This window comes from Halalkalibacter kiskunsagensis, assembly GCF_037027555.1.
GTDB classification, from domain to species: domain Bacteria; phylum Bacillota; class Bacilli; order Bacillales; family Bacillaceae_D; genus Halalkalibacter; species Halalkalibacter kiskunsagensis.
The window spans coordinates 57,672-115,342 of sequence record NZ_JAXBLX010000011.1; the positions used below are offsets into that span (position 1 = coordinate 57,672).

Annotated in this window: 47 protein-coding genes and 1 pseudogene (2 of these 48 cut by a window edge); 6 read left to right on the forward strand and 42 right to left on the reverse strand. The window is 37.4% G+C overall.

Going from position 1 to position 57,671, the window contains the following annotated elements; all coding sequences use genetic code 11:
• From SLH51_RS08320 to SLH51_RS08350, 7 genes are all read right to left on the reverse strand, one after another.
• A protein-coding gene (locus SLH51_RS08320; RefSeq protein WP_335960610.1) for an ATP-binding protein crosses the window boundary here: on the reverse strand, positions 1-190 show its beginning. 2,528 nt of this gene lie to the left of the window's left edge; only the first 190 of its 2,718 coding nucleotides appear in the window; the start codon lies at positions 188-190; its stop codon lies beyond the left edge, outside the window.
• A 299-nt stretch (positions 191-489) separates the two neighbouring features.
• Positions 490-1,479 (reverse strand): bile acid:sodium symporter family protein, encoded by a 990-nt coding sequence (locus tag SLH51_RS08325; protein WP_335960611.1) that lies wholly within the window; start codon positions 1,477-1,479, stop codon positions 490-492.
• Positions 1,480-1,717: 238 nt separating this feature from the next.
• Complete coding sequence (locus SLH51_RS08330) at positions 1,718-3,001, reverse strand: TRAP transporter large permease (protein WP_335960612.1); 1,284 nt, start codon at positions 2,999-3,001, stop codon at positions 1,718-1,720.
• A 1-nt stretch (position 3,002) separates the two neighbouring features.
• Positions 3,003-3,485 (reverse strand): TRAP transporter small permease, encoded by a 483-nt coding sequence (locus SLH51_RS08335; RefSeq protein ID WP_335960613.1) that lies wholly within the window; start codon positions 3,483-3,485, stop codon positions 3,003-3,005.
• Between the two features lie 135 nt (positions 3,486-3,620).
• Entirely contained in the window at positions 3,621-4,688 is a 1,068-nt protein-coding gene (locus tag SLH51_RS08340; protein WP_335960614.1) for a C4-dicarboxylate TRAP transporter substrate-binding protein, read from the reverse strand.
• Positions 4,689-4,762: 74 nt separating this feature from the next.
• Positions 4,763-5,947: a UxaA family hydrolase gene (locus SLH51_RS08345; protein ID WP_390183940.1), complete on the reverse strand. Its 1,185-nt coding sequence runs from the start codon at positions 5,945-5,947 to the stop codon at positions 4,763-4,765.
• A complete protein-coding gene (locus SLH51_RS08350) occupies positions 5,925-6,236 on the reverse strand; it encodes a UxaA family hydrolase (RefSeq protein WP_335960615.1) in 312 nt (103 codons plus the stop codon). Before SLH51_RS08350 ends, SLH51_RS08345 begins: the two co-directional genes overlap by 23 nt.
• A gap of 426 nt (positions 6,237-6,662) precedes the next feature.
• Here SLH51_RS08350 and SLH51_RS08355 point away from each other — a divergent pair, with 426 nt between their 5' ends.
• Positions 6,663-7,367 carry a FadR/GntR family transcriptional regulator gene (locus SLH51_RS08355; protein WP_335960616.1) on the forward strand — a complete coding sequence of 235 codons (705 nt, stop codon included), beginning with the start codon at positions 6,663-6,665 and terminating at the stop codon, positions 7,365-7,367.
• A 104-nt stretch (positions 7,368-7,471) separates the two neighbouring features.
• Here the strand turns inward: SLH51_RS08355 and SLH51_RS08360 are convergent, their stop codons facing one another.
• The 5 genes from SLH51_RS08360 to SLH51_RS08380 all read right to left on the reverse strand — a co-directional run bounded on the left by SLH51_RS08360 (position 7,472) and on the right by SLH51_RS08380 (position 12,665).
• Positions 7,472-8,362 (reverse strand): fumarylacetoacetate hydrolase family protein, encoded by an 891-nt coding sequence (locus SLH51_RS08360; protein ID WP_335960617.1) that lies wholly within the window; start codon positions 8,360-8,362, stop codon positions 7,472-7,474.
• A 45-nt stretch (positions 8,363-8,407) separates the two neighbouring features.
• Positions 8,408-9,178, reverse strand: coding sequence for an SDR family NAD(P)-dependent oxidoreductase (locus SLH51_RS08365; protein WP_335960618.1), 771 nt, complete (start codon positions 9,176-9,178; stop codon positions 8,408-8,410).
• 234 nt (positions 9,179-9,412) lie between these two features.
• Entirely contained in the window at positions 9,413-10,882 is a 1,470-nt protein-coding gene (gene gucD / locus SLH51_RS08370; protein ID WP_335960620.1) for an alpha-ketoglutaric semialdehyde dehydrogenase GucD, read from the reverse strand.
• Between the two features lie 52 nt (positions 10,883-10,934).
• Positions 10,935-11,834: a fumarylacetoacetate hydrolase family protein gene (locus SLH51_RS08375; protein WP_335960621.1), complete on the reverse strand. Its 900-nt coding sequence runs from the start codon at positions 11,832-11,834 to the stop codon at positions 10,935-10,937.
• 66 nt (positions 11,835-11,900) lie between these two features.
• On the reverse strand, positions 11,901-12,665 hold the full coding sequence (locus SLH51_RS08380; protein WP_335960623.1) for an IclR family transcriptional regulator: 765 nt from the start codon (positions 12,663-12,665) through the stop codon (positions 11,901-11,903).
• Between the two features lie 543 nt (positions 12,666-13,208).
• On the opposite strand from SLH51_RS08380, the pseudogene SLH51_RS08385 reads away from it, so the two are divergent.
• Positions 13,209-13,292 (forward strand): annotated as a pseudogene (locus tag SLH51_RS08385) (AsnC family transcriptional regulator); the annotation flags it as partial.
• A gap of 115 nt (positions 13,293-13,407) precedes the next feature.
• Here SLH51_RS08385 and SLH51_RS08390 read toward each other — a convergent pair.
• The 18 genes from SLH51_RS08390 to SLH51_RS08475 form a co-directional block, all read right to left on the reverse strand.
• Positions 13,408-14,775, reverse strand: coding sequence for a sodium-dependent transporter (locus SLH51_RS08390; RefSeq protein ID WP_335960624.1), 1,368 nt, complete (start codon positions 14,773-14,775; stop codon positions 13,408-13,410).
• A gap of 667 nt (positions 14,776-15,442) precedes the next feature.
• Positions 15,443-15,721, reverse strand: a complete 279-nt coding sequence (locus SLH51_RS08395; protein ID WP_335960625.1) for a 2Fe-2S iron-sulfur cluster-binding protein — start codon at positions 15,719-15,721, stop codon at positions 15,443-15,445.
• Entirely contained in the window at positions 15,718-17,265 is a 1,548-nt protein-coding gene (locus SLH51_RS08400; protein WP_335960626.1) for a sulfatase, read from the reverse strand. The genes SLH51_RS08395 and SLH51_RS08400 overlap by 4 nt, the downstream gene beginning before the upstream one ends.
• A 144-nt stretch (positions 17,266-17,409) precedes the next feature.
• Positions 17,410-20,559, reverse strand: coding sequence for an alpha-mannosidase (locus tag SLH51_RS08405; protein ID WP_335960627.1), 3,150 nt, complete (start codon positions 20,557-20,559; stop codon positions 17,410-17,412).
• 50 nt (positions 20,560-20,609) lie between these two features.
• Entirely contained in the window at positions 20,610-22,373 is a 1,764-nt protein-coding gene (locus SLH51_RS08410; protein ID WP_335960628.1) for a glycoside hydrolase family 2 protein, read from the reverse strand.
• A 3-nt stretch (positions 22,374-22,376) separates the two neighbouring features.
• The gene (locus SLH51_RS08415; RefSeq protein WP_335960630.1) at positions 22,377-23,141 is read right to left on the reverse strand and encodes a sugar phosphate isomerase/epimerase family protein; all 765 of its coding nucleotides are present in this window, start codon (positions 23,139-23,141) and stop codon (positions 22,377-22,379) included.
• 175 nt (positions 23,142-23,316) lie between these two features.
• A complete protein-coding gene (locus tag SLH51_RS08420; protein WP_335960631.1) occupies positions 23,317-24,378 on the reverse strand; it encodes a Gfo/Idh/MocA family protein in 1,062 nt (353 codons plus the stop codon).
• 24 nt (positions 24,379-24,402) lie between these two features.
• Positions 24,403-25,443, reverse strand: coding sequence for a Gfo/Idh/MocA family protein (locus tag SLH51_RS08425; RefSeq protein WP_335960633.1), 1,041 nt, complete (start codon positions 25,441-25,443; stop codon positions 24,403-24,405).
• A 250-nt stretch (positions 25,444-25,693) separates the two neighbouring features.
• Entirely contained in the window at positions 25,694-26,491 is a 798-nt protein-coding gene (locus SLH51_RS08430; protein ID WP_335960635.1) for a DeoR/GlpR family DNA-binding transcription regulator, read from the reverse strand.
• A 177-nt stretch (positions 26,492-26,668) separates the two neighbouring features.
• The gene (locus tag SLH51_RS08435; protein ID WP_335960636.1) at positions 26,669-29,140 is read right to left on the reverse strand and encodes an alpha-mannosidase; all 2,472 of its coding nucleotides are present in this window, start codon (positions 29,138-29,140) and stop codon (positions 26,669-26,671) included.
• A gap of 12 nt (positions 29,141-29,152) precedes the next feature.
• The gene (locus SLH51_RS08440; RefSeq protein ID WP_335960637.1) at positions 29,153-30,952 is read right to left on the reverse strand and encodes an MBL fold metallo-hydrolase; all 1,800 of its coding nucleotides are present in this window, start codon (positions 30,950-30,952) and stop codon (positions 29,153-29,155) included.
• Positions 30,953-30,992: 40 nt separating this feature from the next.
• Positions 30,993-32,330, reverse strand: coding sequence for an amylo-alpha-1,6-glucosidase (locus tag SLH51_RS08445; RefSeq protein ID WP_335960639.1), 1,338 nt, complete (start codon positions 32,328-32,330; stop codon positions 30,993-30,995).
• Entirely contained in the window at positions 32,323-33,693 is a 1,371-nt protein-coding gene (locus SLH51_RS08450) for a protein O-GlcNAcase (RefSeq protein ID WP_335960641.1), read from the reverse strand. Before SLH51_RS08450 ends, SLH51_RS08445 begins: the two co-directional genes overlap by 8 nt.
• Complete coding sequence (locus SLH51_RS08455) at positions 33,686-33,808, reverse strand: hypothetical protein (protein ID WP_335960642.1); 123 nt, start codon at positions 33,806-33,808, stop codon at positions 33,686-33,688. Before SLH51_RS08455 ends, SLH51_RS08450 begins: the two co-directional genes overlap by 8 nt.
• Before the next feature lie 40 nt (positions 33,809-33,848).
• Positions 33,849-34,721, reverse strand: a complete 873-nt coding sequence (locus SLH51_RS08460; RefSeq protein ID WP_335960643.1) for a carbohydrate ABC transporter permease — start codon at positions 34,719-34,721, stop codon at positions 33,849-33,851.
• Positions 34,718-35,680 carry a carbohydrate ABC transporter permease gene (locus tag SLH51_RS08465; protein ID WP_335960644.1) on the reverse strand — a complete coding sequence of 321 codons (963 nt, stop codon included), beginning with the start codon at positions 35,678-35,680 and terminating at the stop codon, positions 34,718-34,720. The genes SLH51_RS08460 and SLH51_RS08465 overlap by 4 nt, the downstream gene beginning before the upstream one ends.
• A 74-nt stretch (positions 35,681-35,754) precedes the next feature.
• Positions 35,755-37,107: an ABC transporter substrate-binding protein gene (locus SLH51_RS08470; protein WP_335960645.1), complete on the reverse strand. Its 1,353-nt coding sequence runs from the start codon at positions 37,105-37,107 to the stop codon at positions 35,755-35,757.
• Positions 37,108-37,395: 288 nt separating this feature from the next.
• Entirely contained in the window at positions 37,396-37,995 is a 600-nt protein-coding gene (locus SLH51_RS08475) for a YesL family protein (RefSeq protein WP_335960647.1), read from the reverse strand.
• A 171-nt stretch (positions 37,996-38,166) separates the two neighbouring features.
• Between SLH51_RS08475 and SLH51_RS08480 the strand changes: the two genes are divergently transcribed.
• The 3 genes from SLH51_RS08480 (at position 38,167) to SLH51_RS08490 (ending at position 41,200) form a co-directional block, all read left to right on the forward strand.
• The gene (locus SLH51_RS08480; RefSeq protein ID WP_335960649.1) at positions 38,167-39,027 is read left to right on the forward strand and encodes a helix-turn-helix domain-containing protein; all 861 of its coding nucleotides are present in this window, start codon (positions 38,167-38,169) and stop codon (positions 39,025-39,027) included.
• 354 nt (positions 39,028-39,381) lie between these two features.
• Positions 39,382-40,170 carry a sugar phosphate isomerase/epimerase family protein gene (locus SLH51_RS08485; protein ID WP_335960650.1) on the forward strand — a complete coding sequence of 263 codons (789 nt, stop codon included), beginning with the start codon at positions 39,382-39,384 and terminating at the stop codon, positions 40,168-40,170.
• 43 nt (positions 40,171-40,213) lie between these two features.
• Complete coding sequence (locus SLH51_RS08490; protein ID WP_335960652.1) at positions 40,214-41,200, forward strand: Gfo/Idh/MocA family protein; 987 nt, start codon at positions 40,214-40,216, stop codon at positions 41,198-41,200.
• A gap of 63 nt (positions 41,201-41,263) precedes the next feature.
• Here SLH51_RS08490 and SLH51_RS08495 read toward each other — a convergent pair whose 3' ends face one another.
• The 3 genes from SLH51_RS08495 to SLH51_RS08505 all read right to left on the reverse strand — a co-directional run bounded on the left by SLH51_RS08495 (position 41,264) and on the right by SLH51_RS08505 (position 44,567).
• Entirely contained in the window at positions 41,264-43,147 is a 1,884-nt protein-coding gene (locus tag SLH51_RS08495) for a beta-N-acetylhexosaminidase (protein WP_335960654.1), read from the reverse strand.
• A gap of 13 nt (positions 43,148-43,160) precedes the next feature.
• Entirely contained in the window at positions 43,161-43,646 is a 486-nt protein-coding gene (locus tag SLH51_RS08500; protein ID WP_335960656.1) for a GNAT family N-acetyltransferase, read from the reverse strand.
• A gap of 147 nt (positions 43,647-43,793) precedes the next feature.
• Positions 43,794-44,567 carry a phytanoyl-CoA dioxygenase family protein gene (locus SLH51_RS08505; RefSeq protein ID WP_335960696.1) on the reverse strand — a complete coding sequence of 258 codons (774 nt, stop codon included), beginning with the start codon at positions 44,565-44,567 and terminating at the stop codon, positions 43,794-43,796.
• A gap of 138 nt (positions 44,568-44,705) precedes the next feature.
• On the opposite strand from SLH51_RS08505, the gene SLH51_RS08510 reads away from it, so the two are divergent.
• A complete protein-coding gene (locus tag SLH51_RS08510) occupies positions 44,706-45,572 on the forward strand; it encodes a helix-turn-helix domain-containing protein (protein WP_335960658.1) in 867 nt (288 codons plus the stop codon).
• Positions 45,573-45,635: 63 nt separating this feature from the next.
• Here the strand turns inward: SLH51_RS08510 and betC are convergent, their stop codons facing one another.
• From betC to SLH51_RS08555, 9 genes are all read right to left on the reverse strand, one after another.
• Positions 45,636-47,087, reverse strand: coding sequence for a choline-sulfatase (gene betC / locus SLH51_RS08515; protein ID WP_335960660.1), 1,452 nt, complete (start codon positions 47,085-47,087; stop codon positions 45,636-45,638).
• A 34-nt stretch (positions 47,088-47,121) separates the two neighbouring features.
• Entirely contained in the window at positions 47,122-47,754 is a 633-nt protein-coding gene (locus SLH51_RS08520) for a YesL family protein (protein ID WP_335960662.1), read from the reverse strand.
• A gap of 45 nt (positions 47,755-47,799) precedes the next feature.
• Positions 47,800-49,941 carry a Sip1-related alpha-galactosidase gene (locus SLH51_RS08525; RefSeq protein ID WP_335960664.1) on the reverse strand — a complete coding sequence of 714 codons (2,142 nt, stop codon included), beginning with the start codon at positions 49,939-49,941 and terminating at the stop codon, positions 47,800-47,802.
• Entirely contained in the window at positions 49,925-51,226 is a 1,302-nt protein-coding gene (locus tag SLH51_RS08530; RefSeq protein ID WP_335960665.1) for an amidohydrolase family protein, read from the reverse strand. The genes SLH51_RS08525 and SLH51_RS08530 overlap by 17 nt, the downstream gene beginning before the upstream one ends.
• Positions 51,227-51,296: 70 nt before the next feature.
• Positions 51,297-52,604 (reverse strand): ABC transporter substrate-binding protein, encoded by a 1,308-nt coding sequence (locus SLH51_RS08535; RefSeq protein ID WP_335960667.1) that lies wholly within the window; start codon positions 52,602-52,604, stop codon positions 51,297-51,299.
• A gap of 121 nt (positions 52,605-52,725) precedes the next feature.
• Complete coding sequence (locus SLH51_RS08540) at positions 52,726-53,601, reverse strand: carbohydrate ABC transporter permease (protein WP_335960669.1); 876 nt, start codon at positions 53,599-53,601, stop codon at positions 52,726-52,728.
• On the reverse strand, positions 53,598-54,485 hold the full coding sequence (locus SLH51_RS08545; RefSeq protein WP_335960670.1) for a carbohydrate ABC transporter permease: 888 nt from the start codon (positions 54,483-54,485) through the stop codon (positions 53,598-53,600). The genes SLH51_RS08540 and SLH51_RS08545 overlap by 4 nt, the downstream gene beginning before the upstream one ends.
• A gap of 19 nt (positions 54,486-54,504) precedes the next feature.
• A complete protein-coding gene (locus tag SLH51_RS08550) occupies positions 54,505-55,509 on the reverse strand; it encodes a LacI family DNA-binding transcriptional regulator (protein ID WP_335960672.1) in 1,005 nt (334 codons plus the stop codon).
• 227 nt (positions 55,510-55,736) lie between these two features.
• A protein-coding gene (locus tag SLH51_RS08555) for an alpha-mannosidase (protein ID WP_335960674.1) crosses the window boundary here: on the reverse strand, positions 55,737-57,671 show its 3' portion. Its footprint extends 483 nt past the window's final position; the window shows 1,935 of its 2,418 coding nt (coding positions 484-2,418); the start codon falls outside the window, past its right edge; its stop codon occupies positions 55,737-55,739.

The following is a 57,671-nucleotide window of genomic DNA, read 5'->3' on the forward strand; positions in this document are numbered from 1 at the left end:
ACTCCCTTCCAATATTAGCAGTCTCGAACTTTATATTGGAACTCATGTCTATTCGTTCATTTAATTCGTTTACAATGACATGCATTTTGACTGTTGATTGTTCGAGCATGTTTAGTAATACAATGACGATAATTGAAATCAATACAAGAATGGATCCTATGCTAGCATAAAGTTTAGTCTTAAATTTCATATTTTCACCACTTAACTTTTCTTTTTTCACCACATTTCGACACCCTAAATCATACAACATTAATAATTTTCTGAAAAATGCTTTTCGTAAAAGCATAAATTTTGTAGTTATTTGATTTATTATGGCGCATCTACTACTCACATTATAATACACTTTAGCTAAAATAAAATACATATCTAAAATATAGCTTTTGTTTTTATTCATTAAAAAAGCAATACATAGTCTCTTAATGTGGGGATAAGAGTCTATGTATTGCTTTATAAATTAATAAGGCTACAAACTTCATGAGTCTTGTTACATTACCCATGAATTGCTTTACTATTCGTTGTATCAACGCTCACTTTACGTTTTTCTACTCTATCAAAGTATTTATGAGCTAAACGACCTGCCACTGAAGCTAGAAATTGTTGAAAAACGATAGCAATTACGATTGGAAATGCAACTGCTGGGGGGAAAAAAGTGATCGCCAATGCTGAACCCACTCCTGAATTTCTCATCCCACTATTAAATGCTAGACTTATCGCTACGTCCTTCTCCCACCTAAACATTCTAGCAACTAACAACCCGATCACATAACCAAAACAAGCAATCATAAAAACTAGTAATCCTATCATGACAATTTTCACGTTTACTTGCTTAAAGTAAGGAGAAACTACTGCGCTATTGAGCAAAATAACAAGCAACATACAGATTTTTGAAAACGGAGCTAGAGTAGTGCCTAACTTTATTGATTTTTCTTTAATAACTTGATTCACACATAACCCGAGTAACGAAGGAACAACAACCATCCACAAAAGGCCTAACATTAACCCTGAAGCATCCATAGTCACCTTTGCCCCAAGTAATATGTTTAAAGTAAAAGGAACGAGAATAGGCGATAACATCGTATTACATAATACAATTGCAAGCGTAACAGCCGTATTTCCTTTAAAAATAGATACCCACATGAGCGTAATAACTCCCGTAGGAATCGAAAACGCCAACACTAATCCAGTAATTGTATACACATCACCATTAAAAAATGAAGTTCCAAGTCCAAAAGCAAGCAATGGAATGACTAGCTGTAAGATGAATAAACAAACAATAATTGGGAGCGGATGAGAAATGGTTTTCTTTACATCTTGTAATTTCAGCATTAAACAACTAGAAAAACTAATAAAAGCAAAAATCCATTGTACTAAATAAGAAAAAGAACTTGCCCCTGACAATATCGTAACACCAAGGACGACAGTTACAGGAGTTAAATATGGTAACCAGTATTGTAGGAATGCATTTAAGCGATGTAACAAGCATATACCACCTTTCAAGTACTTCCAATATTTACATTATATCATCACTTGAATAACAACGTTGTTATTCAAGTCAAAAAAAGATAGCTCCATAATTTATTTTATCATATTTTTCCCCTTTTCACTTATTAAAACGGCATTATAAAAAATTTCAGGAATTATACTATTCTCCCCTGCAATTGATTGTACCGAAAAAAATACAACCCTCATCGGATTGTATTTTTTCATTACTCGATTGCTACTTAAAAACAGTAGGTAGCCACAACGAAATGCTCGGTATAAATGCTAGCAATAGGGCCGCAACGATTAAAATAACTAAAAATGGCCAGCTATTCTTAATGAACTCTTCCACCTTTGTCCCCGTTATCGAACAAGTTGTATACATAATTGTCCCTAATGGAGGTGTTAGTGTTCCAATGCTTATACATACAATAAAGAAAATACCAAAATGAACTGGATCGATCCCGTATTGTTGGATCATTGGCATAAATAATGGTGTTAAAATAATAATTGAAACATTTCCTTCAATAAACATCCCTACGATTAAGAGAAAAATTAAAACGACAATAAAAAACATAAAAGGTGAAGAAATGTAGTTAACCATAAACTCTGTCATTCTTTGGGGAACTTGCTCCAACGTTAATACCCACGCAAAGGCAGAGCCAGCAGCAATAATAATTAAAATAGATGCAGCTGTATGTACAGTTTCAACAAGTGCATTGATCAATTGCTTCATTTTCATCTCACGGTAAATAACTAGCCCAAGAAATAATGCATAAAATACCGCGATCGCTCCAGCTTCCGTTGCACTAAAAACCCCAAAACGAATCCCACCAATAATAATTATAGGTAATAACAAAGCCAAAATTGCATCTTTAAATGTAAATAAAAAATATTTTTTTGTTATCTTTTCTTTATTCTCCGTTTCAAGTTTATGCTTTTTTGCATAAAAGTGCACATAAATCATGAAGCTTAAACATAACACAATACCAGGTAATACCCCTGCAAGAAAAAGGCTTCCAATGGAAACGTTTCCTACATACCCATACATAATTAATGCAATACCTGGGGGAATGATCGGCGTAATTAATGAAGTTGAAGCCGTCAGAGCTGTTGCAAAGGCACGGCTATATCCCTTTTTCTCCATCTCAGGAACAAGTACTTTAGATTGCATCGCCGCATCAGCAACATTAGATCCGGACAATCCACCCATTAACGTACTGAGAACAACATTTACTTGTGCCAATGATCCAGGAAGTCGATTTGTCAGTACTTGTGCAAATCGTAACATTCTCGATGTGATTCCTGTATAATTCATTAAAATTCCAGCCGTAACGAAGAAAACTATCGCTAAAAGCGGAACAGACTCAATTCCACCGACCATTCTTTGAATTAATACCATACTTGAGAAATTATCAGTAAATAAAAAGTAAACAGCTGTACTCACTATTAGCGCAAATGCGATTGGTACATTTAGTAAAAATAATAGTAGTAAAACTGTCAATACGACCGTCAAAGCCATCTCAAGACCCTCCTTCTTTTCCAAGCTCTATTTGGATGGAGCGAATGAATGCCCTAGTAAAGTAAATAGCTGTAAACAACCCTCCAATAGGTATAGCTATATTAATAACTTGGTAGCTAATACCAAGAATAGGGGTTACTTTACTAGATGCTTGAGCTGTAAAAGTAAATCCAAGATAGACAAACACATAAAAGAGGACATAGTAAATGGCGATAGCACGAATGGTAATACTAAGGATACGCAAGGGTTTCGGCAATTTTTGCACGAAATAATCAACTCCAATATGACTATCACGTTTCATTGCTGAACTGATCCCTATAAATACAAGCCAAACAAATAACCCTATAGCTATTTCTTCAACCCAAGGTAATGGTTTGTTTAACACATATCGAGAAAACACATTCGTACCAGTTAACAAGATGATAGCAAATAACGCAAATGTCGATATTCCATCATCAATAAAATGAAACCATCTTTTTGTCATGATCTTCCCCCTGTTCGAAGGATCCTTGGTTAAAAAGGAAACATTACTAATCCTCGTTTTTTTGGTGAAGTATGAGTAAGCATACACTATTGCACATGCTTACTATTTACCCATATAACCTAAGGTCCCAATTGCTTATGGACGATTTTTTAATAACTCTTGAATTTCCTCATATAGTCCTGGTGTCCAAGATGGAAATGCTTCATAAACGCTTTGTACTAATTCTTTAAACGGTTCTACATCCACTTCATACACTTCCACACCTTGCTCTTGGAATTCGGCCATCACAGTTTCTGTTTCTTCATCCAAAATAGCTCTAGCATAATCCCCAGCTTCATCACCAGTTTCCCTTAAAATTTGAACGATATCCTCTGGCAATGTTTCTATGAAACTAGTTCCACCGATCCAAGATGTAATAAATTTTTGATGGCCAGTTAAAGCCAAATGTTGAGAAACTTCGTGCGCCTTTACACCTTGTAGAACAGGAAGCGGATTTTCTGCTCCATCTACAAGTCCTTGCTGCAAGGATGTATACAAATCTCCAAGTGGTGTTGGGGTTGCAGCAGCACCCATTGCCTCAAATGTTTGAATAGACATTTGGTTATTTGGAACTCGAATTTTTAACCCATTTAATTCTTCTGGCGTTGTTACCTTCTCATTTGTTAATAAGTGCCGTTCACCATAAACAGTTCTAGTTGTAACAATATCAATTCCTTGATCATTTAAATCGTTTTTTAATCCTTCAAACCAATCCGTTTCTGTTAAATATAATAGCTCATCAAAATCATCAACTAAGTAAGGAGCTGTTAATATCCCTGCATCTGGAACATAGTCCATTAAAAAGTCGTACCCAGCCATAACAATAACGTTATTACCCATTTGAGCCTGCTCCACTACATCTTTTTCAGAGCCTAATTGTGAACTCGGATAAAGCTTCAGTTCAATTCTTCCATCACTTTTTTCTGCAGCTAACTCTTTCCATTTGTTTGCCAGCTTATCAACTGGCTCTCCTGGTTGGTTTCCATACGCAATATTGATTTCATATGTTTCACCATCTGTTGTTCCTTCGGATTCAGTTGATTCTTCTGTTGAACCTTCTGATGTTGATATACTCTCTTCACTTGTTCCTTGTGAACAGGCAGCAACCATGACTAGTAACATAATTGACAATAGTGCAAACATCCATTTTTTACTTATTTTCATAGTGATAACCTCTTTTCTTATTATCAAAATAGACAACGCTTTCATTTCTTAGAAACTCACTTGCCATTGTTCAATTAAAAGGTTGGACCTATTCTCCAAATACCGAAGTCATGTTGTTTCAAAATTTCTGCTTTTGTCAGTTTACCAGAGCTAACTAAACCAATTTCATCGAAAATTCGCTTTCCAACTTCTTCGACTGTTTCTTTCCCTTCAATGATTGTTCCTGCATTGAGATCCATATTTTCGCTCATTCTATCAAACATTCCCGTATTCGTTGAAATTTTGATAACAGGAGCAATCGGAGACCCGGTAGGCGTTCCTCTTCCACTTGTAAATAAGACAACTTGAGCCCCGCCTGCGACCATTCCCGTTAATTGTTCAATGTCATGTCCTGGTGTATCCATCCAGACCAAACCTTTTTCGTTTGGTTCTTCAGCGTAGTCTATAATCTCATTTAAAGGACTTTTTCCTGCTTTATTTGCTGCTCCTAACGATTTTTCCTCTAATGAACTTAATCCACCTTCAATATTCCCAGGGCTAGGATTACCAGTACGAATGTCGACTCCCATATGAATGGAGCGGTTTTCCATAGCTGTAATGACTTCGTATACACGTTTAGAAACTTTATCATTCTTGGCACGATTTGCTAACAGATGTTCCGCTCCTATTAATTCCGTTGTCTCAGCTAAAATAGACGTCCCGCCATTTTCGACGATCATATCACTAACTGCTCCAACGGCTGGGTTTGCTGATAATCCTGAACAGGCATCGGAACCACCACATTCTGTACCAATAATTAATTCACTGAAATCACACCACTCTTTCATTTGAGCTGATGCTTCTTGAACTAGTTTCGTAGCTGCTTTAGCTCCTTCTGCAATTGAAGTTAACGTCCCACCATAATCTTGTATTGAAACTGTTATTACTGGTTTACCAGACTTCGCAATTTCTGCTGCAACACTTTTAGCCTGATGGGTTTCACAGCCAAGACCTAATACAACAACACCATATACGTTCGGATTTTTCCCCATCCCAACATAGGTACGAAAAGTTTGCTCATAATCAATTCCTACTTGAGCACATCCATGTTGATGGATAAAACTAACCGTTCCATGGACAAGTTCAGTAATTTGTTTTGCTGTTTGAGTCGCACATGTAATCGTCGGTAAAATTAGTACATGGTTTCGAACTCCTACTTTTCCATCTGGACGACGATATCCTAAAAATTTACCCTCTTCAATCTGTACCAACTTTGTCACCTCTCCCTCTCGTTCCTTCAAGATTGTGAACATGAACATGCTCACCTTCACCAATATCCCTTAATGCTTTCCCAATTACTTCTCCATACTTCTTAATTTCAGTCCCCTTCATAATTCGTCGAACAGCAAACTTATGACCAAAGGTGATTGCTTCTTTTATTTTTATCATGGTCGATTCTTTTTTTGAAAAAGTCACCTCAATTTGCGTTCCTGCTGGAATATCCTGTAAAGCTACAGCTACGTTATCTATTGGTCTCATGATGATGGTTCGAAAAAGATTTTCACTCAAATCATTCTCCCCTTTCTCCTTTTACACAGAATAGTGATTGAATCATCCTTAATTTCGGTATTGTGGTAATACCAAGTTCACAACGCAATGTGTTTCTATCCATAGGTATTGTGGTAGTACCATTAGAATACACATAAATCGCTATTTATTTTAGTTGACTCCTTACTTCTAGTTGGCAACCAACCTTTTAAGCGCTTTCAATTCTCGTAAAAAGTCGGGTGGTAGTACCAGCACATTTAAAATATATCATGGCAATTTTAGGATTTCAACTAATTTTCTGCTTTTCAGAAAATTAAATTATCTACTTTGCTACATATCCTTATATTTCTATGTTTTTTACATTGTACGTATACATTCTCCTCATTTTTGTGGTATTTTGGTAGTACCAGCATTTACATAAGAAATATGTTAAAAGGTGGCTAGAAAATGGTTAAAATAAATCCTATTAAAAGAGTAACAGTTACGGAACAGATTATGGAGCAAATGGCATCCTGGATTACATCGAGTCAGTTAAATCCTGGAGATAAACTCCCAAATGAACGTATGCTAGCTGAAGAATTCGGTGTTAATAGAGGGCGCATTCGCGAGTCTTTACGTGCACTTTCTCTTATAGGCCTCATTACAATCAAACCAGGGGAAGGAAGCTTTGTCAGTAAGCGTGAATCTCCTATCCCTGCTGAAACCATTGTTTGGATGTACTACAATGAAATTGACAATTTAGAAGAAGTGTATGCAGCACGTAAATTAATTGAATCAGAGGTTTACTTTGAAGCATCTCAACAGATGACAAATCATGAAATAACCGTCTTAGAAGACTTTTTGAATCAGTTAAAAAGTTTATCTGAGAAAGAAAAAGATATTGAAGCATTTCAACATCTGCTTGATGAGTTTGATTTACACATGGGCCTTTGTAGTAGCAATAAAATTTACAGCAAACTTATGCAAACGATCGTACATCTTCGCCATGATTCAATGTTAAAAATCCTTAATGTACCTGGAGCTTGGAAAAATAGTATTGAGAGCCGTACAAAATTATTGGACGCCATAAAAGCTAGAGATACTGATCAAATAAATCAGGCAATTGAACTCAATTTTACAAGAGCCAAGCAATTTTACGCAAAAGTTGATTAATTATCATTTACTACTAAAATATTACTAAGAGCCCATTTAGACTAACGAGTGCAGTTAGTCTAAATGGGCTCTATCAGCTTAAAAACACGAGCTTCCTGAGCAAATTACACTTCTTGCTTAAACTTGTTCGTTAATTTACCAAGCTTCTCTATTTCGATTGTCACTTCATCGCCATCTTGTAAATACACTCTTTGGTCTTCAGGTTGACCCATAGCAACCCCCTCAGGAGTACCCGTTAAAATAATATCTCCAGGATTTAATGTCATATGTTCAGAGATATAACTAACAATCTCATTGCATTTAAAAATCATATCAGAAGTGTTTGAGTTTTGACGTACTTCCCCATTTACAATGGCTTTGATCTCTAACTGATTAGGGTCATCTACTTCATCACTTGTAACCAAATATGGTCCTAGTGGGCTAAAGCCATCACAACATTTTCCTAGTAACCACTGATTTGTACGGAACTGTAAGTCGCGAGAGGATAAGTCATTGACATTACAATACCCAAACACATAATCCAACGCCTCGTCTTTTGATACACGTTTAGATTGTTTCCCAATAACCATAACAAGTTCAGCTTCATAGTCGTTCTCTTTTGAATTAAATGGTAGCTTAATAATCTCATTATGTGCTGCGACCGTATTATCAAATTTATTAAATAAGACAGGGTAAAGAGGAGTCGGCATATTGGATTCTTCGGCATGTTTCTGATAATTTAGACCAACACAGATCATTTTTCCTGGCTTAGGTACAGCAGGACCCAACGTTAAGCTTTTCTCTTCTAAAAACAAATTCTCTTCTTTATTTTCAAGCGCTAGGCTAGTTAACGATTCTAGCTCTTTTAAAGAGTTTTCCTCATTGATTACCGCTTCGATTGAAAGAGGAACGCTTCTCTCAAAAACTTCAGCTGCTTTTCCAATATGTAATACACCTTCAGCTGTCTTAACCCCTAACTTTAACTGTCCATCTTCTTTAAATGTTAGCAATTTCATTTCAATAACCTCCAAAAATATTCTATTTTATGAATTCTTAAATAATTAACTAGACTTTCCGTTAACGACTCCTCCATCAATCATAAAAGGTGTCCCCAACATGAATTTGGACTCATCAGAAGCCAAATACAATGCTGCATAAGCTACATCAATCGGTTTTCCTAAGTCACCACTTAGCTGTCTTTCTTTAATTTTTGCAATCGCAGCTTCACGGTTAGGTTCTCTTGAAAGGTAATCCTCAACAAATGGCGTATAAATCGTACCAGGCATTAATGCATTCACCCTTATATTGAACGGTGCATAGTCAACTTGCATCGACTTCGTTAATGATAGGATAGCTCCTTTACTAGCAGCATAGGAAGCTCGATTCCCCAACCCAATCTCAGCAATACATGAAGACATATTAATAATGGAACCACTTTTCTGTTCGACCATAAATGGAACAATAACTTTTGAAACTAAGAATACTCCTGTTACATTCACATCAATTACTTTTTTCCATGTTTCAAGTTCAACTTCGTGTAATTGTCCAACACCGCTTATTCCGGCATTATTAAATAAAATATCAACCGTTTGTTCATTTCCTTCGATTTCTTTAGCCAGCTTTTTGACACTTTCTTCATTTGTTACATCTACCTGTACGAAGCGAGCACTACCGTTATTTGCTAAAATCTCAGTAACAGTTTCCTTTCCCATTGCTGCATTAATATCTACAACTATTACTTTTGCACCTTCTTTAGCGAACAATAAAGCGGTCTCTTTCCCAATACCCGAACCTGCACCTGTTATTAATGCTACTTTGCTATTTAATCTCACTAAAGTTCCTCCTTTGTTTCCATATAAAGCGTTTTCAAAACAAAAAATAAGGAGTTAACTCAACCTGAGGTACTCTGGTACTACCACAAGATAGACTTTATCATGTTTCCTTTTCTTTATCAATAACAAACTATTTTAAATACTTAGTACAAAGTTAGGGAAATATCATTGCCTCTTATTAAATAAGCTCTTTAAAAAGCCCTCCTAAACTGAATAGGAGGGCCATTCATTTAATTAAGATCCTTTTACAAACACTGTTTTAATTGATGTAAAAAATTCAATGGCAGCTTGACCTTGTTCTCTAGAATGCGAGCTTGATTGCTTCATTCCACCAAATGGTGCTTGCAATTCAACCCCTGCACTTTCGGCATTAACGCGAACCAGACCCGCCTCCATGTCCTCGATAAAGTGAAGCATCTTTTGAATGTTAGTTGTAAAGATGGATGCACTTAAGCCGAACTGTACATCATTGGCAACTTTAATGGCTTCATCCATTGTGTCAACTTTAATAAGCGCAAGAACTGGTCCGAAAATTTCTTCTTGAGCAATCGTCATGTCATTTGTTACATCCTCAAAAACAGTTGGTTCAACATAGAAGCCGTCCGCGCAATCAGCGTCTACATAACGGTTTCCACCAACAAGTAACGTTGCCCCTTCTTCTTTCCCTTTTTCAATATATGATAATACGGTATTTAGTTGGTTTTCGCTTGCGCAAGGCCCCATCCAAATTCCTTCTTGCATCCCATTTCCAACAGTAATCTCCTGCACTTTTGAAACTAGTTTTTCTTTAAATGTTTCATAAACTGAACCATGAACGATAACACGACTTGTTGCTGTACACTTTTGTCCTGTTGAACGAAGACCACCGCTGATTGTCGCTTCTACTGCCAAGTCTAAGTCTGCATCTTCTGCAACAATAACTGGGTTTTTCCCTCCCATTTCGAGTTGATATTTTGCTCCCCTAGCCAAAGCTCCTTGACCAACTTGTTTCCCTACAGTATCAGAACCAGTAAACGTAATCCCATTAACGTCTGGATGATCTGTAAGTCCTTGACCAATAACAGAGCCTGAACCAGTGACTAAGTTCACTACTCCACTAGGGAAATTAGCTTCTTCAAAACATTCAATAACTTTCGCTGCTGTTACAGCTACTTCTTGAGCTGGTTTTAAGACAACTGCATTTCCGTAAATGAGTGCAGGAGCCATCTTCCAAATAGGAATCGCAACAGGGAAATTCCATGGTGTAATCACACCGACTACTCCAAGTGGCGTACGATTGGTAAACATGAGAGCACCTGAATCAGTAGATGGAATCACATCTCCAACTTTTCTCATGCCTTCCCCTGCATAATAACGTAAAATTGCTACACCACGTGCTGTTTCGCCTTTTGCCTCTGGAAATGTCTTACCCATTTCACGTGTCATCGTTTCAGCAATTTCATCAACACGTGATTCTAGAATGTCTGCTACTTTAAATAGAAAAGCGCCTCGTTCTGCCCCTGATAATTTCCCCCATGATTTTTGTGCTACTTTCGCGGCTTCAACTGCAGCATTTAAATCTTCAACTGGAGATTTTTGTACATATCCTACAATTTCATTACGGTTAGCTGGATTAATACTAGCAGATACTTCCGAGTTCGATGACTTTACCCATGAACCATTGACAAAGTTTAAAAATGTTTTTACATCTGTTTTCGTTACCATAAATAATTCCTCCCAAACTTTCTATTTATTTCTACTACGAACTAGTACGTTCTTATTTTGCTACTTGTGCAACTTGGCTTTTTACTGGATTGATTAACTTTCCAATATTAGAAATTTCAATTTCAATTTGATCGCCATCATCTAATGTAAATTCATTTGGTGGTACAATACACGTCCCTGTCAATAAAACGGTCCCAGGAAACACAATATTATCTTTTCTTAAGAAACTAGCAAGCTCATCAAATTTACGTTTTAATTGATTTGTACTTGCAGAACCTTCTACAACGAGTTCTTCATTGCGATATATTTTACACGTAATCTCAAATTGATATGGGTCTTCAACTGTTTCAGCAAGAAGAATAGCTGGACCAATTGAACAAGAACGGGCCCATAATTTTGCCTGTGGCAAGTATAAAGGGTTCTCGCCTTCAATATCACGACAACTCATGTCATTGCCAATCGTGTAACCAAGAATTTCTCCTTCACTCCCAAGAACAAGACCTAGTTCTGGTTCAGGAATTTGCCAATTTGAGTCACTTCTCAAGAAAAGGTCTCCACTTGGACCAATTGTACGTTCCTTTGTTGACTTAAAGAAGATTTCAGGTCTTTCTGCATCATAAACTTTATCATAAAATGTCGTTGCATCAAGTTTCCCATTGGTAGCTTCATAGTTTCTTGCTTCCTTGCTTTTTTGATATGTTACACCCGCAGCCCAGACTTCTGGAGCCTCAACTGGGACAAGTAATTTTAATTCATCAAAGCTTTCAGTTAATGGCACACTTTGTGTGATGATTTCATTAACAAGATCGACTGGTCTTACATCTTTTGTTTTCGCTACTTCGATAACTTCTAAAAAACTAGAGTAAGGAAGAGAATACACTTTGTTTTCTTCTGTCACGGCTGCTAATACAGGGTTTTGTGATTGCTTTTCTTCAAATCGGATGATTCTCATGATAAATCCCTCCATCAATTGTTTTATATTATAAAACTGGGTTTTGTTGTTATCGCATACGAGAATCTATTGCTCGTATCCATACCCTAGTTTTTTCGATAATTTAGATGCTTCTCTTTTTAATACGTCAATATGAAGTGACATTTGTTCATCATTAAATCTCATAGCAGGACTGGAAATGCTCACTGCTGCAATGACTTCCCCCGTATAATTGCGAACAGGAATGGCCACACAGTTAACGCCTGGTTCATTTTCTTGGTTATCTCGTGAATAGCCCGTATGTCGTACCGATTCTAATTCCTCTAAAAAATCTTCTTTATTCGTAATCGTATGTTCTGTACGATAGTCGAATTCATAACCCTCAAGAATTTTCTCAATTTCCTCATTTGTTTTAAAAGCAACTAATGCTTTCCCAACGCTACTACAATGAATCGGAATTCTTCTACCAATCCTTGAGTATAGGGCGCTTGAAGTAGCCCCCTCAACTTTGTCAATATAAACACCCTCTTTGCCATCCAATACTACAAGATGAACGGTTTGTAATGTTTCTTTGGAAAGGGTATGTAAATGGGGCTTTGCCAACTCACGAATATCTAAGCCGTGAATGACCAAGTTCCCTCGTTCAAATAATTTCATTCCTAATCGATATTTTCCGTTTTCAGGATTTTGATCAATATATTGATGTGTCTGTAACGTTTTTAATAAAGAATGAACGGTACTTTTGTGCAGCATGAGCCTTTCACTAATATCTGTAATTTTAAGTTCTGTTTCGTATTCATTAAACAGGTCTAAAATCTTTAAAGCTCGATCAACTGATTGAATAATAGGCAATGTTGCTCCCCCTCTATGTACTTGCATCATTGTCATAATACCACAATTCGTTTTAGAATTTCTTTTTACAAGGAAGGAACCTAGCGTTATCGTATGTCAACCATCGATCAACTATCGTTACTTAACATAATACAATCCATCTCATCCACTTGTTTTATATTATAAAACACAGTTCAGTAATATCGACTACATTGTTATTATATTTGAAACCCCTTTCACAGTCAACTAGTTTTCTGATTTTTTCATCGGTTTTTCTAGTACTTGCTATTTCAAGGAGTTTACTCACCACAATGTCTATTTTACTCGCCGTATAGCAGACTTTACTCACGCTAAATGGAGATTTACTCGCCATTGACACTTAATCTAGAAATCTAGTTGTATAAATCTTTCTACATCCTCTTTTTCATCAATTACTCCTAGATCATACATTTGATTTTGAATGGTTTCCCAGCGCTCTTCTGACATATAACCAACACCGTTTTCAAGTGCGTCACCTGTAAAAATTAAATCAATTTCTGATTTTGCCCCGTAATTTAACTCTTCCTCTATACTTTACCAGGCATTACAAGTGTTGATTGCCAAGTATTAATTAATCGTTATCGCAGTACAATGGGCATTAGACTTTGATGTCTAATAAAAAAGGGTCTAACCCCAACTAGTAGCACAAGGATGGATCTCCTGTTGAAGATTCATCTATTGTGCTCTAGTGGGTCAGACCATAGTGTGATTCAATCTCTTTTGTTTAGCTAAACATTGCTCCAATCCAACCTACCACCCCTAAAGCATCTAGAAATACAATAATAATAGCCGTTGGAGTCAAGAATCTTAAAGCGTAAAACCATGACTGAAAAAATAGCTTGCCTACTCTTGATCCTTGCTGGAGTTCATCAAATAAATCAGGTTTTGAAACTTTAAACGTAACAAAGAGGGACGTAGCAAGTGCCCCTAAAGGCATCATAACATTACTTACAGTTAAATCAACAAAGTCAAAAAAGACCATTCCAAAAATTTCAAATTCAGCCAAAACTCCGTATGATAAACACGATGGAATTCCTACAAGAAAGACTAATGTTCCGATCATCCACGTGAATCTCTTTCGTTTATTATGCTCATCTTTAGTAAAAACGGCTACTAACGATTCAATCATTGAAAAAGCTGACGTCAGTGCGGCAAATAAGAATAATAGTAAGAAAGCAACAAAGAAGGCCATCCCAAAAGGCATTTGACTAAAAACAGCTGGCAAAACAGCAAAGATCAAAGTGGGACCTGCATCAACTTCCAACCCATAAGAGAATACTCCCGGGAAAATAGCAAGACCCGCTAATAAAGCAATAAATAGGTTCATTACGACAATAGATCCAGCCGCTTTCGGTAAATTTTGTGTCTTTGGAAGATAGGAACTATACGTAACCATTACCGATACACCTAAAGAAAGGGCAAAAAAGGCTTGTCCTAATGCAAAAAGCATGATATCAGAATTCAGCTCTGAGAATTTAGGCACTAACAGAAAACGAACTCCTTCTATCGCCCCCTCTAAACGTAAAGAACGAATAACAAGAAATATAAACAAAACAAATAAGGTTGGCATCATAATCTTACTCGCTTTTTCTATCCCTTTTTGAACCCCTTTTGCAACGACCAAAACGGTTATTAGTAAAAAGGACAACTGCCCCACTAATGCTAATGCCGGATTTGCTATCATATCTCCAAATAACTGTCCGTATTGTTCTTGAGACAACCCTTGCAAATTGCCAGTAAACGCTTGAACTAAATATAAGATAATCCAGCCACCAATGACACTATAAAAGGATAACACCAAGAAACTAGCAAATATCCCTACTCTCCCTGTTAAGTGCCATAATGAATTTGGTGCTAGTTTTTTATACGTTGTAACAGCATTGCTTTGTGCGCGTCGACCAATGATGAATTCGCCAACTAGTAACGGATACCCTAATAAAACAGTAAATAATAGAAAAAGGAGGAAAAAGGCCCCTCCTCCAGAAGTTCCAGCTACATAAGGTAATTTCCATATGGCTCCGAGTCCAATAGCCGAACCAGCAGCAGCCAAAATAAATCCCATTTTTGATTTCCATTGTTCATGTGTAGACATTTTATCAAGCTCATTTCTCTTTGTTGTTTTCATTGAAAATTTTAGACACAAAGAGGATTATAACGTGTTTTCATTCGTTTTTTAAGACTTTTTATCAAATAAGATCGTATTTTACGATAATTTTTAGGATTTAGCTTTTTTACTTTCCAAATCCTCACAAACTTTCTATTATACTCTAGAAAAACGGGGGAGCTAGAGGTTCACTTTTTTCCATATCACACACCATTTCGTTGTAGTGGTTCATCCTTTACTAATTATGATTTTAGTGAGATACCATCTCGTCCCTGTACCATGCCAATAAGCTCTTGTCATCCGGAGTTTCTCGTCATTTTGGCAATAGTCTTTTGCACCTTGTCCTCCTACTTCAAATTCTCCCCTAAACCGATTGGTTGCAAACTTATTATTTTGAAATATCTCTATATGGGTAGCTGCACTATTTTCTTCATCTTTAATAAAATTTGGAAGGGGAATCGATTGAGGATTATTTTATTCTTATATTCAGATGGCAGACCATACATAGACGATCAAAATTTGGTGTGCTTATAAATGAACTTCCGTGAAAACCTATTGAATCATACCTTTGTTTGATCGGATGTAATTAGTATAATGTTCTTTTACAAAACTCTTTCACTGTTATTGATAAGACACTTGAACAATCGTCTCTTAATTAAGGGTAAATTCTTTCTATTTCTAACACTTCACTCCTCGGTTTAGAAGAACAAAGCAAAATATATCCTTCTTCTCGTTCCTCGTCTGTAATTCCCGGAACTTGATGATGATAAACTTGTCCATTAACTAAACGAACGACACACATCCTGCAACTCCCAAAATGACATTGAAATTCAAGTTCAACACCTTGCTCAATTAGACTCTGCAATAACTCTTTGTCAGCCGAAACCTTATAACAATTCTTTATAGGATTCAAATAGACGTTACTTTTTCTCATAAGATCTTGTCACATCCGTATCGAATTGCAACTTCAGAAGGAGCTTCAATTTCTTTTAGCCAGTTTAGAAACAAAGCTCTAAGTCTTTTTTCTTCATTGGATTTCTCTGAAATAACATTATTTTCCTCAGTTGGATCTTCTACAAGATTGTACAATTCATTCTCTTTATGAAACGGATAAGGAAGCATGTTATATCGACCTTCTTGAGGATCATAACTCGACCGTCTCGCTGTAAATGTTCTTCCTGGTTCTCGTTTGCCATACCAATATAATGAACGATCCTTATCAGGTGATAAATATAGAGACCACTCTCCATCTGTAACACGAATGATATCACCAAACTTACCAGTAACCGCAATGTTTCTTATTTTCTCATTATTTCCTTTTAAAAAAGGGACGAGGCTCTTGCCATGTAACGTTAATGTTTGTTCCCTGACTCCCTCCCATGCTTTACGATGCCCTCTCCCAACAATGGGTTTGTTTTGATCCACTTTAGTAGGCAGCTTAATGTTTAAGGCATCGTTGACCGTAGGAAAAATGTCAACTAGCTGTACAAGCTCTTTTGAATGTGTACCAGGCTTTCCTTCAGGATGATAAGCTAATAAAGGAATATGACTCATTTCATTGTAGAGAGGAACAAGATCCGGTTTTCCAATTAAGTTATGCTCGCCTAAAAAGAAACCATGATCTGTCGTAACAATCATTAATGTATCTTCCCAAAGGTTTAATTGATCGATTGTATTCATGAAATGTCCAAACCAATGATCGACTAATGTTAATTCTGCACTGTACATTGCCCGCATTTGCTTTATTTCTACTTCTGTGAAGCGCTCAGCTGTTCCATATACCGGACTATGAGGAAATTTATCTTGATAACCAGGATTAAACGACTCAACACGGTGAAATGGCGGGTCCCAAGGCTCATGAGGATCAAAACATTCAACCAATAAGCAAAACGGCCGATTTTCTCTTACTTTAGGATTCGCATTGTTCTCTAACCATGAGACTGCGCGCCGAAAGACCCTTGGTGCATATAAATCCTCTTCAACACGTTGTTGGCCATGAATATTTTTTTGATGCAAGTACCATGCTCCGCTTCTTGTGTGGTCAAGATCTTCTTTTGTCCCATCCTCTAGTGGTTCTGTCACATAAGGGTCATGCTCCTGACCCCTAATCATATCCCAACCATTAAAGCCGAAGTGGTAATTCCCTGCATCTTGTTCAAGGATATGGTAATGATCACTGACAAGCATATTTATAAACCCTTTATTTTGAAGCAAATGGAACATTTCCAAATCATCATCCTCAAGCGGTCCCCAGCCTCTAAAAGGAAATTCATAGCGTCCCGTCCAAAAGTCTCTTCTTGCTGGCATACAAGGAAAACTTCCGAGGTAAGCCTGATCAAAAATAGTTCCACGAGCAGCAAATTTATCTAGATTGGGCGTTTCAATCGTTTTAGATAAATGAGATGATGACTTTTCTGTCCCATAACAGCTTAAATGATCTCTGCGAAGAGTATCCATAATGACTAAGATAACATTCAAAATCTAATCCTCCCTTATGATCATAGAAATGAAAAAATGACTCAAGAGACCTTTCCCCTATTAACTCCTATCTTAAGTGTTGTTCGTATGGAGCATTTCTTAGAGTCAGATCTTCCTTGAGTCAACCTTGTTTAATAAATAAATTTAGAACCACACTTTAAATGTCTTAATCTCATATGGATCAATAGAGAACGTTAACGTTTCACCATGATAGGAAACTTCTTTTTCATCCTCTTCAACTAAATTACATTCCACAGCTTTTTGAATAGACTTGGGAAACTTAATATTGACATCATGATTGCGATACTGTTTTGTTTCATATAGCCGAATAATGAAAGCATCATCATCTTCCGCTTTTTTAATCGTTTCTACCATAACATGATCGCTATCCAAAGAAGCAAACTGATACGTCGTAGAAAGCTGACCTTGATCATTTGCTGGACGTTCAACAGATAGAAGCGGATTGTTTAGATTATATCCTTCTTGAATCACATTCCCTTGGCGCCAATCTCCTTCATGTGGCAAGAGACTGTAAGTAAATAAATGCTTCCCACGATCGGCCGTTTCATCCGGACTGATAGAAGATTTAATTAAGGTTAAGCGCATTACGTTCTCCTTGACATCGTAGCCATACTTGCAATCATTTAATAAGGCAACTCCATAATTCCCTTCTGATAAGTCCACCCACTTCTGCCCAGGAACTTCAAACCTTGCATAATCCCAACTTGTATTCCAATGGGTTGGACGTTCGATCGTTCCAAATTGAATATCATAGGTTGCTCGAGTTGAACGAATATCGACAGGAAAAGCAACTTTTACGAGAGATTGTTTTTCTTGCCAATCAACCTCTGTACGAAAATCAATTCGTGGTGAGCTCTTATAAATGGTCATAAATTGTGTGATTGTGGAATCAAAAAATTTCCATGTAAGCTTCAGGCTGCCACGAAGAGACCCTTGCTCTACTACTTCACTATGAATCAACTTTGTAATTTCTCGCATTTTCTCTGTATAATAAAGATCAATATCCCACGCATCAAAATTCATCGGTTTATCTTCAAACACCTGAAATACATTCGCTCTTGTTCCTTTTGAAAGAACTTCTCTTTTCACTTTCTTATCAAAAATCGAAACCATCTGACCATTCTCATTTAAACGAATCTGGTAAAAATCGTTTTCAAGATATTCCTCACTGATTTCTAAAGTAGAAGTTTCTTGTTTCGAAGGAACTACTTTAAATGTTTGGTAGCCTTGGGCAGGAACTTCTGCCGTTTCAATAAGCAGTTTTCGCTCACCCTCTGATTCTATTATTTGAGTAACTGCTTCCTTCCCTTCTTTATCCACAATCGTTACACTTTCATCAATGAGATTTCCTACAGGAAGTTCAACCATTCCGGATCTGTTATAGGATAAAGAGTTAAAAACAAGAATACTGTCTTGTTCTGCACAAATTTGACTACTAATCTTTTCAAGTGCTCCTTGAAGCACTTCTTCCCCAATATTGATTACCTTCGCATAATCAGCGCGTGCATCTTCATTAACTTGGCGAATCGACGATCCTGGTAATATGTCATGGAATTGATTGAGAAGCAACAACTCCCACCCTTCATTCAAAACATCGTGAGGATACATCTCGTCTTGATTTAATAAGTGCGATAACGCACATATCAATTCTGCATCATGATAGATCAATTCAGCTTTACGATTAGCTCGTTTCAATGAAGCTTGTGATGTATACGTGCCGCGATGGTATTCAAGGTAAAGCTCACCATCCCAAGTAGGCAGATCTTTTTCCTTTACTCTTTCTCTTAAGCGTGCAAAATAAGGTTCTGCTGTATCCATTTCTACTTTAGGTATCCCTGGTAGGTTTTTCATTACACGAGCTGACTCGATCATTTCTTTTGTCGGGCCACCACCACCGTCACCCCATCCAAATGCAACAAGAAGTTCGTCATTGATTTCTTTTTGCTGATACGAATCCCAAACACCCTTAACACTATGAGGCTCAACCATTCCATTATACGTATAGGCTCTTACTCCTTTTTCTGGAGTCGTAATAAAGTGGGTTAAAATCTTCGTCCCATCTACACCCGCCCAGTTAAATGTGTCGTGAGGGAATCGGTTATACTGGCTCCAACTAATTTTCGTAGTCATGAACGTTTCTATTCCACTTTTCTTCATAATTTGCGGCAGTGCCCAAGAATAGCCAAACACATCTGGGAGCAATACCACTTTTGTATCTACACCAAATTCTTCCTTCATAAATCTCTTTCCAAATTGGATTTGGCGGATTAATGACTCCCCATTTGGTACATTTGTATCCGGTTCAATCCACATGCCCCCTGTAATTTCCCACTCGCCGGATTGAATCCGTTCCTTTACCTTTTTATAAATTTCAGGATAGTCTTCTTTTAAATATTTATAAAGTTGTGGTGACGTATGAATATAACGATATTCCGGGTATTGACGCATTAAATGAAGAACCGTTGAGAAAGTTCGTGACGCCTTCTCTCGTGAATGGGTTAGTCGCCACAGCCATGCCATGTCAATATGCGAATGGCCAAGGGCAACAACCTTAGCCTTTAGCTCCTCAACCTCACTAAGCTGTTCAACTTGCTCATCTAAAAAGTGCACGGCTTCCTGAATGGATTGATAATACATCTCTGATTTCGGCTTCAGAAAATCAATTTTCAGCATAGACTCATTTAAGATTCGAAGCATTTTTATTCGACGGAAATCATTTTCCTCTAACTCTTGAACTGCTTTCAATACTGTGTCTGCTAAAAAGTAATAGCGTTCAGTTGCTTCATCTACTTGCGCAAGTCGTGCTACCTTAAATCGGCGTTTCTCTGGCACATTTAATACACCACTCCAAGCTTTTAGTGCAATATCGATTTCACCTTCTGTTAGAAATTCAGGCGGGATCCATGCTTCTTCATGCCAAACATCTATCCCTTGTAAAGCGGTTCCATTTACATAAAGCAATGTCTCAGCCGTAGAGCCGCCACCGTCACGTGGTCCAACAAGAAAATGAAGAACAACTCTTTGACTTTTCCAGTCTTCTGGAATTGAAACACTCGTCCTAAACCAAGCCCCCTTGTCATAACCTCCCCATGACTGACCGATTTGAAAGTCCTGCCATTTAGAATCATCAAAGCTTGGATCATGCGCCCCTGTTACTTCTTCCCCAAATTCTGTCTCATTGTATTTAAATGTGGGAATATCTTGTGTTTGTTTGTAGATCGTATCTTTAATTTCATTTAGTTGATTACGAATTTTTTCCTCTGTAAATAACATGCGAACACCTCATAGTTATGTTGGTATTTACGTTTAAACTTTGAAAATATCTATTGTTTTGTTGTAATTGATTTGCCTTCATTAATCGTACGAATCAAATCTAAATCCACTTTTGGTTTGCGATCATACGTTAACAATCCATTAATCTCTTGTTCTACATCAGTTAATTGTGTATAACAAAACCCTTGAACGAGAGGAGATTCTAATAGAGCAGAGATAACACTTTCATAACGCTTTAAAAAATCTTCATCATTATCTGCTGATGTATAGCCCCAACCTTGCCACTCACTTTTTTGATAAGCAATCCCCCCGAATTCTGATACGAAAATCGGTTCGGACTGATAGGTATATCCCTTCACAAATAGAGAGCGATCTGCGGGTTGGAAGGCTAGCGCATGTTCTACCTTGCTATAGCGTTCTTTTAATACTTCTTTTTCTCCTTCATAATCATGAATGGTTAAAAGATCCGATTTCACATGCTCCCAACCATCATTTGAAATAACTACTCTTGTCGCATCTAACGATTTCGTCAAATAATACAAACTCATCGCATGATGGCCCTGACGTGGATCTCTTTTTAACCGTGGAACGCCCCAGCTTTCATTTAGAGGAACCCATGCTACAATAGATGGATGATTGTAATCACGCTCTATTGCTTCCTGCCACTCAGCTGTAATTCGCTTGATATATGGATCAGAGAACGTATGAGCATTAGCCATCTCTCCCCATACGAGCAATCCTAATTTGTCTGCCCAATATAAATACCGCGGTTCCTCTATCTTTTGATGTTTGCGAACACCGTTAAAACCCATCGCTTTAGTTAGTTCAATATCCTTTTTCAAACTTTCATCATCTGGTGCTGTTAATAAGCTTTCAGGATAATACCCTTGGTCTAGAACCAGCTTCATGTAATATGGCTTGTTATTTAGCTGAACCATTCCATTTTCTACTGCTATTTTTCTCATACCAAAATAACTCTTTACCTCATCTACTATTTGTTCATTTTCTATTAAACGAGCAGTCACATCATATAGATTAGGTGATTCTGGGCTCCAAAGCTTACCTTCACCCTTTTGAAAATCAGCAAGCTGAATTGTATGAACATTTTTTCTCTGAACCCAATCAAGAGCAGCCGTTTCTATTCCGACTACATTGCCTTTATATGAAACTTCTATTTCGATTTCTTGTATTTCTGTGCTATTCTGAACGTAGTAATCAATGATCACCTCTCCCTCATCGATGTTTGGAGTAAGCTTTAAACGTTCGATATGAACTGGACTGATTGGTTCTAACCAAACAGTTTGCCATATGCCCGTCGTTCTTGTATAAAAGATTCCCGCAGACTTCTCTTCCCAAAATTGCTTTCCTCGTGGTTGTGCCAAATCCGTAGAAAGATCCTCTGCACGCACGACTATATGGTTATTTTTATCCTTTAAAGCAGGGGTAATGTCAGCGTGAAACGGTGTACCGCCACCCTCATGTGTTGCTACTTGTATTCCATTCACCCAAACCGTCGCTCGATAATCTACTGCTTGAAAGTGTAGAAGAAGGCGTTTTTCTTGCCATTCATTTGGCACTGCAAATGATTTTCTATACCAAACTACATCATGAAACTTTGTTTCCTCAATTCCACTAAGCTGTGTTTGAAAGGCAAAAGGGACGGTAATGTTATCTGAAAATGAGCGATTGACATACCACTTTTCATCCAACCCTATGTTCTTATCATCAAATGTAAATTCCCATTGACCATTTAAATTCAGCCAATCGTTCCTTTGAAAGTTTGGTCTTGGGTATTCTTTTCTAGGTACATTCATTCTTTATCCCTCCTTAACTACCATTGCGTGTAGATTTTGTGCATTTATTTTCAACGCTTCAAAAGGATCGGTTTCAAATTCTTCTTGCTCAACTGTAAACCACTCTACTGAATGTTGTTTTCCAATTGTGATAAGTGACTTAAGATCAAGTTGACCATTTCCAATTTCGGTTCCCGTCTTTTTGCCATCAACGAGTTTCATATCTTTCATATGTAAGGAAACAACCCGATCCTTATATTTTTGAATGATTTCAAGCGGATCATGATCACTGAATGCAGCCCAATAACAATCTAACTCTACTTTTACAAACATAGGATCTGTTTGCTCAAATAGAAGGTCAAATCCAGTTTTTCCATCAAACTCATTAAATTCAAATTCATGATTATGATAACCAAACGTAAACCCTGCGTCATAGCACTTTTCACCAATCCCATTTAAAAGTTCTGCTGTACGTTTGTAGTCATCAGCTGTTTGTCTCATTTCTTTCGGTAGTGCTGGTACAATAACCAAACGATTTTCAATTTTATCGTTATATTCAAGCGTTCTTTCAAAGTCGTCTCCAGTAAGAAGATGAATACCTGTATGAGAACCAGCTGCAACGATTCCATGATCATCCATTACTTTTTTCAAGGGTTCAGCCGGTGTTTGAAAAAAACCAGCAAATTGAATTCCATCATACCCAAGGTCAGCCATTTTTTTCACTGTACCAAGAAAATCCTTTTCCGCTTCTCTCCACACTGAAAACAATTGGATTCCTACGTTTCCCATTAACTCATCTCCTCTATTTATTAAAAAAATTAAGAGGGAGACTCCTAGGGAATCTTATTCCGTTTTTGCGATTAAAACAGGTGTGCAATTCCATAAGTTTTCACCTATTCGAATCATTGAATTTAGAAACCCTATTAATGAATCACCCTCAATAGTTGTTTAGTCGTTTATGATGTTAAATTTCCACACTTTCACTTACTTTTACTGCTTCGCCTTTTTCAGCAGATTCATATAAACCATTAATGATTTGTTGGATAATCACACCTTGTTCAGGTGTTGAGATTGGCTGAGTTCCATCTAAGCAAGCGTTTACGAAACGTTCCAATTCTAACTCATGAAACCCTTTCTTAGGTAAATGCACCGGAGTTATATCAACTAACGTACCATGTTTTTCTTGGAACAATGTTAATGGGAATAGCTCTGCTCCTCCTCGGTCACCCATAAGGGACACGTTCATTTCATCTGCCTTTTCAACATTGGCAGCAAATGCCGATTCTAATATAAGGGAGGAACCGTTTTTGAACGTAATCATGCCTCTTGCCATATCTTCAACTGAAAAGTTTTCATAATCCCATTGGCCCATTAGACCTACTCCTTGTTTCGTACCTAGCTTTTGGTATGTAACACCAAAAACAGTATCTACTTCTGGGTAACCCATGAGATAAAGTGCGGTATCAAGCATATGAACCCCAATATCTATTAATGGCCCACCCCCTTGAAGCTCCTTATTGGTAAACACGCCCCAACCTGGAATACCACGTCTACGCATTGCTGTTACACGAGTGGCGTAAATGTCTCCTAATTCTCCTGCTTCAACAAAACGTTTAAGCGCCTCAACTTGTGGAGCATGACGGAAGTGAAAACCATATGTGAGGATTTTCCCAGCTTTTTCAGCTTCCTTCCTCATTTCTTCCGCTTCATTTACCGACATGGCTGGAGGCTTTTCACAAAGAACATGGCAGCCAGCTCTTAAAGCTGTAATCGTAGCATTGTAATGAAATTTATTTGGTACACAAATACTAACCGCGTCGATTTCTACATTCTCAAACATCTCTTCATAGCTCATGAATACATGAGGTATATCGAAATCCTCAGCTAATTTATTTGCTGTTTCTTGCACGACATCAGCCACTGCAACAATTTTCACCTTATCTCCACACTTTAAATAATTCGGTAAGTGTGCACCTCGTGCAATTCCGCCAGCCCCAATAATCCCTACTCTTAATGTTTTCGCCATCATTCATTCCTCCTGTTTTCCATTTTATAAATCTGGAGTTATAGTCTCTTTTGCCCAGCCAACATTTAACACTTCTGCCGCCTCTACACGTTGCCCTTTTCGATTAGACAACTCAGCCATCTCATTGACCAATGTTAAATTTAAAGCATCTTCATCATTTATGGTCGTTGTAGCCCCAGAAACAATCGCATCAACCCATTGGTCTAATGGGAGCAAGTTTGAAGCTGGAAGCTCTTCAGGTACTTTCCACCCTTCGCCAAGCTGCTTGCTTTTCATTCGAATGTGGCGCTCTTCAATCAAAAGAGTACCTTCAGTTCCATATAGTTCAAGCTGAAATGGACTGCCACTAGATAAAAAGCCAGTTTCAAGAATTCCTAGTGCACCAGATTCATATTCGATTAATGCAACCGAGTTAGTATCTACTTCATGGTTTTCTATTTTTTTTAATCGTGCTGTTACTGCACAAACCTTCCCAGCTAAGCGGTTGGTTAAATAAATTGGATGTGCCCCTAGATCTATGAAGGCACCACCACCGCACTTTTCCTGATTAAAAAAGTGATCTGGTAACCAACCATTCGGATGCTCTTTTGACACAACAGCACCATTGTGTGCTAATCTGCAACGAATGGTTGTTAAGGTTCCGAGCATCCCTTGATCTAATACGTCCTGTGCATATAAATAATAATCTTCAGTTAACCTTGGAAGAGAGACAGTTAATTGAACTTGATTTTCCTTCACTGCCGAAATTATTGCTTTACAATCTTCAACTGAAAGCGCTAACACTTTTTCTGTAAAAATATGCTTCTTGTTTTCGGCTGCGGCAATAATAACTTCTTTATGCATATTAGTAGGAGTATCCACAATAACTGCATCAATTTCAGAACTAGCTAAAACTGTTTTTAAATCACTCTCAAATGGAATACCAAGCTTTTCTGCCCATTCTCGTCCCCGTTTACCGTATTCATCCCAGACTAGCTTTAGAGCAAGATGTGGATTGTTCTGAGCTTGACGAGCATAGTCTTCGGCATGAACATGCCATTTACTTAATAATGCAACATTAATCAAACCATTCACTCCTAAGATTTTTTGAATTTTTAATTAATACGGATCATTTTAGATTTTATGCTAATCCCCACAAAATAGCAACCTATAAACCTGACTTTTTTACGGTTTTAAATCGAAACCTATCAAAAAAACACCAAATCCCACAGTTGATATGTGGCATTTGACGTTTTATATAATCAACAATAAAAAAGTCTTCATAAAAAACGTGCAATTTATAACAAGGAGTTATAAAAATGCACGTTTTTTCCGCTTACGAAAATTCTTTTATTTCTGAAGTTGAAACGACAATAATTTCAACACCTATCTTTTCTATTTCATATAATATTTTTTCATCTGCCATATCGCTAGTAATAAAAAGATCAACTTGGTCAAAATGGCAAAATGACGTCAATCCCGCTTTTTGTAGTTTACTATGATCAGCAAGGACAACGATTTTTTGTCCAGCTGAAACCATTGCTTTTTTCATCTCAGCCTCATATAAGTCCGAGCTTGTAAAACCTTGTCTTAGTGAGATACCGGATGTTCCTAAAAAGACATAATCTGCATTGTATTTTTTTAATTCTATTTCAGCCTGCGGTCCGACTGTACTTAGAGAGTTTCTTCTAAGCTTTCCTCCAAGAAGATAGATAGAGGTTGAATCATTCCTCGTACATGCCTCCGCAATATTCATTGCATTCGTGATAACCATTAAATTGTTGATACCTTCTAGCCCACTTGCCACATGCCACGTTGTAGAACCTGCATCTAATATTAATGTTTGCTCCGGTTCGACAAGCTGAGCAGCTCTTTTACCTATTAATTGTTTTTCCTGATAAAATTGACTCTTTCTTTGCTGGATTGGTAATATAGAATCATTTCGATGGAGCTCATCAACTAATATAGCACCGCCGTAGTTTTTTTGAACGAATCCTTCTTGTTCAAACTGATGTAAATCACGACGGATTGTCTCTTCAGAAACGTTAAATTGTTTGACGAGTTCAGATACCTTAACACTTCTATTTTTTAGCAATAGTTCTTTTATCATATTTCTTCTCTCAACAGCAATCATTTATTCCTCACCTCTTTCGTGTTGGTTTACTTTCTCATTTTACAAACGAAATACGTATTCTGCTATTAATTTCTGAATTCCCCTAGTGCGCTTTTATTCTTTATATTATAACCGCTCAAATGAGGATTTCCCAAAAAGAAGGTTGAGAAGTGCAAATCCACTTCTCAACAGCCCCCCTTATTTCTCGTTCCACTCAAGCATATTTGTTTCACTAATTGGCTTTGATGCATCCTTAGGAATTCGGAATGTTTTTATTTCTGATGGTTTAAAGGTCGTTTCAATCACTCGATTCCATTTTGGCAATGTAATCTTACAAGTTGTACTATCATTCGTCGTTTCATAAGCACGAATAATAATATCATCATTATCTTCAGCTATCTTCATAACATTTACAATTACGTTATCAGCATCGACATCGATAAAGGTGTCTTTTTGAGGGAGCTCACCTTTGTGATACGTTTCAATAATGGTGACCGGTTTTTGGTTCAATTCTGCTGCCTTCTTTACTGTATTTGCCGTTTCCCAATTCCCTTCATGAGGAAGCATAGAGTAAGTAAACGTTTGAATGCCTTGGTCAATAAATGTATAATGTTCTGACTCTACTGGCTCTTTTGGATCATGATGAGCATAAATTGGACTACGAAGAACAGTGATGCTCATTTCCTTATTATGAATATCAAAGCTATACTTTGCATCATTTAATAGACTTAACCCATACATTTCTCCTGTTGATGGGTGCGTTCCTGAAATATCAATCCAACTTTGTCCAGGCTCTTCCTCTCCATTACATTCACGCACGATAGAACCATAAGGAATCTCATATGTTCCTTTTCTAAAGATTAGATTAACAGGGAATTTTAATTTCAACACTTTGAACTGTTCTTGCCAATTCACTGTTACATGTACGTCGATTTGGTTTAATTCTTTGTACATTATAAAATCCTGTACAATGGTTGATTTTCCATATTCACTAGTAACACGAATTACAGACTTTACAGGCCCATGCTCAACTCGTTGAACGGATATTGCTTTGAATTCTCCAACTACATCTGTATATTGAAGGACATTATGAGACCATGTGTCGCTTTTATCATCTATGACAACAGGTCTTGCAGCCGGTCCATCTAATAATTCCAAATTTTTATTCTTGTCATAAAGACTCGTAACAAAGCCTGTACTCGGATCAATTTCAACACGATACGTATCATTTTCTAAAGTTGTATCATCGGCTTTAATCGTTGCAAACGTTTTATCTGACGCTTGCTTTAGAATTTTATAAACACGATAGCCCATCGCTGGTAGTTGTGCAATAAAGCTGACACGGTATCGACCTCCTGCTGTCGCATGAGACTGAACTGTTTGTAGCGCAACTTGATTTCCCGCTTCATCAACAAGGATATCGCTCTCTTTTAAGCCGCCAACTTCAAGTTCGACATTGACTTTGCTTTCCCAAGAATGTGGATTGAAGACAACAATCGGTTTCATTCCTTCTTCTTCTTCAATATCAATTCTCCAAGAGAGCGACTGAACTGCATAGTTCAACCCTCTGCTTGCAATCGACATAGCTTCTCCATGCATATCACGAGCATCATCGTAAGCTTCCTCGAGGGATGTTCCGGCTAGAATATCATGAAATTGGTTAAAAAGAACATTTTTCCAAGCACGATCATATTCACTAAGTGGATATTTTTGTTTTGTTGTCCAGTTTGCTATAGCAGAGAATTTTTCTGCTTTTAATAAGGCATTTTCTGCTTCACGATTCCATTTTTTAATACCAGAATGCACTGAATAACAACCACTCGCGTGATGTTGAAGATCATCGTGCACAACAGGGAACGGCAAACCTTTCTCGATCATCTCATCGAAAAAGCGATTCGGAGTGCTGAATACTAGCTTTGGAAAATCTGGATCTTCATTTAAGCGTTTGATACTTTCAATGTTTTCTTTCGTCGGTCCTCCCCCATGGTTACCAACACCATAAAAACACATCAAATCGTCAAATGGAGATTTTAATTCTCCAGCATTTCGGCGAACATGCTTTTCAAGACTTTTGCCCCATGTGCAATATTCAAAAGGAATCCGATAACCGAGAACGCGAGAACCATCATCCGATTCCCACCAAAAGATTCTGCCTGGCAGACCTTTTTCTTGTGGGTTTGGTCTCATCATCACATAATAATCCAACCCACTTTTCTTTAGTATTTGTGGAAGCATGCCGTGGTGGCCAAAACTGTCGACATTGTAACCTACTTTTGCCGTTACCCCAAACTTATCTTTAAAATAATGTTGCCCGTATAACCCTTGACGAACAAAAGATTCACCACTAGGGATATTACAATCTGGCTGAATCCACCACCCCCCAACTATTTCCCAACGACCTTCTTCAATGCATTGTTTTATTTCTTCAAACATCTCAGGTTCATTATTTTCAATCCATTCATAATTGGCTGCAGAAGAGTTGGTAAAGACGAAATCAGGATATTCCTTCATGCGATCAAGCGCTGAGCGAAATGTAGCCTTCGTTTCTTGGAAACCTTCTTGCCATTGCCATAACCATACCGGATCGAGATGAGCATTTCCAATCATATGCAATGTTTTTTCTTTTGTTTTTAATGATTTTGTCTTTTTTTCAATTATTGTTTCATTCATGATTAAATCCTCCTAAAGTTTGTTACTAATTGTTATCACTGCTTCTGCATGCTGACCGAACTTTCGATTCCCAACCGTTAAGTCAACAGCTATTCGCTCTCTTTTTTCTGTCAACCCAAAAGGAACTGTTACCTGAAATAGAACAGATATTGTTCCATTTCCTTCAACGATTTCAGTACATTTACAATTTTTTTGGATCCATCCATCAGGGACGATTAATTCAACCTGAATATTCTGTTCAGTCGAAAACGGATTCTTAACTTGAACAGTGAATGTCGTTGTTTCACCACTTTTAACTATAGTTTGATATGGCATAATTTTAGCACCAAAACCCTCAGCTCCAAAATCAACCTCTTCTAAAGGCAACAAGTCCCTATGAAGCTTCTCAAGCTCTTGTCCAATTTGAGAGATATGCACTAAATAATGATCAGTTATCTCAATTGGTTCACAATGCCCAGCAATAAGCAAGTCAGGCCTTATTTGTTTATAAAGAGCAGCACTGTCTTGATAATCCATCATTCTAAACCCATTATGGTAAACATAATTAAAATGATCTCCTTCGTACTGATCACCAATCGCAAGTACTTTCTTACCATCTACTTCAAATTCTATTGCGACAGCATAATAAGTGTGACCCGACTGCTCATGGAGTGTAAATTGATATTCTTCCCATTGAAACGTCTGTTTCAACGGAAGAATCCGGTCAACAGCTATGCTGTCATACCATAAACATGGCAAATTATAAGACTTTGGATTTTCTAGTACGTCCGAAAAGTTTTCAGGACACCAGATCTCTGTCCCTTCTATTTCCTTTAATAAATTAAAGCCAGCTACATGATCATCGTGATAATGAGTAGGTAGAGCAACATCAATTTTCTCCACACCGTACTGTTCTTTCAACGATTTAATCGTATACAACCAAGGCCTGCGTGATGAACGGTCAAACCCCGCTCCTGTACCAGCAATAAAATCATAGCCAAAATCAATTAATAAAGCCTTATTGTTAGCCGATAGCAATACATAGGCATTTGAACAACTTGTTCGATTTTTTAATAAATGTGGTGTAATCTCTTCATAAGGCTTACTTCTTAGTTGAAACAGCCTAGGATTCTGTTTTCTTAATTTCACAAGTTTTGATAATCGCTCAATTACAGAATCAATGGCACTAGCCGGCTCATCTATTATTTCCCCATGCGAAGGCAGAAGAAGTTCCGTCTTTTTCTCTTTTACATCTAAGAGAGACAAAATCGTAAAAGGTAGTCCTTCCCCACCGTTATAAGACCATTGAGTTGCAGCCAATGACCACACTTTCCCAGGTCCAGCTAGTAAATCTCCTGTAAAAACAACTCGTTTCCCACTTATTTCTGTCAAAAAGCTGACAGAACCAGTTGTGTGCCCAGGTGTTGGGATCACTTCAAACTGAAGGTCCCCAAATGTATACGTTTTATAATCTATTAACGTCCCCTCCACGAAAACAGACTGAAGGAGCGAGAAACGATCCTGTCTCATATTATAATTGTTATCAAGCTCTCGCGATTGCCAATATCGATCGACTTCAGCAAATAAATCTTTTTCTGCAGCCGGTACCCATATTGGAATGTCCTTTTCATTGGCGCGTTTTAACCCTTGTCCTTGGTCACGATGATGATGGGTCATTAAAATAGCCGCGACATGCCTAACTCCTATCGAATGAAGTTCATCTAAGACATCACCAGATCCAAAATCTATTAAGACAGCATTCTGTCCATTCTTGACAACGTAAACATGACATGTATCTTCATATAAATATAGATTGTCTAGTACCTGCTTCATTTCTTCTCCTTCCCGGTAGAATTTACATAACTAGAGTGGATTAATAAGATTTCTTTTCTCCCCATTGGTTTTCTTCATTAAATATATGAATCGTACCTTGTTGAACAGCATTTTCTGCAAAAATATACATAGCCGTAGACCAGGATTGTCCTCCGTATCCCATTGGGCGACCAGATAATCCATGAAACCATTCGTTAAATTCCCATTCCTGCCTTTTGCCTAATCGATTCATTTCAGCCAGCTTTTCGAGTTGCTTCTTAGCTTCCTCCACTCTTCCTGTTTGAACTAGCGCAGCAACATAAAAGCCGCCAATAAATGGCCACGCCCCACCATTATGGTAATGATGTGGTTGATTTAAATTGCGAACGCGATAATAATCTTGCCAGTCTTTTTCACCTGGACGAATAACAGGGTAAAGGGCTTGCACAGGGAACGGATCGTTCAAGCCACATCCATCAATATAATCAAGGATTTTATTAGCTTTTACCTTGTCTGCAACACCAAATACTATAGCCATTAAATTGCCCAATGTATCAAAGCGATCCGCATAATCTCGAAAACCCATGTATGGCAAATAGAAAGGGCGTTCAACAAGTTCCGTTTCCACTCGTTTCAATGGATATAACCATTCTTTCCGTTCATTCGTAACCCACTCATAATCATTAGGTTCTTCAGGTCCGACCCAAAGAAGGACATTTAGTTTCTGGTGAACATCTCTTGCTTGATTGGCATAATATTGGGATTCACGTTCAAGTTCTGTTGCCATGAAAGCCATACACTTCCAAGCTGCATAATAAAGAACATTGTCAAAAAGCACATTATAACGATTTGCAAACAGATCTGCCCAATCCATCGCTTCATGAACTTCTAACAGGCCACACTCATTTGAATCCTGATATCTTAACCACAGGAGTGCCTTTTCTAAACTTGGCCACGCTTCAGTTAAAAAAACTTTGTCTTTCGATACCATATAGTTATAATAATGGCCAATAATATACCAAAGGTTCCCGTCAACACATCCTGCATGAATGGAGTCTTCTAGAGCCATTCCTTCTTTTCCGTTCACTTCAAGCTTTCCTCCATGAGCGATAAGGGCTGGATCATCAACATTTGTAAACCCTACATTATGAGGGATTTTTCCTAATTCAGATTGAAACGCTCTCAACGTCTCAAGAGAACGTCTATGGATCGCTTTTCCTTCTGGATCATTCGTTAATAGCAAACCAAGTCCGCAAATCATGCTATCTCTTGCCCATACTTGTTGGTAAGCCTGATTAGATCCTAATAATCCGAGCTCGCCTCCATTTCCAATTAATCTTTTTTCTGCATGGAGTCTCGCTTCAGTTGTCAAACGTTCCATATGTGACAGCCTACTCATAAACCTCTTCCTTCCGTACTTCTGCTTTCTTTCTTGCGTAGTCAATTAGTGGTTGGACAACCGTTCCAGCAAATCTCATTGGATGTTGTTCAATCTCATTCACATTTTCTACTAACCAATTAAGTGGACCTTTAACATCCTTATTATTTTCAACTGCCCTCAAAACAGCAATCGATCTTCTGCCAGCCCACGCCCAGCTCTCCATTAATTGAATCCATGGGATAAGTTCATTTCTTAACTTATAATTACCCATCCGAAATTTAAGTTGGTAACCCGCTTCATCAAGACTATCAAAATATTGGTAGAGTTCTTGGACAGCATAACTAGTTGTTGCTTTTTCCCCTTCGTATAGGGAATCCATTGTAGCTTTAGTTAGAAGATCTAATGTTTTTGCTTCATTGTGTCCAAGGCAGGAATAAAGAGAGTTTTCTGCGAAACGTTTCAAATCATCAACGTAATCTTCTCCTCCAATTTTCAAAAGAGCTTTCTCCCACGATGCCCATGGTTGATAATTTATAGGATCGAAAAAGTAATCAGCAAATGTCAGTAACGATATTTTTGAAGCCTCAACCTGGCTCATCGTATTCACAACAAACCCTTTGCTACTTTTATACAAGGATGCATCCCTACCCGTAATCGGAGAGATATGCATCTCACCCGTCATCGCTAAATCATTAACCGGATAATTATCCCAAATTATAGGCTTTCGATTAACTGCATTAGCGAACTCTTCTGCATCCAGTTGACTAATCGTAGGTGTCGTTATATCCGCCCCTGTATAAAAAATATCAATATCTGGATGCAACCCATTTCCGATTTCATATATATAAGAACTAAATGGAGGCGTTCCGTGATAGTCGGTTGGACAAAGCATTAAATGACATGATTCATCTAACGTTTTTAGCCAATCATAAAGTTTGTTACAAAGCTCAACATGAGCATGAGCATAACTACGAAAAGCCCTTTTTTCTTCCTCGTGTAGAAATTCAGACTTTATATCATCAAGAGTAATGGCGAAGGTACGAACACCTAAATCATAGAACGCCTGAAATTTCGTTTGAATATACGAAAAATCTTCCTCCGACGCATAATTGATCGAAACACCAGAACCAATCGAATAACAGAAATCAACTCCAACTTCTTTGGCTATCGCAATTGTTTCTGAAAATTGCTTCATAATAAAATCAGGGTACGGCTCACGCCAGCGTGCTCGATGCTGTCGGTCGTTCTTTGGTCCATAAATATAAAAGTTATAACCCTGTTCTCCAATAAATCTGATTAAATCGTTACGTTCTGGCGTAGTATAAAAAACACCATAAAATCCCTCGATCACTCCACGAATTTCGAATGGAGACTTATTCATGAGGTATCCCTCCTTTTTGACCGTCTAGAAGAAAACAATGAAATTCAGAGTCTTCATCAAGTACGTCTAGTAATTCATCAATCAATTCAACAAGACGTATTCTAAAATCTTGCATCGTTGACCACCACTCTTGATCCCAATGAGAATTTTTCACCTTACCCTTTAGATCCCGCAGTCAAGTTCATTCCTTCGATGAAATAACGTTGGAAAATAAAGAAAAGTATAATAACTGGTAATAAAACCATGATTGAACCGGCCATCAAGAAGTTCCATTGAGTTTGCACCTGTCCTTTAAACACCTGCAAACCAAGCTGTAACGTATATAAAGACTCATCATTCAGATATAGCAATGGTCCAAGGAAGTCATTCCATGATCCATTAAACGTAAAGATAGCAACCGTCGCAATCGCAGGCTTAGAAAGAGGTACAATAATTCGTAGCCAAATATAAAAGTGACTAGCCCCATCAATCTTTGCTGCTTCTAATAATTCATTGGGAATCGTTAAGTAAAACTGTCTTAATAAAAATATAAAGAACGCTCCCCCAAAGAATTGAGGAATAATTAATGGTAGGTACGTATTTAACCAACCTAACTTAGCAAACATGACATATTGTGGGATTAACGTCACAAAACCAGGGAGCATCATTGTCGCTAAAAGAATTGCAAACCAGACATTTCTTCCCTTAAACTTAATTTTGGCAAATCCATAAGCAATAAAAGAATTAGAAAGAGTATTCGCAAATACGGCAAAGAAAGTTAGAAATAAAGTATTCAATGTATAACGCCAAAAAGGAGCTGCTTTGAACGTTTCTATATAATTTCCTAAATGCCATTCACTCGGCCAAAAAGTCGGTGGATACACCATGATTTCTTGCATACTTTTTACAGAAGTTGCAAACATCCACCACATAGGAGATAAAAGCAAGATGCTACCCGTAGCAAGAATGGTAAAGACAATGATATTTGTTATACGCCTTTTGACCTTTACACTTTCAAAGTAATTTTTTTTAACTCCGACTACACTCACTTACGGTCCCCTCCTTCATAATGTACCCACTTCTTAGCAAACACTAAGTTCCCTAAGGTCAATACAAACACAATAAAGAATAATACCCACGACATCGCCATGGCATAACCCATGTCAAAGCTTACAAAAGCCTTGTTCCACATATGGAGATTAAAGAATAATAGGGAATTCGCAGGTCCCCCTTGTCCATTCTCTGTCATAACATAAGCTTCTTGGAATACTTGAAAACCACCAATTGTACTCGTAACAATATCAAAGAAAATGATTGGCGTGACCATTGGAAGTGTAATATGAAAAAATTTACGTACTGAAGTTGCTCCATCAAGGTCAGCAGCCTCATACAATGACTTAGGAACGCCTTGCATACTCGCAAGATATAATAGCATCGATCCGCCTACCTTCCAGAGACTCATGAAAATGAGTGCTGGTTTAGACCAGTTCGGATCAAACAACCACGCAGGTCCACTTATTCCAATCCACGAAAGCATGGTATTTATTAAACCTGAGTTTGGACTTAGTAATTGCATCCAGAGGAAGTACACACCTACACCAGATAGAACTGCAGGTAGGTAATAAATCGTTCTAAAAACTCGCATCCCCGGAATACCTTGATTTAATAAGGTAGAAAGAATTACAGCTCCGATTGTAGTTAAAGGTACAGATATGGCTACAAAGTAAAGTGTATTCCATAAAGAAATCCAAAACAGTTCATCTCTAGTAAACATACGGATATAATTACTAAGTCCCACAAAATCCATTCTAGAAGTGACATCATAGTTAGTAAAACTACCATACAATGAAAACAAAAGAGGACCCGCAGTAACAAATACTAGTCCAATTAACCAAGGGAAAATGAACACATAACCATAAATCCCTTCTTTTTGCTCTAATGACAAGCGCTTTTTATTTTTCGGCAATTTTAGGTTCGGTTTATTAGAAGTCTCGGTCTGCTTTTGCACGAAGCTCAACCTCCTTAAATTTTAAATAATCAGGGAGCGAATACTCACTCCCTGATCTTGTCAAAACCTACTACTTACTTATTATCTTCCACTAATCTCTCAACAGCCGCTTGTGCATCATCTAATGCTTCTTGCGGTGTTTTATCACCAAGGAAAATTCGATCTAACTCTGGATTGACGAGACTCATAAAATCTGGTGCTTCTAGCGGCATCGGGGTTAAAATAGTATGATCCATATTATCAACCGCTGCCCCATAAACTAACTGTCCATCTTCATTTAGCTCTGGATTAACTGCAGCATTATTAGCACCTTCGATGTTAGCTACATTTTCAAAGTTCATGATTGCCCAGTATTCTTGAGCTTCTGGTCCAGTTAGATATTTGATAAATTCAAATGATGCTTCTGGATGCTCTGCACCAAATGGAACTTCTGCTACGAAACCGCCGCCCCATGATGCATGACCATTACCTGCTCCAAATTCAGGAAGTGGAACAACTCCGAAATTCAGATCAGATGCATAAGCCTCAATTTCAGCATAGTGTGTTGAATTATTAACGATCATGCCAACTTTTCCATTAAGGAATGGATTTGATTGTTGATTCCCAAACTCTGCTTGGAAAGCATTAATCACAGTTAAGCCATAATGGTCTTCATACTCTTTTACCCATTCAAGAGCTTCAACTGCTTTAGGTACATTAATCACCGGTTCACCAGTTTCAAAATCCCACATACCGTGCCCTGTTGCATTTAACATATAAAGGTCGGCACCAGCACCGTAACGTGGCAAGAAACCAATTCGATCATATGTGTTTCCGTTCTTTATATCCATTTTCATTGCATACTCTTTTAATTCATCCCAAGTTGTTGGTGGTTGTTCTGGATCAAGACCAACTTCTTCAAAAATATCTTTGTTATAAAATAAAACTCGCGTATCAGTATTAAACGGTACTGCGTAAGGTTCACCTTCATGAACAACCCCATTCCATAATTCAGGGTAGTAATTATCACTAAAACCCGGCTCGACAAACTCTGCTAGATTCGTAACTTGATTTCTTTCAGCACGCTGTCTAACCGCATTATTTTCATTAATCAAAACATCTGGCGGATTCCCAGCAGCTATAGATGCTAAACTCTTTGTCCAAATGTCTCCCCACGGTAAGAATGTGTGTTTCACCTGAATTCCATCTTGTGAATTGTTGAAGTCCTCGATGATTTTTTCGATTATTGGACGACGTGTTTCCGATCCCCAAAACGTCCAGAAGTCCAATTCGATTACTTCACCAGAACTTACATTTTCTTCTGAATCTGAACCTGTGTCTGAATTAGTTTCGCTACTAGCATCTTCTCCACCAGAACAAGCAGCTAACAGACTTCCAAGAAAAAGTGCTAACATCAAGAACATTAGTAAAGATTTTTTTACGCCCATTTCCTTTCCCCCTCAACAAAAATAATTTCATTTTTACAAAACCAACAAAAACCACAATTCTCTTAAACTACTTCTCAATACCGTTATAATCTTTTAAGAACCTTAACAACAACCCTTTGATTATGTAAATTACCAACCTTCCAAATGTGAGATCGTTAAGGTTATTTGTGGTTTTGTGTTGCTTGTAAGTACATTATTGACTGAATGCGCTTTCAATGTCAACATTTTTTTGAAAATTCCTCATCTTTTTTATATAAAAAAAAGATAGGAGCATTCTCCTATCTTTTTTTATGTCAATTTAAGTTTTTTCATCGCATAATGATTCGATTTACACATCATTAAAGCTGGTAGACTTCCAACAAACAAGAACCCAAATCCTGTTATAAAAACAAACGCCAATATAGTCAACAATACTCCAATTAATACCATAATTGTAATGATTGGCTGCTTCAGTGCAACCATTAGCCCAAAGAACAAAGTTTTATGTACAGAAAAACCAAAATTCAAATATAGTGGGACACTATAAATCATCGTTACACAATACAATATACTGGTAACAAGCAGTGCATAATGAACAGTTAAAAAGAAGGGTCCATCTAATTCGCCATTATTTACAAGCTGTAAATTTAAAAATAAGAAAAAGCCAATTATGATAAAAGTTAACCCATAAAGGTAGCTTTTCCAAAATAACCCTTTGAACTGTTTCCAGAAAGTAGGGAATATATCAATTTCCTCGTCTTCTTTAAACCATTTGTTAGCTACTGCTAAGAGTGCGAACGTACTCGGAATAATTGTAATAACCGGCAAACAAAATAAAATCCAAACTAGATTTACATATACAAGCTTCCACACCCACTCCATAATAAACCAAATACCTTTTTTATACATGCTTAACTCTCCTAGACTACAATGTTATAAGTTAGTTTAACCTTGTATGAAAGCTCTTTCAAGCATTTTATGATAATGTTATTGTGGAGGAAGTACCCAAATAAGCAAAACTCACAAAAGAATTACTTCAAGATAGATTACTTTTTATGTACTTTGGAGGTTGTAATAAAAATGATTACATTACTAGCGAAGCAGAGCATTGATCCATTATATGAAGGACATTTCGCTTCACATAAAACATTCAAATATATTACGGAATTACATATCCACGACTTTTATGAACTATTTCTTATTACGGAAGGAAGTATTTTTCATATTATTAATGGAGAAAAGATCCTTTTAACTGCAGGGCATCTTGTATTTATTCGTCCAGATGATCAACACTATTTTGTACAAAATGCAAAAAATACATTTCAATTGTTAAATCTAGCTATTCTAAAACAAACAGTTAAAGAGCTTTTAAAATATCTTGGACTAGGCTTTGCGTCAGGCCGGTTACTTGATCAACCAGAACCGCCACAAGTCCTGCTTACAAAAAAAGAAATTGATTACATTTCATACAAGTTTCAATTATTAATGATCATCCCTCCTAATCAGAGTGACAGAATAAGGACGGAAATTCGTTCACTATTGGCTGACCTACTTATCCGGCATTTTTCCATTCCTCACAAGCAAAAGAAGAACGAGCATAATTTACCTAGCTGGCTCATTAAATTAGAAAACGAGATGCAAAAACCCGATTCCTTCATAACAGGCCTAAAAAAATTATACGAATGTACGCATAAAAGTCCTGAACACATTAGCCGTACAATAAAAAAATATTATGGAAAAACTCCAACTCAATGGATAAATGATTTCCGTTTAGAATATGCAGCAAATCTTTTAATTTACTCTGATAAAACGATTGTTATAATTTGTTTTGATTCTGGCTTTGAAAATGTAAGCTACTTCTATCAACTTTTTAAGAGGAAGTTCACTATCTCTCCCGCCCTTTATCGGAAACGACATCAGAGATTATTCATTTTAAACTAACCTAGTGTAGAAAACGAAAGGGTCTATATATTAGAATACTGACCCTTCGAATTTTCACTCCCTAACTCTAAGAACCTTCAACAAACTTTATACTAGAAAACTTTTATCATTTTTAATTTCCTATTCTACTTTTTCTAAGATTACTCTCTCGCCTTTTCCCTCTATCATTCTTGAACCAAAATATTCCCTTTAGAAGAATACGAATAAATCAATAAAGTACAAAAGTGATCAAATAATAATAAGACGATCAATGAAAGTACATATAAAGTTTCTTATAAAGCTCTATTTAATAGGGAAAATGAATTATTGATCACTCTAAAAAACGAATAAAAATTCAATATGAGGTGATTTGTTATGAAAGTAGCTTTCCATACAGCTAATTATTTTGCTCGAGCTTCTCATTATCAAACGACAATTGCGGATTGGGGTGCAGCAGAACGTCGAGTCATTGAACAGTTCAGCCTCGCTGAATTTGATCAAATTTGTTCAGATATATCTGCAGCGGGCTTCTCCAATATAGAGCTGTGGATGGGACACGCTTTTCCTAAATTCATGACCGCGTATTTAGCAAAAGAGCTTAAGTCGATTGTAGAGAAACACCACTTGGACATAATTGGTTATTCTTGTTCATTAGGAGACCCTATACGATTTCCAAAGTGGACCCGACTTTGCTTTGAAACTTGTCAAATGCTTGGAATTGAAATGATTACAAGTGGAATTACCAAAGAAACAGCACCTGTTATTTATAGCTATTGTCGTGAATACGGGATAAAAGTGGCGGTCGAAAATCATCCTGAGAAACACCCTGAAGAAATCAGAAAAGTAATTGGCGACTATGGAGATATGTTAGGCGCTGGAGTTGATACTGGCTGGTTTGGAACGCAAGGTTTCCCGGCACATGAAGCATTGCGTCAACTAAAAGGCCATCTTTTCCATGTACATTTAAAAGATGTTAAGGAAGTAGGTGAACATAATACTGTGGAGCTCAACAAGGGTGTAGTCAATATTGTAGAATGTTTAAGTGTTTTAGAGCAAATTGACTACAAGGGGATCATTTCGATTGAAAATGAAGCGGCTGACCGTGACCCGACGAATGAATGTATAGCTAGTCTTAATCTTGTAACCAGTATCGTAACAAACTAGGATAACCGAGCTCATAAATTATAGTAGAATAGGAGTGATTTCAATGGTTCGTATAGCTGTTGTCGGTACAGGCTGGCATGGACAAGGACATTTAAACACGATGAAAGAAATGGCCCTCATCGAAATTGTCGGGATTTGTGATGTAAACCAAGAAATGTTAACAAAAGCCGCAAATAAATTTAATGTACCTGCATTCAAAAATTATATTCAGATGTTAGAGGAAACAAAGCCCGAAGGAGTCGTCATTGTAACACCTCCCAAAGCTAGAGTAGAGCTAGTACGAGACGCTGCCATTCGTGGTATTCATTGTTTCATTGAAAAACCACCCGCCAAAAGTATAGATATGGCAAAACAGATTAGTGAAATTCTAAATGAAACGAAAGTAATAAATAGCGTAGGCTTTATGTTTCGTTATTCTAAAGCTGTCGCCAAGTGCCGGGAAGTATTAAGCGGACGGGATGTCAGTATCATTCGTAGTGCCATGCTTGACGGAATTGCCCTACGCGAAAATTGGCCTGGCTGGTTCTTTATCAAAGACATTTCAGGTGGCCCAATCTTTGATCAAGCTATACATATCTTTGATCTTTCTCGTTATCTAGTTGGAGACGTAGCACAAGTCACTGGATTTCAAGGTAATCAAGTAAAGCAGCAGTCTGATACCTTTACCATTGAAGATAGCTTCAGCCTAGCATTACGTTATCAAGATGGCGGCCCCTTACAAACACACAATCACTCCTGGGTATATCCAGGATTCATGTGCCAGTTAGAATTTATTTCTGATTCGATGCACCTTACACTAGACATACACAAAGGAAGTATCAGCGGCCATGTCGATGAAGAAGCGATCTCCTATCAAGCAGAGGATTCCCTATATGAACAGGAGCTTGAAGCGTTTGCAAGAGCCATTTTGAATAACCAACCAGAACTGGTCTTATCTACATACGATGATAGCCTTAAATCTCTAAATGTTACAATAGCGATGCTCGAAGCGTTAGAAACTGGAACAGTAGCTAATGTACCAACTACTTAGAATTCGTTTTTACACATCAAAAGAGGTGTCCTAAGGTACAAACCTTAAAGACACCTCTTTCTATTATCCAGAAAATGCACTAGCTGTTACGATTCGGTGATACGAATTTCTTCCTAATGCTCCTTCAGGCATTACCCACGGCGCATCGTGATATAGACGATCTTCTTCTAACTCTTCAATATTGTCAACATTCCCAATAAGCCAATTTTGCAGTCTTTCATAAGCTGAATCTAGACGAGTGATAACTCCTCCATATCGAATATCAAGCACTTCCCATCCAAACGGTTTATTTGTCGAAAACCAAAGGGTACGGTGAAGTTTACGTAACTCATCTACCGCTTTTCTCAAAGGACTAAGTTGATCTGATAATCTCTTTATTTCTTGCCTATCTTGACTATCATAAGCACTCTTTAGCTTTAGACCAAACTCTGCTTTTACACTGAGAACGCGAGCAAGTTGAACATAGTAACTAAATATAGAGCTCCACTGTTGGTTACGATCTTTCGCTTCTATTAAACGGCTAGCTAACTCTTCATAATGCTGATTCATTGGCAGTCCCTTAATGTTAGCATCATACAGACCCGTCAGCACATCTTGATATAATAAAAACTTGGATGGATGGGATTCTTTTAAGTTGCCTTTTGACACGCCAGGAGTTTCATCAAAGTCATTTAATGTTAAAAAGTCCTCTATATTACCACCGACACAGAATGAAAAGCGTTCAGCAAGTCGTGTACGATCGACTTTTTCTGCATAGCCATGTTCGGCAAATAGTTGTAAGCCAACTAAGCCTGAATATGGATGTGTTTCTGCACCATTATCGCCCCACATTGTTGCAAACACTTCTTTTACACCTGTTTTTTTACAAGCAGAAAGAGCTGCATCTGTTGTCGCAAAGGTTTTGCCATAATTCGGAGCAATGCCATTCCAAGTCCAAACTCCTCCTGCAAAAATAGGATTTGACCCAAATGCCTTATGCTTTTCAATAAACTTTTGATAAAACGCCTCATCCGTGTGATAATAATCCCAATAGACTAGTTGAAGATTCTCAGGAATTGATTCAATTACATCTGCTGGAATGTCCGCATTTAGATCATAATAATTACCATTCTTTGAACCTAATCGAAAGTACATATCACTCCAAATTATTGGATTCAAGTGGTATTTATCCGCAATGGAGACAACCTTTTTCAAGTGTTCATTCATAATCGAAAAGCGTTGTCGATACCCATTCTCTTCTAAATAAGTTCCTAATCCAAGTCTATGTGCCTCATCCATTCCAATATGAATGCGATTTGTACGAAATGGTCTACTCGCTGTTTGGATTAAGTCTTCAATAAACTTATACGTTTTTTCTGATCCTACTAGAAGAATATCTTCCGTATCTCTCATTTCACCAGCATAATTCCATTTCAACGCCTCTGTCAAGTGAGCCAACGTCTGAATACATGGCACCATTTCAATACCTAACAGGTGGGCGTAATCATCACAAGCTTTTAATTCCTCTTCACTATACCGTCCGCGCATATAACCAAAATACGGGTAATTCTCGACTGCAAACGTATCTTCTGTATACATCATAACCACATCTAAACCCATAATCGCCATTTTTCTCAATAACAATTGAATTCCAGAAACAGTCATCACCGCATTTCGTGAAGCATCAATCATAATGCCATTCATCGTAAATTGAGGTACTTCAGTAATTTGAAATTCGGTACTACGTTGAACTTCTTCTATCCATAGACCCAGAGCACGAAAGAAGTGAATCCTTTTCTCATAAGCAATAGCACCTCTTTCCTTATTGCAATCTATTTCGATCGGTCCCTGTTTTTGCTGAATATGTATTGGAAACCCCTTTTCATCTTGCTGTATTCCTAATTCATTACATATGATATCTAGGCCATCTGCGAGAGTTTCTACCTCTCCTTTAAAACAAACGTTCACCCTTACCCCTCCTCTATTTATCTATCATTCGGCTATATACACCGGGAAATGAATTCTCAATAATTGTTGCTCCGACACATTTTTGATAAAAAGGTACTGCATCTGTTACCCAGCCAATAATCGCATAACCAAAGCCTGCTTCCTTCATCGCTAATAAGCATTTCTTTGTTAATAGAACACCGATCCCTTTTCCTCTTAATTCTTTGGATACACCGAGAGGCCCGAAATAACCTTTTGCTGTAGACTCATAACAAGCAAATCCTATTATTTCTTGATTTTTCACAGCAATAAAACATGTCACTGGACTTGTAGTTAGCGCAACCTCACATTCATTTACCCATGTATCAGTAAAATGACTCCGTACATATTTTAATATAAGATGCTTATCAATGGGCAAAGCTCTCTTAAACGTAATGCCTTCTTTTTTCAACGTTTCTAAATGTTTAATATGTTCATATTCATCGAGATCATATAATTTCACAAGCATATCAACCGCCATAAATAATCCTCACTTTCTGTTATCTATAATTATGTATAATCAACATTTCACACTAAAAAAAACCTTAAAGATAATACAAGATTTATTAGAAAAGGAACCCCATATAGGCGTTCCTATAAATTTAAAATCAAGCAACTCTGAACACAGTTAAACAATTTTATACTTTGGTGTTACTTTATCAAAATGTGGGTTTTCTCCACTTACCATTAACCCCATTCCCCAATCAAAGTGAGTGTCTTCAACTGGAAAATCTGAAGCATCACGGTATTGGAATAAGACATTTCTTCGATTTCTTTCACTTCGATTCACATCAGAACCGTGAATCGTTAAATAGTTAAAAAATAGCACATCACCTGGCTCAGCAGGACAAGGTGTTCCAATAGAGATTGGATATTCTTTATGATTTAAATAGTGCCTTCCTATATGTTCGATCGCTCCTTCTTTATGCGATTTAGGAATCACTCGTAAACATCCGTTTTCTTCAGTACTATCATCTAAATGAACACTTGCTGCTAACATCGTATGATTTTCATGTGGAAAATAAGGATGATCCTGATGCATTGGAAATGCAGCTCCATTTTCCGGCGGTTTTACAAGCATCTTTGAATGATGAAGCTGTACATTTGGGCCAATTATTTGTTTTAACACAGACACCATGTTTGGGTGGGCTAGTGCTTTTAAGAAAGCCGAATCATGATAGTGAACATTATGAAATCCCTTTAAAACAAGTCTTTTTAATTGTTCCTTTGGTAAATAATCGCCATCCCAAGCTGCATTCACATCTTTGTTTGCTTTTGCCGCTCTGTGAATAATACGATCTATCCCATTCTTCATCTCTTCTACTTCCTGTTTGTTAAAAACACCCTTCACTAATAAATATCCTTCTTCTTTGTAAAATTCTACATCTTTTGACTTTATCATCATTATTTCATCTCCTTATTTTTTCAATATTGTTTAAACGCTTTCATTGGTATTATAATAAAAATGACAAGTTTCAGTCTTTGGACAAAGAAGACATCCTTTTGTCTAATTACGCCATAGCGTTTGGAGATGAATTAAATGTATCTAATCAAAGAAAGCGAGAGTCGATTAAATCAGCAAGCCATATTATTGAAAAGCAAAGATGTTTCGTTTCGAGTTCATTTTTGGGGTATTGATCCCTGCTTGACTTATAATCCCATACACAGGCACTCGTTCTTTGAAATTTGTTACGTTTTAGCTGGTGAAGGAACGTACCTAGATGAAGGAATCGTTTACTCTCTTCACAAAGGTACGTTTTTCTGTTCAAGACCTCGAATTAGTCATCAGATTCAAAGTAAAGAAGGATTGTTTTTACTGTGGGTTAGTTTTGAACTTGATGAAACAACTTCTAGTTCACCATATATCGATCAATATTTATCAATGGCACAAGAGGGCATACCCGTTGTCTATAATGGCAACACTGCATCGACGGCATCATTATGGAAATCACTCCTCATCCCTGACCAAAAACAATGGGCTATTCCATCCAGTGCCTTATCTAGCATTGCCCATACATTACTCCTATCCTTTGTTTCTCTCTTTCTAAAAACTAAGGAACAGATTCAAACAAACCATCCTGTGTCAAACCCAATTCTTCAGAGAGCTAAATTATTTATCACCGATAATATAGAAAAGGAGTTAACGTTAGAAATCGTTGCTCATTACCTGAATGTCTCAACCAGACATTTGTCTCGTTTATTCTCTGAAGGAATCAATGAAAGTTTCGTTACCTTTATAAAAAAAGAAAGAGTTAAAAAGGCGAGTTATTTATTAGAGAAAACGGAACTTCCAATCAAAGAAATTGCCTCTAAAACTGGTTTCGGAAGCGTTCATTATTTCACTAGAATCTTTCGCCAGGAAGTAGGCCTCCCACCTGGACAATTTCGTCAAAACATCCGAGACTAAATAAAAATTATCAAACAGAAGCTATAAATGTATATCAGCTTCTGTTCACAATCATGTCAGGTATTACCGTCTTATTTTATGATCCCAACTAGTCTTTACACCTCTTTGCAAAGAGTCAGCAAGCATGATCCGTTCTTTTTGACTTCGAATAATGTCGTTTCGAATTCTTTCCATGTCAAATTCATTGGAAATTCTCACTTCAAACTTTTCCATGATCGGTTCATATTCAGTCAATTGAGCGAGGTCATGAACTTCATGAGGATCATTCTCTAGATCAAAGAGAAGAGGGGCGTGTTCATGAATGTACACATATTTATACCGCCCTTTTCTCACCATCACCATTGGTTGAATAGGTCCTTCTCCGTAATATTCACAAATAACTTCATCTTTCCAATCTTCATCATCACCAATGATTAAAGAATCCAGACTATCTCCATTCAACTCTGCAATCCACGTATCACAATCAGGAACATTTCCAAGCTTCATAAACGTTGCGGCTACATCCACAAGTGAAACCACTTCACTTACTCTTTTCCCTTTTGGAAAATGTTCAGGACATGAGATAACTAGAGGAATTTTAGTGGCAGGGTCATAGAACGTTCTTTTAAACCACATTCCATGTTCTCCTAGCATTTCACCATGGTCACTAGTTACGACAATGATCGTATTATCCATCATGTTTAATCTTTCAAGTTCAGAAACTATCTGTCCAACCTTCGCATCAAAATACGTAACCATTCCGTAATAAGCTCTTCGATTTTTAAGAACCTCTTCTTCTGTTAATTGACAAATATCTAATTCATGATGTTTTTGAATCCATTGATTAAAAGGATGCATCTCTTCTATTTCCACAGGAGCGACATCAGGTAACGGAATGTCGACACTGTTATACATATTCCAATATTCTTCTGTTATATGAAAAGGGTCATGTGGATGAAAGAAAGAAGCACACAGAAAGAAAGGCTGTGTTTCCTTCTTTCTCTTAAACGTTCTAATTTGCTCAACTGTCCGGTGTAAAACCTTTTCATCGTAATCTAGATTGTTGTTAATTTCGCAAACTCCAGGATTTTTTAACCGATTTACTCCAGTGCCATGATTATGATAAACCCCTTTCGTCCAATCAGGTGTAAGGTCAAATGCAGCTGTATGAATATCTTTCGTCAAACGATGCTCAAACCCATGCAATTGATCTGGACCAACAAAATGCATCTTCCCTGATAATACCGTCTCATAACCAGCCCTTCTTAAATGATGCAAAAAAGTCGGCGTGTCAGCTGAAAATTCAGAACCATTATCATAGACTCCAATTTCATTTATATGTTTTCCTGAAACAAAAGATGCTCTTGATGGAGCACAGATCGGCGAATTACAGTAAGCATTTTCGAAGGTTACACCATTTTGCACTAACCGATCGATATTCGGTGTTTTCACAACGGGATGCCCTAATGCCCCAATAACATCAGGAGCCATTTGATCCGCCATAATCATAACAATATTCGGTTTCGCATGTTCCATTGCCTTCCACTTCCTTTTGTTAAGACTCAAGTTACTATTTATTATTTTTACCTTCTTGAAGCTCAAGTTTGTGAAACAACGGCAAGGCAATCATTAGCCAAAAATAAGCAATTGCACTACCTAAGAAAAACGGAATGATTCCTGGTATTTTACTCATAACAAAAATCGTCCCATATCCAATAAACAGCATCCAAAGAGCTCGAAAAGGAGAGGAAAATGCCATTAAAATTGATAGTTTCAAATATTGATACCATTTCAATTCAAATTGCACGTAAACAGGAAAGAAAAAGACTATGGCCAGCAGGTAAACGAAAGCTAATATATATAATAAGAGTTGAAAGATTTGCTGATACAATGAATCACCGAATTCGTAAACCATCACATCAACATACAATACATAACCAATCAAAATCAAAATGAGCCCTGCAGCATTTGATTTTACAAATTCTTTCTTGAAACTAGTCCAGAATTCTTTAAAAATGGACATCTCAAGCTTTCTTCTCATCCATTTTCTTAAGACGGTAAACATGGCAACCGTTGCTGGCACAAAGCCTAAAAATAGTAATCCTAGTAGAGTAAATCCAATCCATAATAGGTTTATATAAGCCAAACACGCAAACCATTCGGAAAAACGAGCTAGTCCACTTTTCCAATCCTGTTTCTCCATTTTTCCAGCTCCTTTTCTAAGATGCGGTATATAACATTTTATAGACTATTTATTTATATTAATTACGATAGCCGGTTCATAAGAGGAACAATCAACTACATAAATTGGTTGTTCTTCATTCAATCGACTCACTGTCACGGCTTGACCGTTTACCGTTACAAGACTTGGTTGTGTCTCGGCAACAAAGGCAAACTTGCCACCTTCTTTTAACTGTACAGATAGCGATTCTGTAGATGAATAATTCGTTTTAAATGTAGATGATGAAATATATTTGTCTATTAACCCTATAGGTGCTAACTGAGACTGTTTAGTTATAAATAGAAATAACTCACATTCCTCTTGAAGCAAGGTAATTGGTTTTCTCTCACCCATTTTCATTACCTCTACCTTTTGCTTAAAGTAATCGTATACAAAGTACTCATCAGCACTTGCTCCCTCAATATCAGATGGGCTTATCGTTCCTTCTACCTCGTTTCCAAATAAATCCACATTGAATGTGGCGATCACTCCTGCTTCACCAGATGTATTCCACACCTTTAACGGTACTCTATCACAAGTAGGATCATTTAGGAGAATATCAGCAGTTGGTTTACCAGGTTGATCACAACGTAAGATTCGTCCATCCTGATATATTAAAGGCCATATTACTTCAGGAACCGTTTCTCCGACAGCATCACTGGTGTAAATAGGACCACCACTCACTGCTCGTAACAATGCATGACGTTTGGCATCTTTGTGTTTGCTCCAAAACATATCCCAATCACCCCAGTATAATTCACCATGATAGAATGAATTATAGACATTTTGTATAGCATGTTCAGCAAACCCATTTTCATCCTCTGGAACAAAGTCATCACCGCTTCTTGAGACAGCAGAAATCGGGCGGTTCCAAATATTCTCAGACGCCATACCCATACAATTGATCATACAATGATCAAAATGAATTCCAACTGACGCTTCTAAGGCTTTATGAGATTCTAAGGAAGATTCTCCTACAGACATCTGCTCCATCATGAAGTTATTAATCCCACTTTGACCATCTACTTTTACAAAGTCAATCCCTTGCTTTTTCAAGTAAGTATGCCACGTATCCCAGAAGCGGTATCCTTTCTCTGAGTCAGGATATGGAATGAGTTTCTCGCTATTTGTCTTATAAATATTAGGCTCCATTTCTTTTGCTAATAAACTATCTGGATCAATCCCACCCCAATAGCCAGCAAACGTATGCCATACCCCTACCGAGTCAACACCATATGTGTTCTTCACTTGATTCGTTAAGTTCTTAAAGCCTCCTGGGAATTTCTTAGGATCGGGTTCAAATGTAGTAAGACGATCGTTTGTGGTTTTTGACCATCCATCATCAATCATCAACCATTTAACCGGTACCTGTTTTTCCTTTAATTCTTTTACCTTGTTTAAAATCCCTTCTTCGTTGACTTCTTGGTAAAATGCATCCCAACTACACCATCCTAAATGTTCTAACCTTTCTGGATAACGTTTTTCGTTAATGGCACAAGATTCCCCACGTAATTCAATAACCTCTTTCGTTATCTGTTTTGATAATTCAAAGGGCGTATCCCCTTTTCCTAATACAAAAACAGGAGTTTGACAACGGTTACGTCCACCATCATATGAAGAAATAGCTATATCAAATCCTTGTTCTGCTCCTCTTATATCTGCCTTAAAAACCGATGCACATATTGGGAGTAAATGATAAAAAGAATTCTTACTTTTCCATAGTAATGATTGAGTTCGATCTGGTAAAGTAGATAAATCATTGTTAAAATGCGGCCTAGTCCACCAATCTTTGTGGCGGTAATTCGCCATCAATCCTTCAAACTCGCCTAGCGTTTTGACTTTAATTACAACACCATTCTCAGAAGATAAATAATCATTACGTGCAAAAAGTCTTTCATGATGAATCGTTACATCTACAAAAGCATGCACAAACTGCTCATAACAGTCTAACGTAAATGAAAAATCAAACTGATTATTGTCGTTAGAAACATATTCATACCGACTATACTTACCAAATTGATTGATCCCTTCTCCTATTTCCTTGGTTACAAGATTTACATCAACACAAGTAGATTGATTGAGGGTTACTTGAAACTGCATGCCCCCCATCACCTTTTCTTCATTATTTTGAATTTGTAAATGTTTATTGTCATTATGAAGTTGAAACACTGATATTCCCCCTTATCGATGGAGCCCGTTTTAATTCTAACTTGTACAACTCAATTAAATTATTTCTTAAAATATTATTTGCAAACTCACAAGCCTCTTGTTCTGTTAATTCTCCACTTTCCACTTTTTCCGTTAGTACTTCTGTAAGGACCTTCCTTGCGAGTTTCGCATGAGCATACGTCCCTTCCACTTGACTGTAATCTCCGCCAAAGCCGATAATTTTGTTTTGTGGAACCATTTCAATCATTTGTGATAACAATTGTTTTGTAGCCGTTGGAGAAAGAATGTAACACCAAGTCAAATCCGCATAAACATTTGCGAAATTTTTTACAATTGACAAAAATTCGTTATAATACGGATATCCTCCGTGTAGAAGAACAAAGATAGCCTCTTCATATTCTAATAGTAAAGGTACAAGGTCTGTAACTTTGGAATTCGTGATGATGTTTCCGTTTGAAGATACACTAGGCTCTTGATGCCCTGTATGAATTTGAATAGGCATTTTAAAATCAATTGATCTCTGAATGATACGATGAATAAGATAATCCTGAAGTGGCTTTGCTTCATCTTGAGATAAACTTTCACCCAAATGAAACATCTTTAATTGATTGAATACTTTGGCTGCATCTTGTCTGGTTGGTTTTTCTACATGTAATGTGCGCCAATAAGCAGCACCTATCTTTGTTGCTGCCATCCCTTCTTTCACATAACGCTCAATTAATTTATCTAAGACTTGTAGATAATCTTCAAATTCATGAACAATTGTACCAGTTAATTTTTCAATAGATTTGATATCTTGCAAAGTTCGCAGTTTAAACGTATGATCCATAAACATCACTGGCCTAAACAATTCAAAGTCAACTTTTGTTGTAAATATAAGAGTAAAAGCAAGATCAATCCCTGCTTTTTCTTTCAGCACTCGTTCATATAATTTAGGATCTTGTGAGGCTTTTCGAACTCTTTCACTTAATGCAACAATACCTTCCTTTGTCCAGTCATTCATGCCATATAAATCTTCAACTGCCCAACGAAGCATTTGCGCATACGTTGTATTTTTGGTTTTATTCCAGTATTTCAAAAAAATCTCAGCTTTTTCTTCATCAGACATGTTATTGTCTCTTTCAAAGAAAGCTGAATCTAATCCTGCTGTAATTAAATCTGATCTTACATAGTGCAACAGATCAAAGAAATCAGCATTCATTTTTTGCCTGTCTTTTTGAGGAATTAAATGCTCGTGTCCATCTATTATGCGTATGTTCTGAATGTGTTGTGCTAGTGTATTCAATGTGACTGACTCCTTTTTTGAGAGTGACGACTGTCCAAAAATAAAAGACAATCGCCGCCTTATCAGAAAGTTATTCTACTTGTAAATCTGGATAAGCATTACGAACTTCATTTGTAAATCGTTCAATAATCTCTTCGTTTGAACGATTGTTTTCAACACCAGCTGCGACTGTGTCATAGAACATTCTTGAGATATCTTCATCAGTCTCTGTTGAACGTGTTGCTGGGATATCCATTACTACGTCGCTATACACATCAAGCAACTGTTGATCTCCAAAAAATTCATGGGTGAATGAATCTTTGTTGTTCTCATAAACAGTTTGAAGTCCAGGCATATTTCCTGTTGCCTCTAAGTTGTGCTCTTGCCATTCTGCGCTTGCAATATATTTGATAAATTCATACGCTAATTCTTTATTTTCAGATCCTTCATAGATAGAACGATACGTCCCACCGTCGTAATAACCTTTTGGTGTCATCGCAAGACCATACTTCTCTTCTGCCTTGCCATCTTCATTATTGACCATAAATCCTGCCCAAGCAGGCATAGCAAACATGATCACATTCCCTTCATTTAGCGCATCTCCCCAACCAGCAGAAAAGAAACCTAGCTTTGCATCGACTCCTCCATCGCGAATCTCACGCATATGATTAATGATCTCTTCCCAATTTGGATTAATTACCAACTGTCCATCCTGTACCCATAGCCCTTGGTGTGATTTTTCTACATTAAATACATCTCCAAAATGCGAAAGTAAATGAACTTCACTATCACTATCCTCTTGTACTTGTTTCCCTAACTCAATAATACTTTCCCAGTTACTAACCATCTCAGAGATTTCCTCTGGATCATCTGTACCAAGATATTTTCTCGCTTGTTCACGGTGATACCAAAAAGCTCCAGGTGATGAATGGTCAGATATTGCACGAATTTCCCCGTTCTCTCCCTCTCCTAGTGCTCTTACATACGGTACATAATCCTCTACTAATTCATCCGCTCCCATTGCCGATAAATCAGCCACAAAGTTTTGATTAATGAACTTACCCATATAGCCTCTTTCAAGATCAAAGATATCAGGTACATCTGTTCTCGTTTGAATCGCTGTCATAATTTTCGTTTGGTATTGATCACCTGGGAACACGCTTACATTCACATCAACATTTGGGTACTTCTCTTCGAAACCAGCTGCCATATCCTCAACTTGTCCAAAGAACGTCCAAATTTCTAGTTCCCCTTCTAATTCTTCTGGTGAGACCTCAGCAGTGGCCTCTCCATTTTGAACCACTTCTGTTTCCGTCTCATCGGAACCTCCACAAGCTGTTAATCCCCCAAGTACGGCCATCATTGAAGCAAATAAGGTGACTTTTTTCCATCGTTTCAAAATAATTCTCCTCCTTAAAAGTTGCGTAATTTCCCCATAAGTCTTTACAGCCTACTACTCTAGCAAAATACTTTTACTATCTCCCCCTTTTTAAAATCAACCTCTCTGCAAAGCTGTATGATCATTCTTTAATCGCACCTGCCATAACATTTCGAATGATTTTTTTAGATGCCATTGCAAAGAAAATTAAAATTGGAACAACAGAAATAACAATCCCAACATATTGCGCACCATAATCAACGTTAAACTGACTCCTAACACTAGCGATCATTACTGGCAAAGGTTGAAGCTCATTATCAAATAAGATAATCATCGGCTGCAAAAATTCATTCCACTTCCCAATGAACAAAAAGATACCTAATGTAGCAAGAGAAGGTGTTAGAAGAGGAAGAGCAATACGGTGAAAGATTTGCAATTCACTGCACCCATCAATCCGTCCTGATTCTAGCATCTCTTTAGGAACAGAAGAATCAGCTACTTGTTTTAAGAAAAAGATCCCAAACGCATTCCCAATCGATGGTAAAATTAATGGCCAATAAGTATTAATTAATCCTAACGTGCTCATTAAATTAAAGAACCCTATAATTCCCAATTGACCAGGAACCATCATGGTCGCTAACACAAAAGCAAATAACGGACCATTTCCTTTAAAGTTATATTTAGAAAAGCCATATCCAGCTAATGCTGAAAAATAAAGTCCAAGAAATGTGGAAGAAACCGTAATAATTAAACTGTTAAGAAATCCTCTCCATATAGGGACAACATCTGTCAGTCGCCCATAGTTGTTTAAAAATTGATCACCTGGGAGCAACAACAACTTCCGCGATATATCAGCATTTGCGTGTGTCGATGTAATGATCATGCTGTAAAACGGAAGCAAGCAAAGAGCCGCAGCTAAAATAAGAATGATATAAATCATCGCTCTTATAACAAAACGCTTTTTCTTGTTGATTGTGTCTTCAGTTTCAACGGCTGGATGTAAAGTCATTTTGCTCATTTCGCATCCTCCTTCTTCCTTGATCTCGTAATAAGAAGTGATATAACGGAGAATATCGCAATTAGGATGAATATCGCATAAGCAATCGCAGCTCCGTAACCATAGTTATAACGGATAAAAGCGGTTTCATATAAATACATAACCATTGTTAAGGTGGAATTCTCCGGTCCTTTTCCAAGCATCAATGGTTGATCAAAGATTTGTAAACCACCAATTATCGAGGTAATCATCGTAAAGATAAGTACAGGCCTAAGCAATGGAAGGGTAATCTTAAGTGCAGCTTGAAATTTTGATGCTCCATCAATCTCAGCCGCTTCATAGAGATCATCTGGAATTGCCTGTAATCCTGCAAGAAACACTAACATGTTAAACCCAAACCACTGCCACATCATGATCGTAGCAACGATCAGTTGTGATAAAATCGGACTATTAAACCAGTAGACAGGATCATCGACTATTCCGATTGACATTAACAATTTGTTAACACTACCAGTCTGCCAATCAAACATTAAGGCGAATAGAACACCTAGAGTGACAGGTGTGACAATGTTTGGGAAGTAAAAGATAGCGTGAAACAAATGTTTACCACGAATGAACTTTTCATGTAATACAAGAGCTAGAGTTAGGGCAATTGTAAGTTGCGGGATAATCGACAAGATCCAAATAATTAATGTATTACCAATTGACTTATAAAACAACCCGTCACTCAGCAATCTTTCATAGTTGGAGAGTCCAACAAAGGTAGGTTCATTAAACCCACTCCAATCCGTAAAACTAAGATAAAGAGAATACAATATAGGTGCTAAGCCAAATATGAAGAAAACGATGAAAAAAGGTGCTATAAAGTAATATCCATGTGACCCTTTATCAATCTTTGCAAACATTGTGTCAACTCCTCCTTTATTAAAGTAAGTTCTTACATGAATTTCGAACAATTAATTCTGGTCGTATCAATACGCGTTCTTTCATGACTTCGTCTGTATTTTTCATAATATTGATTAAACCGTCTGCAGCTTTTTCTCCCATTTCGTAAAGCGGCTGCCTTATGGTTGTAAGAGTTGGATATATCCATCTCGCTATCTCAATATCATCAAACCCAACAATCGAAAAGTCTTGAGGTACACGAAATCCTAATTCATGAGCACAAAGCAACGCTCCAATAGCCGTTTCATCATTTGAAGCAACTAAAGCTGTAAATCCCCCAAACTTCAGCAGTTCTTTCATAGCTTTGTACCCACCCTCTTTAGACCAGTCAGACCCTACAATCCACTCTCGTTTGTACTCTAGTCCCAACTCCTCTAGAGCGTTTTTATAGCCTTTGGTTCTATATTCTGTTGCTGCTATATCATTAGGTCCTGCAATAAATGCCACCTTTTCATGTCCTATCCGATGAAGATAATGTATCAATTCATGAATTCCATATTGGTTATCGACGTCAACAGATAAAATTTGTTGATCAGCTTCTCCATCCCCGACAAGTACGATTGGAATCGTAATATCCCGAATTCTCTCTAGCAGTTCTTGAGAGCGTTTTGAGAAACTGATAAAAATAAGTCCGTCTACTTGACCTTCTTGCACTAAATCCAAAAAGTCTATTTCACTTTGATGGTTTGATGTACCACTGTAGTAAACACAATGATAACGATGAGCGTTCGTTACTTTTTCTATCCCTCTTAAAATACCAGAGTAGAAATTGTTGGATATATCATCTGCCACAATTCCAACGACTTGAGTCCGACTTTGCACCAACCTTCTTGCATTTATATTCGGATGATAGTCTAACTCTTTAATAGCTGACTTTAAGGCTTCTTCTGTATTCTTCTTTACCGGTTGTCCATTTAAATAACGTGATACAGTACTTTTTGAGGTCCTTGCTAACCTAGCGACATCTTTAATCGTTGGATTCAAATTTTCCACCTCCCTGATAAGAGTCCTGCAAATTTATAGTTTCATAAAAGCGTTAACCTAGTAGATACTTTCAACTTTGGGAACGTTCCTATTTTTACTTTTGGGAACGTTCCTAAATTCATGTATACTACCTTGTTTCCTTAACTTTATGCTACTCTATTCATTTATGCTTTTCAACACATTTTGATAAAATTCTCAATTTTAACATTAATCTAAAAACAACCAATCTACCATTCTAATAAATCAGTCTCAACTACTGGTAGACCTGCATCCTTGGGTACTCGGAACGTTTTAATTTCACAAGCACCAAACTGCGCTTGAATCACTCGGTTCAACTTTGTTAATGTAATCGTTGCGTCTGTTGCCTCTTTGTTTGTTTCGTAGCAGCGAATAATTATATCATCGTTATCTTCAGCTTGCTTCATGGCACTTATGATAATATTCTCACGATCTATCGAAACATATGAATCTTTTTGTGGTAACTCTCCCTCATGAAAGGTTTCAAGCAAGGTAATAGGCCGTTGGTTTAATTCAGCTGCATGTTTCACAGTCCCTGCTTCTTCCCAGCTGTCTTCATGCGGCAGAAGAGTATATGAAAAACGTTGAATCCCTTGATCAATAAAAGAATAGTCCCCGTCTGGATCCGGAACAAGTGGATCATGATGAGCATAAATCGGACTACGTAGCACCGTGATGCTTATCTCATTTAAATGCACATCATAACTATATTTAGCATCATTGGCGATACTTAAACCGTAGCGCCCCCCCGTCTCCTTAATCGTGCCTGATACATCAATCCAGCTTTGCCCTGGCTGCTCTTCTCCATTTGCTTCACGTACGATGTGACCATATGGAATTTCATAGGTTGCTCTTCGATGGACCAAGTTCATTGGATATTTCAGCTTTAGGACTTTGAATTTTTCTCTCCAATCGACGGTTACTTTTACATCAATGTGGTGTAACTCTTTATACATATTGAAGTCTTGAATAAGTCTAGATTGACCATACTCACTAACTACCCGAATAACAGACTTGACTGATCCATGTTCGACTCTTTGAATTCGAATAGGTCGAAACTCTCCTTCGACATCATCGAAACGAATCACATCATGAGACCACGTATCACTAGTATCATTAATAACAACAGGTCTAGCTGCCTCCCCATCAAACACTTCAAACTGCCGCTCTTTATCAAATAAACTTTTAATAAAACCTGTTTCCTGATTGATTTCTAACCGGTAGTGATCATTCTCTAATACATAATCACTTGCCTGAATCATCGAAAACTCTTTCGGTGTATTTTGCGAAACAACCTTATAAACTCGATACCCCATAGACGGAAGATCAGCGATAAAACTTAATCGATTTCGTCCATTTGTTGTAGCGCTCGACTGAACAACTTGGAGAGGGACTTGTTGGCCTTTTTCGTCAATTAACATTTGGTCTTCTTTTAATCGGTTAAACTCCACTTCGACATTCGTTTTCACATCCCACGAATGTGGATTGAATACAACGATCGGTATCATTCCATCTATTTGCTCAATATTTATATTCCATGCTAATGATTGAACAGCATAATTCAGTCCTCTTCGACCGATAGACATCGCTTCTCCATGCATGTCCCTAGCATCATCGTAGGCTTCCTCCAAACTAGTACCTGCTAAAATATCATGGAACTGATTGAAAAGTACATTTTTCCATGCTTGATCATAATCAGTTGGATACGGTTGCCCTGTTATCGATTCAGCAATTACAGAAAATTTTTCAGCGGCAGCTAATAGATTTTCTGCCTCTCTGTTCCATTTCTTAACCCCTGAATGAACAGCATAGCAGCCTTTAGCATGATTTTGTAAATCATGGTGAACGACAGGAAGAGAAGGATTCTGCTTTTTGAGTTCATCAAAAAATTGATTAGGCGAGCTTAATACAATTTGAGGCAAATCCTCTTGCTCGTTTAAGCGTTTTAAGCTTTCAATGTTCTCTATTGTTGGACCACCGCCATGATTCCCGACACCGTAGAAGCTCATAAGCTCATTAACCGGCTCTTTTAATTCTCTTGCACACCGGCGAACATGTTGTTCTAAATCTTTTCCCCACGTTGTATATTCAAATGGAATCTGGAACGTCATCACTCGTGAACCGTCATCTGACTCCCACCAGAA

Bases quoted from the DNA above. Each gene is read 5' to 3' on its own strand.
- SLH51_RS08450 (WP_335960641.1), bottom strand. From the start codon at position 33,693: ATGAATAAGTCTCCATTCGAAATTCGTGGAGTGATCGAGGGATTTTAT.
- SLH51_RS08505 (WP_335960696.1), bottom strand. From the start codon at position 44,567: ATGATAAAGTCAAAAGATGTAGAATTTTACAAAGAAGAAGGATATTTA.
- SLH51_RS08490 (WP_335960652.1), top strand. From the start codon at position 40,214: ATGGTTCGTATAGCTGTTGTCGGTACAGGCTGGCATGGACAAGGACAT.
- SLH51_RS08480 (WP_335960649.1), top strand. From the start codon at position 38,167: ATGATTACATTACTAGCGAAGCAGAGCATTGATCCATTATATGAAGGA.
- SLH51_RS08520 (WP_335960662.1), bottom strand. From the start codon at position 47,754: ATGGAGAAACAGGATTGGAAAAGTGGACTAGCTCGTTTTTCCGAATGG.
- SLH51_RS08435 (WP_335960636.1), bottom strand. From the start codon at position 29,140: ATGAATGAAACAATAATTGAAAAAAAGACAAAATCATTAAAAACAAAA.
- SLH51_RS08330 (WP_335960612.1), bottom strand. From the start codon at position 3,001: ATGGCTTTGACGGTCGTATTGACAGTTTTACTACTATTATTTTTACTA.
- SLH51_RS08415 (WP_335960630.1), bottom strand. From the start codon at position 23,141: ATGGGAAACGTAGGAATCCAATTGTTTTCAGTGTGGAGAGAAGCGGAA.
- SLH51_RS08390 (WP_335960624.1), bottom strand. From the start codon at position 14,775: ATGTCTACACATGAACAATGGAAATCAAAAATGGGATTTATTTTGGCT.
- SLH51_RS08510 (WP_335960658.1), top strand. From the start codon at position 44,706: ATGTATCTAATCAAAGAAAGCGAGAGTCGATTAAATCAGCAAGCCATA.
- SLH51_RS08430 (WP_335960635.1), bottom strand. From the start codon at position 26,491: ATGATTGCTGTTGAGAGAAGAAATATGATAAAAGAACTATTGCTAAAA.
- SLH51_RS08335 (WP_335960613.1), bottom strand. From the start codon at position 3,485: ATGACAAAAAGATGGTTTCATTTTATTGATGATGGAATATCGACATTT.
- SLH51_RS08485 (WP_335960650.1), top strand. From the start codon at position 39,382: ATGAAAGTAGCTTTCCATACAGCTAATTATTTTGCTCGAGCTTCTCAT.
- SLH51_RS08355 (WP_335960616.1), top strand. From the start codon at position 6,663: ATGGTTAAAATAAATCCTATTAAAAGAGTAACAGTTACGGAACAGATT.
- SLH51_RS08420 (WP_335960631.1), bottom strand. From the start codon at position 24,378: ATGGCGAAAACATTAAGAGTAGGGATTATTGGGGCTGGCGGAATTGCA.
- SLH51_RS08440 (WP_335960637.1), bottom strand. From the start codon at position 30,952: ATGAAGCAGGTACTAGACAATCTATATTTATATGAAGATACATGTCAT.
- SLH51_RS08540 (WP_335960669.1), bottom strand. From the start codon at position 53,601: ATGAGCAAAATGACTTTACATCCAGCCGTTGAAACTGAAGACACAATC.
- SLH51_RS08395 (WP_335960625.1), bottom strand. From the start codon at position 15,721: ATGAGAAAAAGTAACGTCTATTTGAATCCTATAAAGAATTGTTATAAG.
- SLH51_RS08475 (WP_335960647.1), bottom strand. From the start codon at position 37,995: ATGTATAAAAAAGGTATTTGGTTTATTATGGAGTGGGTGTGGAAGCTT.
- SLH51_RS08360 (WP_335960617.1), bottom strand. From the start codon at position 8,362: ATGAAATTGCTAACATTTAAAGAAGATGGACAGTTAAAGTTAGGGGTT.
- SLH51_RS08455 (WP_335960642.1), bottom strand. From the start codon at position 33,808: ATGCAAGATTTTAGAATACGTCTTGTTGAATTGATTGATGAATTACTA.
- gucD (WP_335960620.1), bottom strand. From the start codon at position 10,882: ATGGTAACGAAAACAGATGTAAAAACATTTTTAAACTTTGTCAATGGT.
- SLH51_RS08470 (WP_335960645.1), bottom strand. From the start codon at position 37,107: ATGGGCGTAAAAAAATCTTTACTAATGTTCTTGATGTTAGCACTTTTT.
- SLH51_RS08500 (WP_335960656.1), bottom strand. From the start codon at position 43,646: ATGGCGGTTGATATGCTTGTGAAATTATATGATCTCGATGAATATGAA.
- SLH51_RS08375 (WP_335960621.1), bottom strand. From the start codon at position 11,834: ATGAGAATCATCCGATTTGAAGAAAAGCAATCACAAAACCCTGTATTA.
- SLH51_RS08410 (WP_335960628.1), bottom strand. From the start codon at position 22,373: ATGAATGTACCTAGAAAAGAATACCCAAGACCAAACTTTCAAAGGAAC.
- SLH51_RS08545 (WP_335960670.1), bottom strand. From the start codon at position 54,485: ATGTTTGCAAAGATTGATAAAGGGTCACATGGATATTACTTTATAGCA.
- SLH51_RS08405 (WP_335960627.1), bottom strand. From the start codon at position 20,559: ATGTTATTTACAGAGGAAAAAATTCGTAATCAACTAAATGAAATTAAA.
- betC (WP_335960660.1), bottom strand. From the start codon at position 47,087: ATGGAACATGCGAAACCGAATATTGTTATGATTATGGCGGATCAAATG.
- SLH51_RS08340 (WP_335960614.1), bottom strand. From the start codon at position 4,688: ATGAAAATAAGTAAAAAATGGATGTTTGCACTATTGTCAATTATGTTA.
- SLH51_RS08445 (WP_335960639.1), bottom strand. From the start codon at position 32,330: ATGAGTAGGCTGTCACATATGGAACGTTTGACAACTGAAGCGAGACTC.